General features: G+C 65.2%; 56 protein-coding genes (1 of these 56 cut by a window edge). 30 read left to right on the forward strand and 26 right to left on the reverse strand.

Annotated features, from left to right (window positions below; translation table 11 throughout):
- Positions 1 to 360, forward strand: a 360-nt coding sequence (locus AC0KVN_RS15840) for a hypothetical protein (RefSeq protein WP_483656207.1), incomplete at its 5' end; no start/stop codon positions are given.
- A 33-nt stretch (positions 361 to 393) separates the two neighbouring features.
- Here AC0KVN_RS15840 and AC0KVN_RS15845 read toward each other — a convergent pair.
- Positions 394 to 2,928, reverse strand: coding sequence for a penicillin-binding protein 1A (locus tag AC0KVN_RS15845; RefSeq protein WP_435567253.1), 2,535 nt, complete (start codon positions 2,926 to 2,928; stop codon positions 394 to 396).
- A gap of 62 nt (positions 2,929 to 2,990) precedes the next feature.
- Entirely contained in the window at positions 2,991 to 4,271 is a 1,281-nt protein-coding gene (locus AC0KVN_RS15850) for an N-acetylmuramoyl-L-alanine amidase (protein ID WP_435567254.1), read from the reverse strand.
- A gap of 519 nt (positions 4,272 to 4,790) precedes the next feature.
- On the opposite strand from AC0KVN_RS15850, the gene AC0KVN_RS15855 reads away from it, so the two are divergent.
- From AC0KVN_RS15855 to AC0KVN_RS15895, 9 genes are all read left to right on the forward strand, one after another.
- Positions 4,791 to 7,523, forward strand: a complete 2,733-nt coding sequence (locus AC0KVN_RS15855) for an Rne/Rng family ribonuclease (protein ID WP_435567255.1) — start codon at positions 4,791 to 4,793, stop codon at positions 7,521 to 7,523.
- 149 nt (positions 7,524 to 7,672) lie between these two features.
- Positions 7,673 to 9,019, forward strand: a complete 1,347-nt coding sequence (locus AC0KVN_RS15860; protein WP_435567318.1) for a M48 family metalloprotease — start codon at positions 7,673 to 7,675, stop codon at positions 9,017 to 9,019.
- Positions 9,016 to 9,783, forward strand: a complete 768-nt coding sequence (locus AC0KVN_RS15865; protein WP_169862883.1) for a DsbA family protein — start codon at positions 9,016 to 9,018, stop codon at positions 9,781 to 9,783. Before AC0KVN_RS15860 ends, AC0KVN_RS15865 begins: the two co-directional genes overlap by 4 nt.
- Positions 9,784 to 9,953: 170 nt before the next feature.
- A complete protein-coding gene (gene rpmH / locus AC0KVN_RS15870) occupies positions 9,954 to 10,088 on the forward strand; it encodes a 50S ribosomal protein L34 (RefSeq protein ID WP_004210039.1) in 135 nt (44 codons plus the stop codon).
- Positions 10,089 to 10,120: 32 nt separating this feature from the next.
- Entirely contained in the window at positions 10,121 to 10,522 is a 402-nt protein-coding gene (gene rnpA, locus AC0KVN_RS15875) for a ribonuclease P protein component (protein WP_010336898.1), read from the forward strand.
- On the forward strand, positions 10,519 to 10,731 hold the full coding sequence (gene yidD, locus AC0KVN_RS15880) for a membrane protein insertion efficiency factor YidD (protein WP_004210035.1): 213 nt from the start codon (positions 10,519 to 10,521) through the stop codon (positions 10,729 to 10,731). The genes rnpA and yidD overlap by 4 nt, the downstream gene beginning before the upstream one ends.
- A gap of 35 nt (positions 10,732 to 10,766) precedes the next feature.
- Positions 10,767 to 12,473, forward strand: a complete 1,707-nt coding sequence (gene yidC / locus AC0KVN_RS15885; protein ID WP_278985494.1) for a membrane protein insertase YidC — start codon at positions 10,767 to 10,769, stop codon at positions 12,471 to 12,473.
- Positions 12,474 to 12,514: 41 nt separating this feature from the next.
- Positions 12,515 to 13,162, forward strand: coding sequence for a ribosome biogenesis GTP-binding protein YihA/YsxC (gene yihA, locus AC0KVN_RS15890; RefSeq protein WP_010336896.1), 648 nt, complete (start codon positions 12,515 to 12,517; stop codon positions 13,160 to 13,162).
- Between the two features lie 4 nt (positions 13,163 to 13,166).
- Positions 13,167 to 13,469 (forward strand): alkylphosphonate utilization protein, encoded by a 303-nt coding sequence (locus AC0KVN_RS15895; protein WP_037507361.1) that lies wholly within the window; start codon positions 13,167 to 13,169, stop codon positions 13,467 to 13,469.
- A gap of 6 nt (positions 13,470 to 13,475) precedes the next feature.
- Here AC0KVN_RS15895 and AC0KVN_RS15900 read toward each other — a convergent pair whose 3' ends face one another.
- A complete protein-coding gene (locus AC0KVN_RS15900; protein ID WP_099234521.1) occupies positions 13,476 to 14,027 on the reverse strand; it encodes a 2'-5' RNA ligase family protein in 552 nt (183 codons plus the stop codon).
- A gap of 118 nt (positions 14,028 to 14,145) precedes the next feature.
- Here AC0KVN_RS15900 and AC0KVN_RS15905 point away from each other — a divergent pair, with 118 nt between their 5' ends.
- Entirely contained in the window at positions 14,146 to 14,580 is a 435-nt protein-coding gene (locus tag AC0KVN_RS15905; RefSeq protein ID WP_333702740.1) for a pyridoxamine 5'-phosphate oxidase family protein, read from the forward strand.
- 17 nt (positions 14,581 to 14,597) lie between these two features.
- Positions 14,598 to 14,975: a DoxX family protein gene (locus AC0KVN_RS15910; protein WP_435567319.1), complete on the forward strand. Its 378-nt coding sequence runs from the start codon at positions 14,598 to 14,600 to the stop codon at positions 14,973 to 14,975.
- 3 nt (positions 14,976 to 14,978) lie between these two features.
- On the opposite strand, the gene AC0KVN_RS15915 is transcribed toward AC0KVN_RS15910, so the two are convergent.
- Complete coding sequence (locus tag AC0KVN_RS15915; protein WP_435567257.1) at positions 14,979 to 16,217, reverse strand: aminotransferase class V-fold PLP-dependent enzyme; 1,239 nt, start codon at positions 16,215 to 16,217, stop codon at positions 14,979 to 14,981.
- A 151-nt stretch (positions 16,218 to 16,368) separates the two neighbouring features.
- Here AC0KVN_RS15915 and AC0KVN_RS15920 point away from each other — a divergent pair, with 151 nt between their 5' ends.
- Positions 16,369 to 18,417: a carbon starvation CstA family protein gene (locus AC0KVN_RS15920; protein WP_435567258.1), complete on the forward strand. Its 2,049-nt coding sequence runs from the start codon at positions 16,369 to 16,371 to the stop codon at positions 18,415 to 18,417.
- Positions 18,414 to 18,599, forward strand: coding sequence for a YbdD/YjiX family protein (locus AC0KVN_RS15925; RefSeq protein ID WP_010336890.1), 186 nt, complete (start codon positions 18,414 to 18,416; stop codon positions 18,597 to 18,599). Before AC0KVN_RS15920 ends, AC0KVN_RS15925 begins: the two co-directional genes overlap by 4 nt.
- A 14-nt stretch (positions 18,600 to 18,613) precedes the next feature.
- Here AC0KVN_RS15925 and AC0KVN_RS15930 read toward each other — a convergent pair whose 3' ends face one another.
- Positions 18,614 to 19,531 carry an XdhC family protein gene (locus tag AC0KVN_RS15930; RefSeq protein ID WP_435567259.1) on the reverse strand — a complete coding sequence of 306 codons (918 nt, stop codon included), beginning with the start codon at positions 19,529 to 19,531 and terminating at the stop codon, positions 18,614 to 18,616.
- A gap of 69 nt (positions 19,532 to 19,600) precedes the next feature.
- Complete coding sequence (locus AC0KVN_RS15935; RefSeq protein WP_435567260.1) at positions 19,601 to 20,269, reverse strand: S24 family peptidase; 669 nt, start codon at positions 20,267 to 20,269, stop codon at positions 19,601 to 19,603.
- A 115-nt stretch (positions 20,270 to 20,384) separates the two neighbouring features.
- Here AC0KVN_RS15935 and AC0KVN_RS15940 point away from each other — a divergent pair, with 115 nt between their 5' ends.
- Together AC0KVN_RS15940 and AC0KVN_RS15945 are read left to right on the forward strand one after the other, a co-directional pair.
- Entirely contained in the window at positions 20,385 to 20,570 is a 186-nt protein-coding gene (locus AC0KVN_RS15940) for a hypothetical protein (protein ID WP_435567261.1), read from the forward strand.
- Positions 20,567 to 20,938 (forward strand): hypothetical protein, encoded by a 372-nt coding sequence (locus AC0KVN_RS15945; protein WP_375186953.1) that lies wholly within the window; start codon positions 20,567 to 20,569, stop codon positions 20,936 to 20,938. The genes AC0KVN_RS15940 and AC0KVN_RS15945 overlap by 4 nt, the downstream gene beginning before the upstream one ends.
- Before the next feature lie 9 nt (positions 20,939 to 20,947).
- Here AC0KVN_RS15945 and AC0KVN_RS15950 read toward each other — a convergent pair whose 3' ends face one another.
- Both AC0KVN_RS15950 and AC0KVN_RS15955 read right to left on the reverse strand, forming a co-directional pair.
- Complete coding sequence (locus AC0KVN_RS15950) at positions 20,948 to 22,090, reverse strand: hypothetical protein (protein WP_435567262.1); 1,143 nt, start codon at positions 22,088 to 22,090, stop codon at positions 20,948 to 20,950.
- A 12-nt stretch (positions 22,091 to 22,102) separates the two neighbouring features.
- Entirely contained in the window at positions 22,103 to 23,326 is a 1,224-nt protein-coding gene (locus AC0KVN_RS15955; protein WP_435567263.1) for a TIGR04063 family PEP-CTERM/XrtA system glycosyltransferase, read from the reverse strand.
- Between the two features lie 101 nt (positions 23,327 to 23,427).
- On the opposite strand from AC0KVN_RS15955, the gene AC0KVN_RS15960 reads away from it, so the two are divergent.
- The 6 genes from AC0KVN_RS15960 (at position 23,428) to AC0KVN_RS15985 (ending at position 28,421) form a co-directional block, all read left to right on the forward strand.
- Positions 23,428 to 23,565: a hypothetical protein gene (locus AC0KVN_RS15960; protein WP_004210005.1), complete on the forward strand. Its 138-nt coding sequence runs from the start codon at positions 23,428 to 23,430 to the stop codon at positions 23,563 to 23,565.
- Positions 23,558 to 24,922, forward strand: a complete 1,365-nt coding sequence (locus tag AC0KVN_RS15965) for a putative O-glycosylation ligase, exosortase A system-associated (protein WP_010336883.1) — start codon at positions 23,558 to 23,560, stop codon at positions 24,920 to 24,922. Before AC0KVN_RS15960 ends, AC0KVN_RS15965 begins: the two co-directional genes overlap by 8 nt.
- A complete protein-coding gene (locus AC0KVN_RS15970; protein WP_435567264.1) occupies positions 24,919 to 25,632 on the forward strand; it encodes a hypothetical protein in 714 nt (237 codons plus the stop codon). The genes AC0KVN_RS15965 and AC0KVN_RS15970 overlap by 4 nt, the downstream gene beginning before the upstream one ends.
- Before the next feature lie 78 nt (positions 25,633 to 25,710).
- The gene (locus AC0KVN_RS15975; RefSeq protein ID WP_435567265.1) at positions 25,711 to 26,718 is read left to right on the forward strand and encodes a DNA topoisomerase IB; all 1,008 of its coding nucleotides are present in this window, start codon (positions 25,711 to 25,713) and stop codon (positions 26,716 to 26,718) included.
- A gap of 32 nt (positions 26,719 to 26,750) precedes the next feature.
- Positions 26,751 to 27,908, forward strand: coding sequence for a mechanosensitive ion channel family protein (locus AC0KVN_RS15980; protein WP_279729437.1), 1,158 nt, complete (start codon positions 26,751 to 26,753; stop codon positions 27,906 to 27,908).
- Positions 27,909 to 28,022: 114 nt separating this feature from the next.
- Entirely contained in the window at positions 28,023 to 28,421 is a 399-nt protein-coding gene (locus AC0KVN_RS15985) for a hypothetical protein (protein WP_435567266.1), read from the forward strand.
- A 382-nt stretch (positions 28,422 to 28,803) separates the two neighbouring features.
- Here AC0KVN_RS15985 and dgcA read toward each other — a convergent pair whose 3' ends face one another.
- Positions 28,804 to 29,778 carry an N-acetyl-D-Glu racemase DgcA gene (gene dgcA, locus AC0KVN_RS15990; protein ID WP_435567267.1) on the reverse strand — a complete coding sequence of 325 codons (975 nt, stop codon included), beginning with the start codon at positions 29,776 to 29,778 and terminating at the stop codon, positions 28,804 to 28,806.
- A 103-nt stretch (positions 29,779 to 29,881) separates the two neighbouring features.
- Here dgcA and AC0KVN_RS15995 point away from each other — a divergent pair, with 103 nt between their 5' ends.
- The gene (locus AC0KVN_RS15995) at positions 29,882 to 31,174 is read left to right on the forward strand and encodes a class I SAM-dependent methyltransferase (RefSeq protein WP_435567269.1); all 1,293 of its coding nucleotides are present in this window, start codon (positions 29,882 to 29,884) and stop codon (positions 31,172 to 31,174) included.
- 57 nt (positions 31,175 to 31,231) lie between these two features.
- Complete coding sequence (locus AC0KVN_RS16000) at positions 31,232 to 33,019, forward strand: ABC transporter transmembrane domain-containing protein (protein WP_435567270.1); 1,788 nt, start codon at positions 31,232 to 31,234, stop codon at positions 33,017 to 33,019.
- A gap of 24 nt (positions 33,020 to 33,043) precedes the next feature.
- On the opposite strand, the gene AC0KVN_RS16005 is transcribed toward AC0KVN_RS16000, so the two are convergent.
- The 5 genes from AC0KVN_RS16005 to AC0KVN_RS16025 all read right to left on the reverse strand — a co-directional run bounded on the left by AC0KVN_RS16005 (position 33,044) and on the right by AC0KVN_RS16025 (position 36,086).
- On the reverse strand, positions 33,044 to 33,367 hold the full coding sequence (locus AC0KVN_RS16005) for a PilZ domain-containing protein (protein ID WP_026108744.1): 324 nt from the start codon (positions 33,365 to 33,367) through the stop codon (positions 33,044 to 33,046).
- 180 nt (positions 33,368 to 33,547) lie between these two features.
- The gene (locus AC0KVN_RS16010) at positions 33,548 to 33,970 is read right to left on the reverse strand and encodes an ExbD/TolR family protein (RefSeq protein WP_435567271.1); all 423 of its coding nucleotides are present in this window, start codon (positions 33,968 to 33,970) and stop codon (positions 33,548 to 33,550) included.
- A 24-nt stretch (positions 33,971 to 33,994) separates the two neighbouring features.
- Positions 33,995 to 34,483, reverse strand: coding sequence for an ExbD/TolR family protein (locus AC0KVN_RS16015; protein ID WP_004209992.1), 489 nt, complete (start codon positions 34,481 to 34,483; stop codon positions 33,995 to 33,997).
- A 113-nt stretch (positions 34,484 to 34,596) separates the two neighbouring features.
- Positions 34,597 to 35,352: a MotA/TolQ/ExbB proton channel family protein gene (locus tag AC0KVN_RS16020; RefSeq protein WP_004209990.1), complete on the reverse strand. Its 756-nt coding sequence runs from the start codon at positions 35,350 to 35,352 to the stop codon at positions 34,597 to 34,599.
- Between the two features lie 71 nt (positions 35,353 to 35,423).
- A complete protein-coding gene (locus tag AC0KVN_RS16025; protein WP_004209989.1) occupies positions 35,424 to 36,086 on the reverse strand; it encodes an energy transducer TonB in 663 nt (220 codons plus the stop codon).
- Positions 36,087 to 36,335: 249 nt separating this feature from the next.
- Between AC0KVN_RS16025 and AC0KVN_RS16030 the strand changes: the two genes are divergently transcribed.
- The gene (locus AC0KVN_RS16030; protein WP_435567272.1) at positions 36,336 to 37,214 is read left to right on the forward strand and encodes a hypothetical protein; all 879 of its coding nucleotides are present in this window, start codon (positions 36,336 to 36,338) and stop codon (positions 37,212 to 37,214) included.
- 109 nt (positions 37,215 to 37,323) lie between these two features.
- Positions 37,324 to 38,628: a homoserine dehydrogenase gene (locus AC0KVN_RS16035; protein ID WP_136186309.1), complete on the forward strand. Its 1,305-nt coding sequence runs from the start codon at positions 37,324 to 37,326 to the stop codon at positions 38,626 to 38,628.
- Between the two features lie 20 nt (positions 38,629 to 38,648).
- On the opposite strand, the gene AC0KVN_RS16040 is transcribed toward AC0KVN_RS16035, so the two are convergent.
- Entirely contained in the window at positions 38,649 to 39,086 is a 438-nt protein-coding gene (locus AC0KVN_RS16040) for a hypothetical protein (RefSeq protein WP_435567320.1), read from the reverse strand.
- Positions 39,087 to 39,306: 220 nt separating this feature from the next.
- Here AC0KVN_RS16040 and glpX point away from each other — a divergent pair, with 220 nt between their 5' ends.
- The gene (gene glpX, locus AC0KVN_RS16045; RefSeq protein WP_004209983.1) at positions 39,307 to 40,290 is read left to right on the forward strand and encodes a class II fructose-bisphosphatase; all 984 of its coding nucleotides are present in this window, start codon (positions 39,307 to 39,309) and stop codon (positions 40,288 to 40,290) included.
- Positions 40,291 to 40,385: 95 nt separating this feature from the next.
- On the opposite strand, the gene AC0KVN_RS16050 is transcribed toward glpX, so the two are convergent.
- From AC0KVN_RS16050 to AC0KVN_RS16090, 9 genes are all read right to left on the reverse strand, one after another.
- Positions 40,386 to 40,763, reverse strand: a complete 378-nt coding sequence (locus tag AC0KVN_RS16050) for a MerC domain-containing protein (protein WP_004209982.1) — start codon at positions 40,761 to 40,763, stop codon at positions 40,386 to 40,388.
- 91 nt (positions 40,764 to 40,854) lie between these two features.
- Entirely contained in the window at positions 40,855 to 42,636 is a 1,782-nt protein-coding gene (locus tag AC0KVN_RS16055) for a sensor domain-containing diguanylate cyclase (protein WP_483656208.1), read from the reverse strand.
- 129 nt (positions 42,637 to 42,765) lie between these two features.
- Entirely contained in the window at positions 42,766 to 44,265 is a 1,500-nt protein-coding gene (locus AC0KVN_RS16060) for a catalase (protein ID WP_435567274.1), read from the reverse strand.
- A 114-nt stretch (positions 44,266 to 44,379) separates the two neighbouring features.
- Positions 44,380 to 45,852, reverse strand: a complete 1,473-nt coding sequence (locus AC0KVN_RS16065) for an FGGY family carbohydrate kinase (RefSeq protein ID WP_435567275.1) — start codon at positions 45,850 to 45,852, stop codon at positions 44,380 to 44,382.
- A complete protein-coding gene (locus AC0KVN_RS16070; RefSeq protein ID WP_435567276.1) occupies positions 45,849 to 47,357 on the reverse strand; it encodes a glycerol-3-phosphate dehydrogenase in 1,509 nt (502 codons plus the stop codon). The genes AC0KVN_RS16065 and AC0KVN_RS16070 overlap by 4 nt, the downstream gene beginning before the upstream one ends.
- 143 nt (positions 47,358 to 47,500) lie before the next feature.
- Positions 47,501 to 48,106 (reverse strand): hypothetical protein, encoded by a 606-nt coding sequence (locus AC0KVN_RS16075; protein ID WP_435567277.1) that lies wholly within the window; start codon positions 48,104 to 48,106, stop codon positions 47,501 to 47,503.
- A gap of 143 nt (positions 48,107 to 48,249) precedes the next feature.
- Entirely contained in the window at positions 48,250 to 48,621 is a 372-nt protein-coding gene (gene clpS / locus AC0KVN_RS16080) for an ATP-dependent Clp protease adapter ClpS (protein WP_004209974.1), read from the reverse strand.
- Positions 48,622 to 48,798: 177 nt separating this feature from the next.
- Entirely contained in the window at positions 48,799 to 49,662 is an 864-nt protein-coding gene (locus AC0KVN_RS16085; protein ID WP_125988095.1) for a phasin family protein, read from the reverse strand.
- A 140-nt stretch (positions 49,663 to 49,802) separates the two neighbouring features.
- Positions 49,803 to 51,542: a PHA/PHB synthase family protein gene (locus tag AC0KVN_RS16090; RefSeq protein ID WP_435567321.1), complete on the reverse strand. Its 1,740-nt coding sequence runs from the start codon at positions 51,540 to 51,542 to the stop codon at positions 49,803 to 49,805.
- Positions 51,543 to 51,685: 143 nt separating this feature from the next.
- Between AC0KVN_RS16090 and AC0KVN_RS16095 the strand changes: the two genes are divergently transcribed.
- The 3 genes from AC0KVN_RS16095 (at position 51,686) to AC0KVN_RS16105 (ending at position 54,157) form a co-directional block, all read left to right on the forward strand.
- Positions 51,686 to 52,897: an LL-diaminopimelate aminotransferase gene (locus tag AC0KVN_RS16095; RefSeq protein ID WP_435567278.1), complete on the forward strand. Its 1,212-nt coding sequence runs from the start codon at positions 51,686 to 51,688 to the stop codon at positions 52,895 to 52,897.
- A 235-nt stretch (positions 52,898 to 53,132) separates the two neighbouring features.
- Positions 53,133 to 53,609: a DUF2721 domain-containing protein gene (locus AC0KVN_RS16100; protein WP_037507334.1), complete on the forward strand. Its 477-nt coding sequence runs from the start codon at positions 53,133 to 53,135 to the stop codon at positions 53,607 to 53,609.
- On the forward strand, positions 53,606 to 54,157 hold the full coding sequence (locus AC0KVN_RS16105) for a (2Fe-2S)-binding protein (RefSeq protein WP_037518613.1): 552 nt from the start codon (positions 53,606 to 53,608) through the stop codon (positions 54,155 to 54,157). The genes AC0KVN_RS16100 and AC0KVN_RS16105 overlap by 4 nt, the downstream gene beginning before the upstream one ends.
- Positions 54,158 to 54,170: 13 nt before the next feature.
- On the opposite strand, the gene AC0KVN_RS16110 is transcribed toward AC0KVN_RS16105, so the two are convergent.
- Both AC0KVN_RS16110 and AC0KVN_RS16115 read right to left on the reverse strand, forming a co-directional pair.
- A complete protein-coding gene (locus AC0KVN_RS16110; protein ID WP_483656209.1) occupies positions 54,171 to 54,980 on the reverse strand; it encodes a DODA-type extradiol aromatic ring-opening family dioxygenase in 810 nt (269 codons plus the stop codon).
- Between the two features lie 65 nt (positions 54,981 to 55,045).
- On the reverse strand, positions 55,046 to 55,408 hold the final stretch of the coding sequence (locus tag AC0KVN_RS16115) for an HWE histidine kinase domain-containing protein (protein ID WP_483656210.1). The gene runs 2,202 nt beyond the window's last position; 363 of the gene's 2,565 nt are visible here — the last part of the coding sequence; its start codon lies beyond the right edge, outside the window — the gene reads right to left on this strand; it ends in the stop codon at positions 55,046 to 55,048.

A 55,408-nucleotide genomic window follows, 5' to 3' on the forward strand; every position in this document is an offset into this window, starting at 1 on the left:
CATTTCTGCCTCCGCCACAGCGTCGGCGAAGTGAATCAAATCTACCCCCCAAAGGCCAGCGTTTTTCGAGGCGTCCAGCTTTCCCCCGCGCTCGACAGCCTGTTGCGGCTGGGCGAGCAGGTGACCGGCCATGGGCTGCGCACCGGCCGGGGAGCGCGACTGAGCGAAGACGAGAATCTGCTGATCGACCTGTTGCAGGCGCGCTGGACCGGCCCCGTTCCCTATGCCTGCAGCGACGCGATCGCCTGCGCCTTCTGCTATGCGGTGCGATCTACCCAGATATTGCTGGCGCAGGCGCTGGAAGGCCGGCGCGGCGCCGCCAGCCTGTCGATCCGCGACGCCAATCCGCGCCACTGCTGAGAATAAGAGGGCGGGCGCCGACGCGCCCGTCCCTCAATAGATGCCGCCCTGGTCCTGCAGGAAGTCGGCATCGTTGCGCTGACGGGTGCGGACGGCATCCGCCTTGGCCGCGACCTTGGCCTGGGCCTCCGCCTCTTCCTTGCGGATGGTGCGGCGCGGTTCGGATTCGGGCTTGAACGCTTCCCAGATGACCGCGGGCTTGGGCTCATCGGTCGGCCAGGCGCCATAGACGCGCTTGCCCGAGCGGCGGTCGATCGCGACCATGCGGATACCGGCCGGGGCGATGAACGGCGTCTTGGGCATGGTCTCCAGGATCGGCGCCATCGCCTCCTTCCAGATCGGCGCGGCGATGCGGCCGCCCTGTGCCCAGCCGCCCAGGCTGCGCGGCTGGTCATAGCCGATATAGACGCCGGCGACGAGGTCGGGCGAGCCGCCGACGAACCAGACATTGGTCGGACCGTTGGTGGTGCCGGTCTTGCCGAACAGCGGGCGCTTGAGGTCGGCGAGCACGGTCGCGGTGCCACGCTGGATCACGCCTTCGGTGATGTGGACGACCTGATAGGCGGTCATCGGGTTCATCACCTGACGCCCCTCGAAACCGAAGCGCGGCATCGGCTTGCCGTCCCAATTGGCCATGTTGCAATTGTCGCAGGGATGCCAGCGTTCCGGCCAGATCACCTTGCCGCGCCGATCCTGGACATAGTCCATCAGCTTGGGCGCGAATTGCCGCCCCTGATTGGCGAGCGTGGCATAGGCGTTGACCATGCGCTCCACCGTCGTCTCGCCCGCGCCCAGCGCGAAGGAGAGATAGGGCTGATAGTCGCCGATGCCCATATTCTTGATGGTGCGCACGACCCGGTCCATGCCGGTCTGGCTGGCGGCGCGCACGGTCATCAGGTTGCGCGATTGTTCGACGCCCCAGCGCATCGTCTGCGGCCCGGCACTGCCCCCCGAGAAGTTGCGGAAGCATTTCTGGCCAAGGCCGGCGCCCTGATAGACGCACAAGGGGCCATCAACGATGATCGAGGCCGGGGTCATGCCATTGTCGAGCGCGGCGGCATAGACGAAGGGCTTGATCGTCGAGCCCGGCTGACGCTGGGCCTGGGTCGCACGGTTGTAGGAGGAAAGGCGATAGTCGAAGCCGCCCTGCATCGCGCGGATGCGGCCCGAATGCACTTCCTCCACCACCATGCCACCCGACACTTCGGGAATATTGCGCAGCGCCCAGTTGGCACCGTCGCGGGCGACGATGATCAGGTCGCCCGGCTTCATCGCCGAGATGGCCGGGCCGCCGGTGCGGCGATAGGGCAGTTGCGCCAGGCTGGCGGGCAACGTGCCGGTGGTGCCATCGGCAAAGCCGATCTGCGCGCCACTGCGGTCGCGGCTGATGACGGCGGCGACGCGCCAGCCGGCATAATCGACGCTGATGAAGCTGGCGGCAAGTTCGCGTTCCCAGCCCTTTTCGGGGTCGATATGACCGACCGGGCCGGACCAGCCGCGGCCGGCGCCAAAGCGCAACAGGCCGTTGCGCAGCGCGGTCTGGGTATGGTCCTGCGCGACCGGATCATAGGGGCTGCGCACCCACAGGCCGCCGGCATAGACGCTATTGGGGCCATCCTCCGCCTTTTCGCCGAACTGCTGGATCAGGCGACGGCGCACCTCCTCCATATAATAGCCGCCGGCATTGGCGTCGAAACTGGAGCCATGCGCGGCAACGGTGCCAAGCGGCAGGGCGATAGCGGCATCGCGCTGGGCCGCGCTGATCCAGCCATTCTTCTCCATCTCGCCCAGCGCCCAGTTACGACGGTCGATCGCGCGGGCATGGCCGGTAGTGCTTTCCGGGCGATAATTGGCCGGCCCCTTGGGCAGGATCGCCAGATAGGCCATTTCATGCAGCTGGAGATCGGCGACGTCCTTGTCGAAATAGGCCCGCGCCGCCGCCTGCACGCCATAGGCGTTCCGGCCGAGGAAGATCTGATTGAGATAGAGTTCGAGGATCTGCTGCTTGGTGAGAACATTTTCCATGCGCCAGGCGAGGATCATCTCCTTCACCTTGCGCGTGGGCGAATATTCGTCGCCGATCAGCAGATTCTTCGCCACCTGCTGGGTGATGGTGGAGCCGCCACGCGCGCGCTGGCCCGAGCCGAGCTTGCTGGCATAGTCGAACACCGCGCCGGCGAAACCGGGAATGTCGACGCCATGATGCTCGAAGAAGGTCTTGTCCTCCGCCGACAGATAGGCGTGGATCAGCAGTTGGGGATAATCGCTATATTGCAGCTGGACGCGGCGTTCGCGCGCATAGCTGTGAACCGGCTGGCCATTGATGTCGCGCACCATGGTCGGCAGCGGCGGCTCATATTCGAGCAGCGAGGTCGCGTCGGGCAGGCCGCGCGCGAAGATCAGCCAGAACAGGAAGATGGCGAGCAGGAAGCCGCCCAGCAGGATCGCGGCCCAGCGGAACAGGCGGCGCTGCCACAAGGGCTTCAACCGGTCGGCAATGCCCCCGGCGCCACGGCGCAGGCGATAGGCGAAGGACGATGCGGGCGGATTGGAACGGGCCTCTTCCATGGTGGAAGAGGCTCTAAGGTCAAAAGTCCTTCAATACCAGCACCGATGCGCGGATAGGCGCGTCAGCCGCCCGACCGGCCGCTGCCCATGGCGAGCTTGCGCGCGAAATGGACGTCGATGGCGCGGGCGACGCCGCGCGCGATCGCCTGCTGCCCCTCATGCGAGGAGAGGAAAACGGCATCATCCGCATTGCTGATATAGCCGGTCTCGAACAGGACCGAGGGCGTGTCAGGGGCCTTCAGCACCATCAGCGAGGCGAAGCGATGATAGGCGCTGCGGAACGGCACATAGGGCGCCGCCTCGCGCTGCAGCAGCCGCGCGAAATTGGCCGAAATGTTCATCGATTCCCGTTGCGTCAGATCGATGAGGATCGAGGAGACGTCGCCCGACTGATTGCCGAGATTGACGCCGTTCAGCACATCGGCCTTGTTCTCGCGCGCGGCGAGCCGGGCCGCCTCCCGGTCCGACGCGGTTTCGGAGAGGGTGTAGACGGTGGCGCCATGGGCATCGGCATTGTCCGCCGAATCGGCATGGACCGAGATGAAGAGATCGGCACCCAGCTTGCGGGCGATGCCATAGCGTTCCTGCAGCACGAGGAAGCGGTCATCGTCGCGGGTCAGCGCCACGCGCACCCGGCCGGACTTGACCAGCTGGTCCCGGATCGCCTGCGCGATCGCCAGCGTCACATCCTTTTCGCGCTTGCCATTATCCTTGTTGATGGCGCCCGGATCATGACCGCCATGACCCGCATCGATCACTACCAGCGGGCGCGATCCGTCGCGCACGCCCTCGATCGCGGGCAGATCGACGCCGCGCGCGACCGGCGGAATCGGCACGGTGATCGAATGAATGCGCTTTTGCGGCCGGGCACTCATATTGGCGGGCGCATCGAAGCGCAGCCGCCCCTGCCCCACGGCCGTGCGGAACCGGCCATCGGTCACATTCTGGAGCGAGAAGCTGAGCGACTTGCCGTCGGCTGCGATCTGCGGATCGCCAAGCGTTGCCGGCGTCGTCAGGTCGAGCACGATGCGCGCCATGGTGTCGCTGAGCTGGCCCTGGCGAATGCCACTGACCGCTGCATTGGAACCGGCATAGCGGCTGGCACCGGCCTGCGCGCCGGCAACATCAAGCGCGATGCGGCGCGGTCCGTCGAGCAGGAAGGCGGACGCACCCTCCACCCGATCGTCGAACCGAACGGTGACGCGGTCGCCCTGCACATCCACGGCCGCGATGCCGCCGGCATCACCGGGGGTCGCTGCCAGCATCGTCGTTGCCAGCGCAATTATGTTGAGCATGCGCCGCTTGTGCAACGCGCGCCCATCGGCCGTCCAGCCAATTTTCATGACGTCTATCCGTCCAGCGTCCCCACGCTGAATTTCGGATTAAGCATCGCCTGTTGTGACGGGGTAAAATGAAACGGTTAATATCGGTTTCAGCATGAATCGCCGACCGACCGATCAAGGTCATCATAAAGACATAATCTTTTCAGGGACCGTTGCCCCCCGCGCCCATGACTGCTACCCCTTCACATTCCGGGAGGACCGACCATATCAATAAGGTCCTTTGCGGATCTTGATTATTTGCATCGGCGCGCGCCTGTCGCTCGAGCCGATGCGCAACAGGTTGACGCTGCATGAGGCATGACTTTCCTTCCACGCTGGCCCCGATACCGGGTGCTGTGGCGTGGATGGTCCGGCCCGGCGCACTGTCCGGCCCTGCCGACGCAGCAGACACGCAATTCTTCCTTCAAACCTGGACGATGCCGCCTCGCGCGCCGAACCCGGCGCGCGCACGGCCGTCCCTTCACTATCGCGTGGCGGCCCGGCCCAGTGCCTGCGGCCGCCATCGCCGGAGACACATAAATGACAATGCGTATGCTGATCGATGCGCGCCACCGGGAAGAAACCCGGGTCGCGGTCGTCAAGGGAAACCGGATCGAGGAATTTGACTTCGAATCCGCTGAGCACAAGCAGCTCAAGGGCAATATCTATCTCGCCAAGGTCACCCGCGTAGAGCCTTCGCTCCAGGCGGCCTTCGTCGATTATGGTGGCAATCGCCACGGCTTCCTCGCTTTCAGCGAAATCCATCCCGACTATTACCAGATCCCGCGCGAAGACCGCGAGGCGTTGCTGCGCGAGGAACGCGCGCATGCCGAGGAAGAGGCCGCCCTGCGCGCCGATTATGACGAGGACGAGGACGCCGCCGGCGACGATGGCGTCGAGGTCGTGGAAGCGACCCATCATGACGATGAGGAAGGCGCCCACGAAGCCGAAGCCAGCGAAGGCGAAAGCAACGAAGGCGGCCGCCCGAACCGGCGCAAGCGCGAAAAGGGCGACGACGCGGCCGACGAGCTGCGCCGCAAGCGCATGGCGCTGCGCCGCCGCTACAAGATCCAGGACGTCATCAAGCGCCGCCAGGTGCTGCTGGTGCAGGTCGTCAAGGAAGAGCGCGGCAACAAGGGCGCGGCGCTGACCACCTATTTGTCGCTGGCGGGCCGCTATTGCGTGCTGATGCCCAATACCAGCCATGGTGGCGGCATTTCGCGCAAGATCAGCAATGCAGCCGATCGCAAGCGACTGAAGTCGATCATCGCCGAAATGGCGCTGCCTTCGTCGATGGGCTGCATCGTGCGCACCGCCGGCCTGCAGCGCACCAAGCCCGAGATCAAGCGCGACTTCGACTATCTCGCCCGGCTGTGGGACGAGATTCGCGAGAAGACGCTGCGCGCCGCCGCGCCCGAGCTGATCCATAACGACAGCGACCTCATCAAGCGGGCGATCCGCGATATCTACAACAAGGATATCGAGGAAGTGATCGTCGAGGGCGAGCATGGCTACAAGGCCGCCAAGGACTTCATGAAGCTGCTGATGCCGAGCCATGCCCGGCGCGTGAAGCAATATGCCGATGCGGTTTCGCTGTTTCAGCGCGCCAGCGTCGAGGACCAGCTGGCGGCGATGTACAATCCCGTCGTGCAGCTCAAGTCCGGCGGCTATCTGGTGATCAACCCGACCGAGGCGCTGGTGTCGATCGACATCAACTCGGGCCGGTCGACGCGCGAGCATGGCATCGAGCAGACCGCCGTCGCCACCAATCTGGAAGCCGCCCGTGAAATCGCCCGCCAGCTGCGCCTGCGCGACATGGCAGGCCTGGTCGTCATCGACTTCATCGACATGGAGATGAACTCCAACATCCGCAAGGTCGAGAAGGCGATGAAGGAGGCGCTGAAGGACGATCGCGCCCGCATCCAGGTCGGCCGCATTTCGGGCTTCGGTCTCATGGAAATGAGCCGCCAGCGCCTGCGCACCGGCGTGCTGGAAGCATCGACCCGCCAGTGCCCGCATTGCGAAGGCACCGGCCTGGTCCGCACCGCATCGTCGGCGGGCCTGGGCGCGCTGCGCATGCTGGAGGAAGAGGCCGCCCGTGGCCGTGGCAGCGTCATCACGCTGCGCGCCAGCCAGGAAGCCGCCTTCTACGTCCTCAACAACAAGCGTCGCGAACTGGACGAAATCGAACAGCGCTATGGCGTGCGTATCGTCGTCCTGCCCGATGGCGAGATCGAGGGCGCCCGCATGTCGGTCGAACCCAGCGGTCCGCGCCCCGAACGCGTCGTCACCTATGCCCCGCTCGCGGAGGAAGAGGATGACCTCGACGTGATCGAGGACGAGGAAGAAGAGGAAGAGATCGAGGAAGAAGCCGCCCCCGAACGCCAGGAGCGTGGCGAGCGCGGTGACCGGGGCGAGGAACGCGAAGGCGGTCGCCGCCGTCGCCGCCGTCGCCGTCGTCGCGGTGGCCAGCGCGATGATGCGCCGGGCGAAACCGGCGAAGACAATGGCGCCGAAGACGGTGAAGAAGGCGAGGAATCGGCCGAAATCGAGACCGATGCCGAAGCTGTTGCCGCCGAGCCGGCCGCCGAAGGCGAGGATGAAGGTGGCAGCCGTCGTCGTGGTCGCCGCGGTCGCCGTGGCGGTCGCCGCCGTCGCGAAGGTGGCGAAGCGGGTGCCGAAGCCGGTGAGACCGCTGGCGAGGACGGCGTCGAGACGGTGATCGAAGCCGAAGCGGCTGCACCTGCCGAGGAAGCTCCGGTTGCCGAAGCGGCGCCGGAAGACGCCCCGGCCGAGGAAGCGCCCAAGACGCGCCGTCGCCCCCGTGCCCGCAAGGCGAAGGACGCGGCGGCCGAGCCGACTGCTGCCGAAGCGACCGAGGCCCCGGCCGAAGTCGTTGCCGAAGCGCCCGCCGCCGAGCCGGTTGCCGAGGAAGCGGCCGAAAAGCCCAAGCCCAAGCGCACCCGCAAGAAGAAGGCGGATGTCGAGGCCGAAGCCGCTGCCGAAGCGCCCGCCGTCGAAGCGGTTGCCGAGGAAGCGGCCGAAAAGCCCAAGCCCAAGCGCACCCGCAAGAAGAAGGTCGAACCGGTCGCCGAGGAAGCCGCTGTCGAGGCCGCGCCGGCCGTGACCGAGGTCGCAGCCGCACCCGCCGAGGCACCGGCTGCGGCTGCACCGGCCAGCGAAGCCGTCACGGCCGACCCCGCCGCCGAGGCGGAGAGCGACGAGAATGGCGAACCGCGCCGTGGCTGGTGGCAGCGCACCTTCGGCCAATAAGGCAGAAGCTCAGACCTGAATGAAACACGCCGCCATCCAGCCCCAGGGGTCGGATGGCGGCGTTTTTCGTGGCTTCACTTGATGTTCAGGGCGAGAAGGGCATAAATCGGGCCAATGCCTGTTCCCCTTCCCCATCAAGGCTTTGCATGATGACGCGGTGGCTGCGCCTTGTCGCGCTCCTGCTGGGCTCGCTGATGCTGATGGCGCGGCCGGCACTGGCCCAGAGCATCCTGCGCGATGCCGAGACCGAAGCGTTCATGGCGGACATGTCGGGCGATCTGGTCCAGGCGGCGGGCATGCAGCCGCGCAATGTCCAGGTGATGGTGATCAACGATCCGGAGATCAACGCCTTCGTCGCGGGCGGCCAATATGTCTGGGTGCATAGCGGGTTGATCGCGCAGGCCGACAATGTGAACCAGTTGCAGGGCGTGGTCGCGCATGAACTGGGCCATATCGAGGGCGGCCATGTCATCCGCACCGACGGCATCAAGGAGGCGACCAGCATCACATTGCTGAGCCTGGTGCTGGGTGCGGCGGCGATCGCGGCGGGCGGCGCGGAAGCGGGCATGGGCCTGATGGGCCTGGGCCAGCAGGTCGGCATGTCCAAATATCTCGCCTTCTCCCGCGCGCAGGAAAGCTCCGCCGACCTTGCCGGCGCGCGCTATCTGAGCGCCGCGCATCTGAGCGGCAAGGGCAGCCTGGAATTCTTCAAGAAGCTGCAGAATCAGGAATATCGCCTCGCGATCCCGCAGGACAATAGCTATGGCCGCACCCACCCGCTGTCGGGCGAGCGCATCAATGTGCTGCGCGAGGTCTATACGGTCGATCCGGCCTGGGACACGCCCCCCAATCCGCAACTGGAAGCGCGGTTCGAGCGGATCAAGGCGAAGCTGATCGGCTTCGTGTCGGAGCCGCAGCAGACGCTGCTCAAATATCCCGAGAGCGACCGGTCGATCCCGGCCCATTATGCGCGCGCCTATGCCTGGCATAAGAGCGCCTATCCCGAGAAGGCGCTGAGCGAGGCGGACGCGCTGCTGACGGCGGCGCCGCATGATCCCTATTTCCTGGAGCTCAAGGGCCAGATCCTGCTGGAGAGCGGACGACCGGGCGAGGCGATCCTGCCGCTGCGCGAGGCCGTCGCCACGACGCAGCAGCCGCTGATCGCGGTGTTGCTGGGCCATGCGCTGATCGCGACCGAGGATGAGAAAAATTACGCCGAGGCCGAAACCGTGCTGCGCAATGCGATCGCGCGGGACCGCGAAAATCCCTTCGCCTGGTATCAACTGGGCGTCGTCTATGAGCATCGCGGCGACACGCCGCGCGCGGCGCTGGCCAGTGCCGAGCGCTTTTCGATGATCGGACAGGACAGTATGGCACTGCGCAGCGCGGACGCGGCGATGCAGGGTTTGAAGCCCGGAACGGTTGACTATCTGCGGGCGCAGGATATCGCGATGGTCTCGCGGGCTGCCGTCGAGCAGAAGCGGAAGAGAAGATGACAGATCAGACCCGGCCCAGCTTTCGTGCGGCCCTATCCAACAGGAAAATGCAGATGACCCTGGGCGCCCTCGCCTTGATCGCTGGCGCCGCCGGCACCGCCCTTGCCGTGCAGGCGCCCGGCAGCGTCTCCACCGGCGACAAGGCCGCGATCGAAAAGATCGTCCACGATTATATCCTGGAGCATCCCGAGATCATCCCGCAGGCGATCGAGAAGCTGCAGGCCAAGCGGATGGAAGGCACGATCGACGCGAATCGCCAGACGATCGAGACGCCCTATGCCGGTGCATGGGAAGGCGCGGCCAATGCCGATGTCACCGTGGTCGAATTTTTCGACTATGCCTGCGGCTATTGCCGCGCCTCGCTGCCCGACCTTGCCAAGCTGGTTGGCGCTGATGCCAAGGTGAAGATCGTCTATCGCGAACTGCCGATCCTGTCGGAGGAAAGCTCCGACGCGGCCAAGGTGTCGCTGCTGGCGGCCGAACGCAATCGCTACATGGTCTATCACAAGGCACTTTATGGCGCCGGCAAGGTTACCCGCGAATCGATCATCGGCGCCGCCACCCAGGCCGGAATCACCAAGGCCGATGCCGAAGCGGCGATGGCGTCGAGCAAATATGATGCCGAGCTGCAATCGAACATCGCCCTCGCCCAGAAGCTCCAGGCAAGCGGCACCCCGACCTTCGTCATCGGCAACCAGGTGCTGAACGGCGCGGTCGGCTATGATTCGCTCAAGGACGCGGTGACGAGCGCCCGCGGGAAATAAGCCTGACGACGGTTCGGGCGGGACAAGCAGGAGTTTGCGGGGAAGCGCGGCGCAGCGCCATTGACTTCCCCGCCCCATTTCCCTATCGGACGGCCCCTGACTTGCGGTCGCCCCGTGTGGCGGCCCTTTTTTGTCATACCTGATTCTCTAGTTTGTTTGAGGAATGAACGATGAAGCGCACTTTTCAGCCGAGCAATCTGGTTCGGAAGCGCCGTCACGGTTTTCGCGCTCGCATGGCGACCCCCGGTGGCCGCAACATCATGCGCGCCCGTCGTGCCCGCGGCCGCAAGAGCCTGAGCGCCTGAGCGACCTGACGCCGCCGGCCGCGCCTGCCATCATGGGCAAGCGCGCGGATTTCCTGGCGGCGAATCGGGGCCGACGCGCGCCCATGCCGGGATTCGTCCTGCTGGTGCGTGAGCGCGGCGATGGCGATCCGGCGATGCGTATCGGCATCACGGTGACCAAAAAGATAGGCGGCGCTGTCATCCGCAATCGGATGAAGCGCCGTTTTCGCGTCCTGGCACGCGAATTGCTGCCTGTGCATGGTGTGGCTGGTGCCGACCATGTGCTGATCGGCCGTGCCGAAGGCGTGGAGCGCGACTTCGCGCTGCTGCGCGGCGAACTGGAAAAGGCGCTGGGCAAGATATTGACCCGGCCCGAAGGCCAGGGCCGCCCGCCCCGCCGCAAGGGTGATTCCCGTCCCGCGCCCAAAGCCGCGAAGACCGGCCAGCCGGCATGATTGCCCGGCTGCTGATCCTGATCGCGCGCGCCTGGCAGCTCGGCCCTTCCCGCATCCTCCCCCCCACTTGTCGCTATGCCCCCTCCTGTTCGGAATATGCGATCCAGGCGGTCGGCAAATATGGTGCGATCAAGGGTAGCTGGCTGGGGTTCAAGCGGCTAATGCGTTGCCACCCATGGGGTGGTTCGGGCTATGACCCGGTCCCCTGAGACATTGACGAGTATAGACGGCGGAGCCGAATAGCGTGGACGACAAGAAGAATATCATTCTGGCGGTACTGCTGACCGCCGCGATCCTGTTCGGCTGGCCCTATATCTCCGAACATTTCTTCCCGGCGGCCAATCCGCCCGCGACGAAGATCGAGGGCGGCAAGACCACGCCGCTGACGCCAGCGGGCGAGGCCCCGGCGCAGGATGCGTCGACCGCGATCCGCGATCGCGCGCTGGTGCTGAAGGAAACGCCGCGCGTCGCCATCCGCACGCCCAAGATCACCGGTTCGATCAACCTGAAGGGTGCGCGCATCGATGATATCGTGCTGCCGACCTACAAGGAAACGATCGCCAAGGATTCGCCGGCGATCCGCCTCTATAGCCCTAGCGGCACCAAGGACGCCTATTTCGCCGGCTTCGGCTGGCAGGGCGAGGGCATCAAGACCCCCGACGCCAACACCGTCTGGACCGCCAGCGGCACCGAACTGACCCCCACCAGCCCGGTCACGCTGAGCTGGAATAATGGCGCGGGCCAGAATTTCGAGATCCGCTATTCGATCGACGAAAATTACATGATCTCCGCCGCGCAGAAGGTGTCGAACAGCGGCACCGGCGCGATCGCGGTCAAATCCTATGGCTATGTCAGCCGTGCCGCCCCCTCGGCCGATCCCGACACCTGGACCATCCATGTCGGCCCGATGGGCGTGTTTAACGGCGCGGCCAATTATGACGTGAACTACAAGGATCTGGAAAAGGGTCCGGCCAGCCAGAGCTTCCAGTCGACCGGCGGCTGGATCGGCTTCACCGACAAATATTGGCTGTCGGCGCTGATCCCCGACCAGAAGGACGCCTTTACCGGTCAGATGCGTAAAGGCGCTGGCACCCAGTTCCAGACCGATATCGCGCTGGCGCCGGTCATGCTGGCCCCTGGCAAGGCGATGACCCAGACCAACCGGCTGTTTGTCGGCGCGAAGGAAGTGAAGACGCTGCAGGCCTATGAGCGTGCCGGCGTGCCGCTGTTCGACCGCGCGATCGACTGGGGCTGGTTCTACTGGTTCGAGCAGCCGATCTTCGCGCTGCTGCACTGGCTGTTCGAGACGCTCGGCAATTTCGGCGTCGCCATCATCTGCCTGACCTTCTGCGTCCGCGCCCTGATGTTCCCCGTCGCCCAGCGCCAGTTCGCCAGCATGGCGGCGATGCGCGCGGTGCAGCCCAAGATGAAGGCGCTGCAGGAGAAATATAAGGACGACAAGCAGCAGCTGCAGCAGAAGATGATGGAGCTGTACAAGCAGGAGAAGGTCAATCCGCTGGCCGGCTGCCTGCCCATCTTCATCCAGATCCCGATCTTCTTCGCACTCTACAAGGTGTTGCAGCTGACGATCGAAATGCGTCACCAGCCCTTCGTGCTGTGGATCAAGGATCTGTCCGCGCCCGATCCGCTGCACATATTGAACCTGTTCGGCCTGCTGCCCTTCACCCCGCCCTCCTTCCTGGCGATCGGTGTGCTGGCGCTGCTGCTGGGCATTTCGATGTGGCTGCAGTTCAAGCTGAACCCGGCCCAGATGGACCCGATGCAGCAGCAGGTGTTCGCGATCATGCCGTGGATGATGATGTTCATCATGGCGCCGTTCGCCGCCGGCCTGCTGGTCTACTGGATCACCAACAACTGCCTGTCGATGGCGCAGCAATGGTGGCTGTACAAGCGCCACCCCGTGCTGAACACCGCGACGGCCACCAAGTAAGGACAAGGAAATCCTCCCCGAAAGGGGGGGATTTTTTCGATATGACAGAAGACGACAACACCGCCCTGATCGAGGAAGCCCGCAAGCTGTTTTCCGGGCCGATCAGCTTCCTCAAATCCGCGCCGACGCTCGACTATCTGCCCGACATGGCAGTGAACGAGGTCGCCTTTGCCGGCCGATCCAACGTCGGAAAATCGTCGCTGCTGAACGCGCTGACCAACCGCAATGGCCTCGCTCGCACGTCGAACACGCCGGGCCGGACGCAGGAACTCAACTTCTTCGACGTCGGCGATCCGCTGCGCTTCCGCCTGGTCGACATGCCGGGCTATGGCTATGCCAAGGCGCCCAAGGATCTGGTCAAGAAGTGGCGGTTCCTGGTGAACGACTATCTGCGCGGACGCGCGGCGCTCAAGCGTGCGCTGGTGCTGATCGACAGCCGCCATGGCATCAAGGATGTCGACACCGACATGCTGGACATGCTGGACGGCGCGGCGGTCAGCTATCGCATCGTCCTGACCAAGAGCGACAAGATCAAGGCGAGCGAACTGGTCGCCGTGACGCAGCGCACCGCCGATGCGATCCGCAAGCGCCCGGCCGCCCATCCCGAGATCATCGCCACGTCGAGCGAGAAGGGCATGGGCATTCCCGAACTGCGCGCCGCCGTGCTCGAATCCGTAAGCCAGGGATAAGCCGATGGCCGACGATGACTATGTCTATGACGAAGCCAGCGGCGAATGGATCAGCGCGGCTGATGCCGCCGCCAGGGCCGATGCCGGCGATGCCGTGGAAGTGCGCGATTCGGTCGGCAATCTGCTGGCCGATGGCGACCAGGTGACGCTGATCAAGGATCTTGTCGTGAAGGGCGCCGGCCAGACGCTGAAGCGCGGCACGCTGATCAAGTCGATCCGCCTGACCGGCGACGCGCAGGAAATCGACTGCCGCTATGACGGCATCAAGGGGCTGGTGCTGCGCGCGGAGTTCGTGCGCAAGCGCTGAGCGCGATCAGAACAGGCTATATTGGCCGCTGCCGCGCAACGGCCATCGCCCCAGCAATTCATGATGGGTGCGGCCGACATGGCTGCATAGCAGCACGAAATCCTCGACCCGCCAGTGAAAGCCGCTGATCCGCTGGGTCGCCGGTGCGCCGTCGCGATAATAGAGCGTCTGGTGCGGGTTGAAGCTCCAGCCCGGACGCGCGCCCACCCCTGCCCGCTTCATCGCCAACGCCACCTTGCGCTGCAATTCCCGGAGCGGCGGCAGTGCATGCGCCGGTCGCAGCGCGGCCGACCGGCCGCCCTCGCTCAACTGATCCAGCGACAGATCGAACGGATCAGCCAGGATGCCGGTGAAGCTGCGGTGCATCGCCTTCACCAGTGCATAGGGATAGTCCGGCCAGTCGTCGGTGATCCCCAGCGTGATATGCTGGTGCGCCGGCAGGATGCGCTGGGCATCGGGCGCCAGCGTCTCGGCGAAATGGTCGATCTGCCGCGTGATGCGGGTCGGCGGCTTTAGCGCCACGATCAGGCGATAGAGCGACGGCGTGCGGGCAAGCATGGCGAACATCCTCCGAATCGGAATATGTTCACTATATGTTCTTTTCTTCATCCTGACGAATCCGACGCATCCGAATCCGCTCTGTCAGCGTTGAACCGGGCAGAAGAGGAGAGCGACCATGGCCCAGCAGACCATCGCCACCCTGGCAGACAAGATGCAGCAGATCGATTTCGCGATGCTGTCCACCCATACCGAGGACGGCCAGATCGGCGCCCGGCCGATGAGCAACAATCAGGACGTCGCCTATGGCGGCGACAGCTATTATTTCACGACCGAAGACACGCTGATGGTGAAGGATATCGAGCGCGATCCGCGCGTCGGCCTGTCCTTCCACGGCAAGTCGGGCCTGCTGGGGCAGCGCCCGCTGTTCATCGCGGTCGAGGGCCGCGCCGACCTCATCCGCGATCGCAGCGCCTTTGAAGCGCATTGGAATCCGGACCTGGAGCGCTGGTTCGCGCAAGGTGCGGACACGCCCGGCCTGGTGATGATCAAGGTTCATGCCGAACGCGCCCATTATTGGGACGGCGAGGATGAAGGCGAGCTGGAGCTGTAGCCGTTACCGCCCGCGCCATCGCCCGTGCCGTCCTGGCGCTTGCCTATGCGGTTGCGGGCGCCGCGCATCTGATACGGCCGGCCGGTTTCGTGGCGATCACGCCGCACTGGGTACCAGAGCCGCAAACCGTCGTCGCCCTGACCGGCATCGCCGAACTGGCCGGGGCCGCCGGGCTGATGATCCCGGCCACGCGCCGCGCCGCCGCGATAGCCCTTGCCCTCTATGCCCTGTGTGTCTGGCCGGCCAATTTCAACCATGCCCTGCACGACATAGCGTTGGGCGGGGTGCATCTGAGTTGGTGGTATCATGGCCCCCGGCTGGCGCTGCAGCCGGTGATCATCTGGTGGGCACTCTGGGCCGGGGCGGTAATCGACTGGCCGTTTCGCCGACGATAGCGGTCAGGCCTTCGCCAGCAGGTCCGCGATCAGGGCGATCTCGTCGGCGCTGTTGTAGATATGGGGCGAGAAGCGGATGGTCGGCTTGCCGTCGGCCTTGGACGGCGCGACCACCACCTTGCCCTGGGTCCACAGATGGTCGCGGATCGCCAGCACATCCTTGCCGGAAAAGGCCGGGGTGATGACCGGGCCGGTCAGCCCTTTGGTGGTCGTGCCGACCAGCTTGGCGCCGGGCAGGCGCAGCACCATGTCGCGCATCTGGTCGCCGATGGCGAAGGCGCGGCGCTCCACCTCCGCCTCGCCGATCGCATCCAGCGCATCGAGCGTCGCATCGATCGCGATCAGCTTGGGATCGTCGCGTTGGCCGAGAATCTCATATTTCTGCGCGGTATCGAGATTCTTCTCGTCGGTCAGCCAATAGCCATGGCTCAGCATGATCGGCTGAAGCTGGGCCTGCCCTTCGCGCCGAACATAGAGGACGCCGCCCTCCAGCGGGCCCATCATCCATTTATGGGTGCTGCCCGAATAGGAATCGACGCCGAGTGCCGGCAGATCGAGCCGCAGCCAGCCGAAGGTCTGGGCACCATCGCCATGCAGCCAGATGCCTTTGGGCCGAGTCAGCTGCGCGATCTGCGCCAGCGGGAAGATCATGCCGGTGACATTAGACATGTGCGACAGGAAGATGGCGCGGGTGCGCGGCGTAATCGCGGCGGCAAACAGATCGACCACCGTCTGGGCAGAGGTCGCATAGACCGGCACTGGCAATATCTTGAGCACCAGCCCCTCGCGCGCGGCGCGCAGCTTCCATGTCTCCAGGGTCGAGGGGTGGTTGTGGTCGGTCAGGATCACCTCGTCCCCGGCCTTGAGTGCCACGCCGCGCACGGCGACCGTGTTCGCCTCGCTGCTGTTGCGGACCAGCGCGATTTCCTGCGCGCTGACGTTCATGCGCTTGCTCAGGCGCGCGCGCAGGGCGTCGGCGGCAACCGGATATCTGGTGCGATACTGGGGCGAGGGATTGGCCTGGAACGCCTGCGTCTCGCGCTCATGCGCGGCGATCGCGCTGCGGAAGGCCGGGCCGATATTGGCCGCGTTGAAATAATGGATGTCGGGCGCAAGCAGCAACTGGTCGCGCATCGCATTGCCCGATGATGCCGCACGCGCCGCCAGCGGCAGCGCCGCCCCTACGACCGCCGCCGCCTGCAACAAGCCCCTGCGTGAAACGTCCTTGCCCCGGTCGGTCATGCGATGCCTCCTGCCCTGTTCACCCTATGGACGAACGAACGCGCCCGAATCCCCTAACCCCGACAAGCGCCTAACCCAGACTGGCGGTTGTCTTTCGGGGGGAGCGGCCTAGTGTGGCGCCCAATCCCTATCCCGAACCGTTGAGAGAGCGATGACCCGGCATATTCCATGGATCCTGACTGCGCTGGTGGGCGCGGTGTCGCTGGCGGTCGTCGCGATTTCGCGCGGCGAGACGGTCAATGCGCTGTGGATCGTGGTCGCTGCGGTCAGCTGTTTCCTGGTCGCCTATCGTTACTATGCGCTGTTCATCGCGCGCGAGGTGATGCGGCTCGATCCGGCCCGGCCAACCCCGGCGATCCGCCGCGCCGATGGCCTCGACTATGTCGCGACCGACCGCACCGTGCTGTTCGGCCATCATTTCGCGGCGATCGCCGGAGCCGGGCCGCTGGTCGGGCCGGTGCTGGCGGCACAGATGGGTTATCTGCCCGGCACGCTGTGGATCATTGCCGGCGTCGTGCTGGCCGGCGCGGTGCAGGACTTCATGGTCCTGTTCATCTCCATGCGCCGCGACGGCAAGTCACTGGGCGAACTCATCCGCATGGAAATGGGCCAGGTGGCAGGCACGATCGCGCTGTTCGGCGCCTTCATGATCATGGTGATCATCCTGGCCGTGCTGGCGCTGATCGTGGTGAAGGCACTGGCGGAAAGCCCCTGGGGCATGTTCACCGTCGCCGCCACCGTGCCGCTGGCCATGGCGATGGGCGCCTATACGCGCTGGATTCGGCCCGGTCGGATCGGCGAGGTGTCGATCCTGGGGCTGATCGGCCTGCTCGCGGCGATCGTCTATGGCCAGGCGATCGCGCAATCGCCGGTCTGGGGGCCGATCTTCACCTTCACGCCCGTGCAGTTGTGCTGGATATTGATCGGCTATGGCGCGGTGGCGTCGGTGCTGCCGGTCTGGCTGCTGCTGGCGCCGCGCGATTATCTGTCGACCTTCCTCAAGATCGGGGCGATAGCCGCGCTGGCGATCGGCATCGTCATCATGGCGCCGCCGCTCAGGATGCACGCCGTCACCCAGTTCGCCGCTGGCGGTGGGCCGGTCTGGTCGGGCGGCCTGTTCCCCTTCCTGTTCATCACCATCGCCTGTGGCGCGGTGTCCGGCTTCCACGCGCTGATCGCCAGCGGAACCACGCCCAAGCTGATCGCGACCGAAAGCGACGCGCCGCTGATCGGCTATGGCGCGATGCTGATGGAGGCGTTCGTGGCGATCATGGCGCTGGTCGGCGCGTCGATCCTGGACCCTGGCATCTATTTCACGATGAACAGCCCGGCCGCTATGATCGGCACCGATCCCGCCAGCGTGTCCGCCGCCGTCACCGCCATGGGTTTCCCGATCAGCCCGGACCTGATCGTCCAGACGGCCAAGGATGTCGGCGAGCACACGATCATCAGCCGCGCGGGCGGCGCACCAACCCTGGCCGTGGCTATGGCGGAAATCTTCAGCCATGTGTTCGGCGGCCCGGCGATGAAGGCCTTCTGGTATCATTTCGCCATATTGTTCGAGGCGCTGTTCATCCTGACCGCGGTCGATGCCGGCACCCGCGCCGGCCGCTTCATGCTGCAGGATCTGATCGCGCTGGCGGCGCCGAGCTTCAAGGACAGCAAGAGCCAGCTGCCCGGCTTCATCGCCACGGGCCTGTGCGTCGCGGCCTGGGGCTTCTTTCTCTATCAGGGCGTCACCGATCCACTGGGCGGGGTGAACACGCTGTGGCCGGTGTTCGGAATTTCCAACCAGATGCTGGCGGCAATCGCGCTGATGCTGGGGACGGCCGTGCTGTTCCGGATGAAGCGCGACCGCTTCGCCTGGGTAACGATGGTGCCGGCCGCCTGGCTGTTGATCTGCACATTGTCGGCCGGCTTCCTGAAGCTGTTTTCGACCGATGCGAAGGTCGGCTTCCTGGCCCATGCCGCCAAATATAGCGCAGCGCTGGACAAGGGCGAGGTGCTGGCGCCGGCCAAGTCGATGGCGGAAATGCGCCAGATCCTGTTCAACGATTATGTCGATGCCGGGCTGGTGGCGATCTTCCTGGCTGTCGTCCTGTCATTGCTGGTCTTCACCATCCGGACGTGCATTGCCGCCCGCGGTTTCGCCGCGCCGACCGCGCGCGAGATTCCGGCGCAGCTGGTCCCGACGCCATGAGCCAATTTCTCCAGACGCTGCGGCGCATGGCGCATCTGATGGTCGGCCAGCCGGACTATGACGCCTATCTGCGCCATATGCGCGACCATCATCCCGGCCATGCGCCGATGGACCGCACCGCCTTTTTCCGGAATCGACAGGAGGCGCGCTATGGCGGGAAGAATGGCGGGAAATGCTGCTGATCAACGTCCTCTGATCAGCGGCGGGCGTTAAAGCCGGCAACCATCCCGGCGGTGATCGACAGGGCGATTTCCGCCGCCCCGATCGCGCCGATGTCGAGGCCTGCTGGTCCATCGATCCGGGCGAGGTCGTCCGCGCCGAATCCCTGCGCCGCCAGCCGCTCCAGCCGCGCGGCATGGCTGCGCCGGGAGCCCAGCGCCGCGACATAGCCGGTCGGGGCGGCGAGCGCGGCGATCAGCGCGGGATCGTCGATCTTGATGTCATGGCTCAAGGTCACGACGGCGGTGGATTCGCCGGGATGGCGCGCGGCGATCGCCGCATCGGGCCAGCGATCGTCCAGCTCGATGCCGGGAAAACGCTCCGCCGTCAGGAAGCGGCCGCGCGGATCGATCACCACCGGGGTGACGGCGATAGCCTGCGCCAACGCGGCAAGCGACTGGGCGATCTGCACCGCGCCGACGATCAGCAGGCGGCGGGGCGGATCATAGCGGTTGAGGAACTGGCCTTCGATCACACCTTCGCGGGTGATAGCGCTGTCCAGATCGGTCGAGAGCGTGAGCGCCCGGCCGCGCGCGCTTTCCGACGCGATCCGGTCGAACAGGTCGGGGGCAAAACCACCCTCCCCCACCGGCTGCACCAGCACGCTGATCTCACCACCGCACGGCAGGCCAACCTCCCACGCATCGCCATCGGCCACGCCATAATGCGCAACATGGCCGGGCCGGCCGGCAATCACTTCGGCAGCGCGCTGCAACACATCGGTCTCGACACAGCCGCCCGATATGCTGCCCTCCAGCCGGCCATCCTGATGGACGATCATGTGGCTGCCACGCGGGCGCGGCGCCGATCCCCAGGTCGACACGACTGTCGCCAGCGCCATCGGCGCACCGCGCCACTCGATCGCCTTGCGGATCACCGCGCCATTATCGTTCATGATCCAGCCTTCCCCTGTTTTCCTAGACATAGGAAAGGCACGGCGCCTTTCAAAGACGAACCAGGCTTCTCAGACCAGCCGCCTGCCTGTCCAGACGACCCGGCCGACGATCGCCACCATCGCCGGATCGATATCGGTCCAGTCGGGATAATGGGGATTGTCGCTCAATACGCTGAACCGGCCGCGCAACGGCCCCATCGCAACCCGCTTGACCATCAGCACGCCGTCGAGCCGCAGCACATAGACGCCGTCACGCAGGCGATCGGCGTCATCCTCATGATCGACCATGATGTCATCGCCATCGTTGAGCGTGGGGGCCATCGATTCGCCATCGACCCGGATGATCGACACGCGCTGCGGCCGCACGCCCAGATGGCGCAGCCATTGCGCGTCGAACGCCATCACCCCCGCGGTGCGCTCATCCTCATCCAGCGAGCCCGCGCCAGCAGAGGCGCCAAGCGACAGACGCGGCACCGCAACCACCGCAGGCAAGCCGCCCACACGCGGGATCGGCGCGCCGACCGGCACGGGACTGCCCAGCATCGTTTCCGCCACGCCGAAATAGCGCGCCAGGATGCGGCGATCCGCCTCGTCCAGCTTGCGCGGCGTGCCGCGCTTGATGAACTGCTGGATATAGGCGGGATTGCGCCCGATCAGCCGCGACAGATCGGCATAATTTTCCCCGCGTTCGACGATCAGCCGATCGAGGGCAGTCCGGGCGTCCTGCGCTTCATCCATGTTGCATCCATAATGATAGGAATTTTCCTAGACAAGTAGGAAAATGAATATGAGATAGGAAATTGCCTATTGATTCGCAGGGGGCGAATCGGCTCGACAAAGGAGAGGTCCGTCCATGCTGCTGCGCACGATCGAGAAATTCCTGCGAGACTATCAGATAGCGCCGACCCGTTTCGGTCGCGACGCCGTGCGCGATCCGCGCCTGGTCTTCGACCTGCGCATGGGGCGCGATCCGGGCGATCGGATAAAGAGACGCGTAGAACATTTCATGAACGAATATCGCAGGAGCGTGAGCCAATGACAAGCGCCGACATACTGCGCACAAGCGCGAATCTGGTCCGTAATCGAGCAGGAGAACGGCGCGAGGCCGATCCGCTGGCCCAGTTGCTGGTCCAGTTGATCGCCCGGATCGGCGAGCCGGCGACGGTCGAGCGTGCTGTTAGTCGCCCCTGGGCCAGCGCCCTGTTCGAAGGACGGCGCCACGTCATCCTGTTGCGGGTGGCGGGCGGCAGCCTGCGCGCGCGTCGGGAGGCGCTAGCCAGCGAATTGCAGGATGCGGAATGGACATTGCCGGGCCATTTCGTCGCCGACATGGTGATCGACGACCTGCGCGGCGACGCGGAAGGCGAATGGATCGAGTTGTCCGCCCTCACCATCCGCGACTGGTAAGACGTTCCTTTAGCGGGGACGCCCGGTCATGGTGCGCAGCGTGCCGAGCGCAGCACGCAGCGCATCCTCGACATCTTCCGACACGGCTTCACGCACCGGCACCGCCGAGGCGATCGGCATGTCGGCAATGACGCGCGGCGCGGTCGCCGGTCGGCCACGCTGGACCAGTGCCCGCTCCAGCCGCTCGGTCAGTTCGGTGATCGACAGATTGTCGAAGTTGCGCGCGCTCGGGGTGGATGATGCCTCCGCCCTCGGAACAAAAGGTGTGGGTTCGGGCGCAGGATCGAACGCCTGGATCGGTTCTTCGATCACCGGTTCCGGAACGAAGACAGGAGCCTGTTCGACGACCGGCTCCGGTGCAATATCGGTCGGCTCTTCATCGAAGGTGGCAAATTCCGCCGCTGCCTCTTCTTCCCAGGGCTCAAATATAGCGTCTTCCGGCGGCGCGAACGGTGCGCGGCCGAGCGGGATCGGATTGGTCGACAGGGCCGGCATGGCGTCGAACGGACGCGCGAAGCCGGGTGCGGGCGCGATCGCCATATCCTCGACCGACGCCTCTTCATGCGGGGTCGGCATGGCAAAGGCGGCCGGCGTCTCCATGCGCACCACCGTGGCCGCCACCGGCTCTACCGGATCGCTATCGACCACCAGACGACGACGCCCCGACTCCGGGCGCGCGAAGATATCGGCGCCGCCAAAATCGCGGCTGGCAAAGATCGGAGGACGGGGCGGCGCGTCGGGATGCGCGTCGGCACGGCGCTGCGCGGGCGCGGCCTCTTCGGCAGCGGGCACATTGCGTCCGCGGGCAAGCGCGGTCAGCTTTGCAAATGCGAAACCCATTTTTCTTGCTCCTTGGGCGTCTGGATGACGCCTTCCGCTTATTCTCAAGCGCCTGTGCGGCGCATCCGATCCATTTCGCCGCACCGCGGCCACAATTCCTACACTCATCAGCGCGGCGAAACCGGCCAGCAGCAGTCTTGCCTTCATGCCCAGCGGCGGACCGGCCGCCGGGATCGTCTCGCTCAGGCCGCTCGACGCGACCAGCATTTCCATCCAGCCGACCGGCAGGGTCAGCACCACCAGGGCGCCGCAGCCTGCCGCGACCAGCGCCATGATGGCCAGTCCTCGCATGGACGGTGTGAACTTCGGCATCGCCGCCGTTCCTCAGGCCGCCTTTGCGGTCGAGTCCCGTCCCAGAAGTCGCTGGTAAACAGGCTCATAACGCAAAATGTTTGACGACCAGTTACGCTCCCTCTCGACGAAATCGCGCGCCACGATGCGGCGTTCATCCCAGAAGCCACGATCCGCGAACATGCCTGCCAGCGCCTGCGCGATCGCGGCCGGGTCGTCCGGCGCGAACAAGGTGCCGGTCACGCCATCCTCGATCAGTTCGCGATGGCCGCCGACGCTTGATGCGGCAACGAGTCGGCCCTGCGCCATTGCCTCCAGCGGCTTCAATGGCGTCACCAGATCGGTAAGGCGCATCGCCTTGCGCGGATAGGCGAGGACATCGACCTGGGCATAATAATGTTCGACCTGGTCGTGCGGCACACGGCCGACAAAGACGATATGGTCGGTGAAGGGCGACGCCAGCGCCTGATCGCGCAGCGCCTGTTCCATCGGCCCGCCGCCGACCAGCAGCAGCTTCGCCCTGGGCCGCGCCCGCACGAGTCGGGGCATGGCGGCAATCAGATCGTCCAGCCCTTCATAATCATAGAAGCTGCCGATGAAGCCGACGACATCCGCCCCTTCGAGCCCCAGCTTCGCGGTCAGGGCCGAATCACGCGGCACCGGTGCGCCGAACTGATCGAGATCGACGCCATTGGGCGAGACGGTGATCTTGGCCGAGTCGATTCCGCGCGCGACCAGATCGGATCGCAACCCTTCGCAGATGACGGCAACCGCGTCAGCGGCACGGACCGCATGGCTTTCGAGCTGGCGGGTCAGCCAGTAGCGCGGGCTGCCTTCGGTCCCGGTGCCGTTGCCGACCGCCGCATCCTCCCAGAAGGCGCGAATCTCGTAGATCAGCGGAATGCCGTGGCGGCGCGCGACTCGCTGAGCGGCCATGGCATTGAGCACCGGCGAATGGGCATGGATGATATCCGGCCGCCACTGGCGCACCAGCGACTCGATAGCATCGGCATGGGCGGAAATGTCGCGCCACTCGCGCAGCAACGCATTGCCGCCGGCCGCTTCGCCCGGCGTGCGGTGGAAATGCAGCCCATCGACCAGTTCCTCCTGCGGTCCCGCCGCGACATGGCGCCGGCCGGTCAGCCCGCGCACATCCCAGCCCTTGGCCAGTTGCGCCCGCAGGATAGCCCGCGTGCGGAACGTGTAGCCGCTGTGCATCGGCAGGCTGTGATCGAGAACGTGAAGGATACGAGTCATAGCGGTAACTTTTTGCCGAAAAAGGTTTAACGCCCCGTCAACTCTGTCACGCTAGGGATTTTACGGGGCAAGAGTCCAGAACCGGCAGATCAAAACACGCAATGATTGATACCCTATCCCTGCTGATCAGCCATGGCGTCATCCTGCTGGCCGCTTGGCGGCTGCTGTCGCGCCCGGACCTGGATCGCGACATCGACACCCCGCCGGCATCGCCGGACGGAGACGCCGCCGATGCGTGACCTGTTCTTCATCGCCTTCCTGGGCGCCTTCTTCCTGATGGGATTCAAGCGGCCGTTCCTTCTGGTCATCATCTACGCCTATATCGACATCGTTTCGCCCCAGCGGCTCTGCTATTATCTGCTCAATTCGATCCCGATCTCGCTGATCGCCTTCGTCTGTGCGGTCGGTGCCTGGATAGTGGTCGACGACAAGAAGGATTGCCGTTTTTCCGCGCGGCAGGTGCTGTTGCTCGTCCTGCTTGCCTGGTGCGGTTATACGACCGCGACCGCCGATTTCCCGATCAACGCCGCGACCAAATGGGCCTGGGTATGGAAGGCGATCGTCTTTGCCGTGTTCCTGCCGCTGGTGCTGCGCACGCGGCTGCGGATCGAGGCGCTGGCGCTGTTCATGGTGCTGTGCGCGAGCACGATCATCATCAATGGCGGCATGAAGACCGCGCTGTCGGGCGGCGGCTATGGCGTGCTCAATCTGATGGTCGACAATAATAGCGGCCTGTACGAGGGCAGCATCATTTCCTGCGTGGCGATCGCGCTGATCCCGATCATCCTGTGGCTCACTCAGCATGGCACCATCTTTCCGCCCGACTGGAAGGTGAAGGCCTTTGCCTATGCGCTGTGCCTGGCCTGCATGCTGATGCCGGTCGGTACGGAGGCGCGCACGGGCCTGGTCTGCCTGGTGATCCTGGCCGGCATGATGCTGATGCGGTCGAAGCGCAAGTTCGTCTATGGCCCGCTGCTGGCCTTTGCCGCGCTGGCCGCCATCCCCTTCCTGCCCGCCAGCTTCACCAAGCGGATGCAGACAATCGAAAATCATCAGGGCGACGAAAGCGCGTCCACCCGCGTCGCGGTGTGGATGTGGACGCTCGACTATGTGAAGACCCATCCGGGCGGCGGCGGCTTCGACAATTATCTCCAGAACAGCTTCACCTATTTCGCCCAGAGCGAGGTCGGCGATGGCGACGAGAAGCGGATCGAGCGCCGCCTGGTCACCGACAAGGGCCGTGCCTATCACAGTGCCTATTTCGAGATGCTGGGCGAGCAGGGCTATTTCGGCTTCTTCCTGTGGGCGCTGCTGCACCTGAGTTGCTTCATCCGCACCGAATCGATCCGGCGCATGTATCGCAAGCGCGACGGACCGGACGAGGCCTGGATCGCGCCCTTCGCCGTGGCGCTGCAGCAGGGCCATGTCGTCTACATGATCGGATCGCTGTTCGTGGGCATCGCCTATCAGCCTTTCATCTTCATGATGCTCTCGCTCCAGATCGGCCTCGACACTTATTTGACCCGCAAGCGCAAGGACGCCGGACGCGTGCCGTTCTTCGAACAGCCTGGCGCACAGGCGGGAGTGACGGCATGACCATGGAATTGCGGATTTTGGGCTGGCTTCAGGGACTGATGCTGGGATTGATCCTGGCTGCCCCGCTGCTGTCCCCCGCCTATATGCCATGGGGCGTGCAGATGCTGTTTGCCCTGTCCGCCTTCCAGTTGCGCCAGGCCGACCGGCGCTGGGCATTGCGGCCGGGCATGACCGGCTGGGTCAGCCATATCCGCATGGCGCCGTCGCGAATGCTGCCCTGGACGGCGAGCGCGGTCGTCGCCTTCATCGCGGACGGCCAGGGCGCGGCGGCCCCCGGCGCGATCCTGCTGGCGGCGCTGACCTGCGAATTGCTGCTCTATCCGCTGCTCACCCGCCTGATCGGCGGCTGGCAATGGCGCCGCGCCGCGCTGGCGATGATCGGGCTGATCGCCGCCTGTGCGATCGTGCCGGCCGGCGCGATGCAGAATATCGCCATGTTCGCGCTGGGCGTGACGGGTTGCCTGTTCTGGCTGCGCGGCCCCGATGGCGACCTGCGGGCGACGCTCGCGGCCTTTGGCGGCGGGCTTTCGGCGATCACCCTCGCCTTTGCCATGCCCGCCACCATGATGCTGGCCTTCCCGCTGGCGGTTATCAGCCTGATCGTCGGCTGCGCCCAGGCGACGACGGTCCGCCGTCCGTTGCTGCCCTGGACCGGCCATTATGGCGCGGGCACCGGCTGGCTGCAGCGGCTGCGATCACGCCCGTCCTGACAGCGCCGGGCAGGCTGCACGCGGAACGAAGCGGATCATCACGGGTTGGACCGGAAGAAAGAAGGTCGCCCGGTTCCCATGTCGTCCCCCGCAATCATCCACAGCCATGACGGCATGCCCGGCATCAGCCGGCGCGCGCTGAAACAGGGATGGGCCTATCGCGCGGCGGACGGCAGCCGCATCACCGACCGCGACGAGATCGACCGGCTGAACGCGATCGCCATGCCGCCGGCCTATCGCGACTGCTGGTTCTGCCCCTCCCCCCACGGCCATATCCAGGCGACCGGCTATGACGAGCGGGGGCGCAAGCAATATCGCTATCACCCCGATTTCCGGGCTGCGCGCGAGGCGGAGAAATATGCCGGCTGCCCCGCCTTCGGCCGCGCCCTGCCACGCTTGCGGGCACAGATGGAGGAGGATCTGTCGCGGCGCGGCCTGCGCAAGGCGCGGACGATCGCGGCGGTGGTGCGGCTGCTGGACCTCGCCAAGCTGCGGGTCGGCAACGAACATTATGCCACCACCAACAAGAGCTTCGGCGCGACCACGCTGCGGCGGCGGCATGTCGACCTGAATGGCCGCAGCCTGACCCTGCGCTACCGCGCCAAGTCCGGCAAGGAACAGCAATTGAGCATCACCGACAGCCGCCTGCTGCGATTCGTGCGGGCGGTGCAGGATCTGCCGGGCCAGCATCTGTTCCAATATCTGGACGAGGATGGCGAGGCGCATCCGATCAGTTCGAGCGACGTCAACGCCTATATCGCGCAGGCCATGGGCGACGACTTCACCGCCAAGCATTTCCGCACCTGGGGCGCATCGACCATCGCCTTCGAGACGCTGGCGGCGGGCCATGTCTCGCTCAAGGAGATGATCGAGCCGGTAGCGGCGGCGTTGGGCAACACGCCGGCGATCAGCCGCAAATCCTATATCCACCCCGCCCTGATCGACCTGTGCAAGGACGGACAGGATGAATGGCGGCAGGGGCTTCGCCTGCCGCGCCGGACGCGCTATCTGTCGCGTCACGAACGCGGGCTGATCGCGTTCCTCGACGATCTGGCCAACGCGCCCACGCTGGCAGCAGCGGCCTGATCGAGCCCACGGACCATCAATCAAGGATCAGCATGGCCAACAAGAACGACCCCGGCATCGACATCAACGTGCGTGCGCCCAACCTCACGGAAATGTGGCATTCGACCATCGCCTGGTTCCAGCTTCATTATATCCAGATCCTGATCGCCGTCGGCGCGGCCACGATCATCTATCTGGCGCTCGCCACGCTGCGCCGGATCGGCACCAAGCATCGCGGCCGGCGTGGCGACCCGCTGGGCCTGGGCAATGTGCTGAGCCGGGCGGCGGCGCGCACGACGCAATATTTCATGATCATGGTCGCGGCGCGGCTGGTCGTGGTGTTCGCCGATGCGCCGGCGTCGCTGAGCAAGACCGTCACCTTCTTCTTCACCATCGCCACCGTGTTGCAGGCCGCGATCTGGGCACGGGAGATCATCCTGGGCCTGATCGAGCGCAAGACGCTGGCCGACGATGGCCAGGGCGAGACGCTGGCCAATGCGATGGGCCTGATCCGCATCCTGGTGACCTTTGCCCTGTTCGCGATCGCCGCGATCGTCGTGCTCGACAATCTGGGCGTCAACGTGACCGGCCTGGTCGCGGGTCTGGGTATCGGCGGCATTGCGATCGGCCTTGCCGCGCAGGGCATCTTCTCCGATCTGTTCGCGGCGCTGTCGATCATCTTCGACAAGCCGTTCCGCCAGGGCGAAATCATCACCTATGACCAGACCACGGCGCGGGTCGAGAAGATCGGCCTGAAATCCACCCGGCTGCGGGCGATGAGCGGCGAGAAGAAGGTGATTTCCAACGCGAACCTGCTGCAGAAGGAAATCACCAGCCTGCAGACGCTGATCCAGCGCCGCGTCACCTATGCCATCGGCATCATCTACCAGACGTCGGAGGAACAGGCCGAAGCGATCCCCACCATATTGAAGGAGATCGTCGAAGCGGAAGGCATGATCTTCGTCAATGCCGGGATCATCGCCTTTGGCGCCAGCAGCCTGGACTATCAGCTCAATTTCGATGTGCCCGACCCGGACCATCACGACTATTTCCAGATGCGCCATCGCATCGGCCTGGCCATCTGGAAGCGGTTCAATGCCGAGGGCATCGAGTTCGCCTATCCGACGCAGACCAGCTTCACCGCGGCCCCCGACGGCAAGGCGATCATGCCCTATGCCGAGGTGCAGCCAGTGCGCCGCGTCGACGGATAGAACGAAACACCTCGCTTCACCGCAGGACGGATTCGGCTGGTCCCCTTTCCGCTTGCCGGCGGGGACCAGCCGCGCCCTTACCGACCCATCACCAATGACTGATATGGATTTGCCATGAAAATGAACCGGATGGCGGCCCTTGGCCTGCTGATCGTTGCCCCCCTTATGGCGCCTGCCGCCCATGCCGAGGGACTGGGCGCCGAAGTCAATTATGGTCGCGCCGACGGCCATTGGGGCACCGAGATCGGCGCCGGCTATGCGCTCGACATGGCGGGTTTCAGCCTGACGCCGGGCGGCGGCGTCTATCTGCGCGATGGCGACACCAAGCTCTATGGCCGGGTCGAGGCGGCCTATACGATTCCCATGTCGGTCTCGATCGGTGCGGGCGTGCGCTTCAGCGGCGACAATACCCGCCCCTATGCGACGCTGGCGATGCCGCTGATCCCCAAGCTGCGCGCCAAGGCCAATGTCGGCCCGAAATATTATAGCGTCGGCCTGACGCTGGGTTATTGAGCCGAGGCAATCTGTCGCGATCGGCGGGCCCGGCAGGGTCACGCCGACGCGACAGCCCCGAAGTTCACAGTGTCGTCGACCAAATCGGGCCGTTTGCGCCGGATATGCACCACCCACGCCCCTGTCACGCGACGCCGGCGCGACACCTGGGTCATAGCTGCCTGCCGATCGGGTCAGGACCAGGCGACGATGACGCGCCATCGAGGCGACACTTGGGTCACGCCTTCCCTGGGCGACGGGCGATGACGCGGATTGCATCGCCGAGGATAGACCAGAGAATGGGCGAGTAGGAAAGCGGTGGCCGGTTGGGGGCTGGCTTCAGACGGCTGCCCCCCTCCACCATCCTGCGGATGGTCCCCCTCCCCGCAAGCTGGGAGGAATATCAGCCCTGGCCCCAGAGGGTGCCGGGGTGGAGCAGGCCGTCGCGCACCGGCAAGGCACCGTCGCGATCCTTCGCCAGCAGCAGCGCGCCATCGAGGTCGATCCAGTCGGCGCCCTGTGCCACCAAGGCGGCAGGCGCGATGCCGAGCGAGGTGCCGAGCATGCAGCCGACCATGATGCGAAAGCCGCGGGCGCGCGCTGCCTGTGCCAGGGCCAGCGCCTCGGTCAGGCCCCCGGCCTTGTCGAGCTTGATATTCACCGCGTCGAAATCGCCCAGCCGGTCGAGATCGGCGCGGGTGTGGCAGCTTTCGTCGGCGCAGAGCGGCAACGGCGCGCGCAGGCCGGCCAGCCTGTCCTCCCGCCCGTGCAGGATCGGCTGCTCCACCATTTCCACGCCCAGTTCGGCGAGCGCCGCTGCCTCCGCCACGATGTCGCGGTCATGCCAGCTTTCATTGGCGTCGACGATCAGCCGGACGCCCGGTGCGCCGGCGCGCACGGCGGCGATGCGGGCATGATCGCCCTCCCCCGTCAGCTTGCATTTGAGCAGGCCAAAGCCGCGTGCGACGGCGGCGCGGGCATCGGCCTCCATCCGCTCCGGTTCGCCCAGGCTGATGGTGAAGGCGGTGGGCAGCGGCGTCGGTGCAGCAAGGCCGGCCAGTTGCCAGACCGGGACGCCGGCCCGTTTCGCCTCCAGATCCCACAGCGCGCAGTCGAGCGCGTTGCGCGCGGCGCCGCGCGGCATCGCCTGCAACAGCGCTTCGCGATCGAGCGGCCCGGCATAGGCGTTGATCGCCGCCGCGCAGCCCTGTGCGGTCTCGCCCTCATAGTAAATGGCCGTGCCCTCGCCCCGCCCGACATGATCGCCGTCGCCCACGGTGCAGACGACGACGTCCACCTCCGTCTTGGCGCCGCGGCTGATGATGAAGGCGCCCGCAACCGGCCAGCGTTCGACCGTCGCGGAAATTATACGGGTCATCGGCGTTTCCTGCGTCATGATTTGACCATATGGATCGGCGTCATATGCGTGAAACAGGACTGCTGGCATAGTCCCCGCCTTTGCGACAGGAGCTTATTTCCCCGTGACTTCCCGTGAATTGACCGGCTTCCTCTCGCTGAATGAATCCGAACCCGTGACCGATGCCCTGTCCCGCCGCGTCTCCGACATGGCATGGCGCCTGACCTTTGGCGCGATCGGCTGGCCCTGGCTGCTCGCCAGCCTGTCGGGCGGGCGCAAGGCGGACAAGCGCGCGCTGCTGGACGAACTCAAACTGCCCCATGATGCGCTGCCGCATCTGGGAAGCTGGAAGGCCGATGTCGGTTTCCTGCGCCATATCGTGCGCGAGATTGCGCGGCTGCGGCCGGCGCATGTCGTCGAACTGGGCGCGGGCGCATCCTCGCTGATCGCGGCGCGGGCGCTGCAATTGCATGGCGGCGGACAGCTGCACAGTTTCGACCAGCATGGCGGCTTTGTCGACGCGACCCGGCAATGGCTGGCCGACCATGCGCTGGACGTGGATATCCGCCATGCGCCGCTGACCCACGAAAGCGCCGACTGGCCGGGCCGCTGGTATGCGATCGATCGGCTGCCCGAGCAGATCGACCTGATCATCATCGATGGCCCGCCCTGGAGCGTGCATCCGCTGGTGCGGGGCGCCGCCGACAGCCTGTTCGCCCGCCTCTCGCCCAATGGCGTGGTACTGCTGGACGATGCCGCGCGGCCGGGCGAACGGCTGGTCGCGCGCCGCTGGCGCAAGCGCTGGCCGCATATCGATTTCCGCCTGATGCATGACGGCACCAAGGGGACGCTGGTCGGCCGACGCCGCGACATGTCGCAGCCGGTGGCCAAAGACAATGAGGCCGGGCGCGGCTGGCGCCATGTCGGCCGGGCGGCGGCGATCGCCGCGCTGCTGGCGACGGGGTGGATCGGCCGCGGCGCGCTGGGCGAATTTCCCCAGGCGGCGCAGGCCAGCACCTTCCTGGACGAGGCGGCCGCATCGCGCCGCGCCGGCCTGCTGCGCCAGCAGATGGCGTCGCAGGTCGAGAGCGCCAAGCTGGACGATGCCGAAATCCGGCGGTCGACCGGCATCGTGCTGCCGCGCCTGCCGGCCAATTGGCAGGTGCGGGACGTGCAACTGTTCCCGACCGCCGACAGCCCGGCGATCGCGATCGCGCTGACCACCGAAAAGGGCGAGCAATTGTCGCTGTTCGCCGACCGGGCGGAAACGCCGGCGGAAGGGCAGCCGCTGATCGCGGAGCGGCGCGACGGCACGGTCGCCTATTGGGAGGCCGGCGACATGGCTTATGCGCTGACCGGCAAGGCGGATACGCCGCGCCTGATGGCACTGGCCGAACGGATCGCACCGGCGGCCTGAGCAGCGGGATCGCGCCCGCCCATTGAGGCGGGCGCGCCGCGCTGCTAACGCCCCGACATGGAGGATGCCACCGTACCCGCGCCGCGCCGCGCCGATCGCCCTACCCTGTCGAGTCTGGCCATGCTGTGGCGCTTTGCGACGCGCTATCCGGCACGGATCGCCGGGGCGCTGACCGCTCTGATCGTCTCTTCGGCCGCGACGCTGGCGATCCCGAGCGGCTTTCGCCTGGTGATAGACAAGGGCTTCACCGGCGGCGGCGATATCAGCCGCTGGTTCGAATATCTGTTCCTGCTGGTGGTGATCCTGGCGCTGGCAAGCGCGCTGCGCTTCTATTTCGTGTCCTGGCTGGGCGAGCGGGTGGTCGCCGACATTCGCAGCGCGACCCAGGCCAATCTGCTGCGCCAGGCGCCGGCTTTCTTCGAGGAGAACAGGCCGTCGGAGATCGCATCGCGCATGACGGCGGACACCGCGATCATCGACCAGGTGGTGGGATCGACCGTGTCGGTCGCGCTGCGCAACCTGGTCACCGGCATTGGCGGCCTCATCTATCTGTTCGTGCTTGCGCCCAAGCTCGCCGGCCTGCTGATCCTGGGCATACCGGTGATCGTGCTGACGCTGGTTACGCTGGGCCGGCGGGTGCGCAAATTGTCGCGCGCCAGCCAGGATCGGCTGGCCGAAGTCGGCAGCGTCACCACCGAGGTGCTGGGCGCGATGAAGATCGTCCAGGGCTTTGGCCAGGAAGGGCGCGAGGCGGCCCGGTTCGACGCGACCGTCGCGAGCGGCTTTGCCACCGCCCGGCAGCGCATATTGCTGCGCGCGGTGATGACCGCCATCGCCTTTGCCCTGGTGTTCGGATCGATCACCGGCGTGTTGTGGCTGGGCGCGATCGACGTCGCCGCCGGGCGCCTGTCGGGTGGCAGCATCGCCGCCTTCGTGCTGACCGGCGGGCTGGTGGCCGGCGCGTTCGGATCCTTGTCGGAAAGCTGGGGCGACCTGCTGCGTGGCGCCGGGGCGGCGAGCCGGCTGGACGAGCTGATGGCGGCCGAGCCGGCGATCGCCGCGCCGGCGGCGCCGGTCGCGATCCCGACGCTGGCGCAGGGCGCGCGGCTGCGCTTCGACAATGTCCATTTCCATTATCCCACCCGGCCCGACCAGGCGGCGCTGAACGGCGTCACGATCGACATTGCGCCGGGCGCAACGGTCGCGGTGGTCGGACCTTCGGGTGCCGGCAAGTCGACGCTGATCCAGCTGGCGCTGCGCTTCTATGATCCCGACCAGGGCGAAGTGCGCCTGAACGATGTGCCACTGCCGGCCGCCGATCCGGCCGCGCTGCGCGCAGCAATGGCGATGGTGCCGCAGGACAGCGTGATCTTCGCAGCCTCCGCTCGCGACAATCTGCGCTACGGCAAATGGGATGCGAGCGACGAGGAGATATGGGCAGCGGCGCGGGCAGCCAATGCCGAAGCCTTTCTGCGCGCCCTGCCCCAGGGGCTGGACAGCCATCTGGGCGAAGGCGGCGCACGGCTGTCGGGTGGGCAGCGCCAGCGCGTATCGATCGCCCGCGCGCTGCTGCGCGATGCGCCGATCCTGCTGCTGGACGAGGCGACGTCAGCGCTCGACGCGGAATCCGAGCAACTGGTCAAGGATGCGCTCGACCGGTTGATGCAGGGGCGCACGACAATCGTCATCGCCCATCGGCTGGCGACCGTGCGGGCCGCCGACCGGATCATCGTGCTGGATCAGGGACGGATCGTCGAACAGGGCGACCATGCGACGCTGGTGGCACTGGGCGGCCTTTACGCGCGGCTGGCCAGCCTGCAATTCCAGGACCAGTTGGACGGCTGAACCGCCATCCCGCCGGACGCGCAGTCAACGGCCGGCGAGGCAGCGCTGGACGATATAGTCGAAGATGGCGGGATGGAGCGGGCGCTCGAAGGTGCAGCCCGATTCATGCGCGCGCACCCACTGGACGCGGGCGCGCCGCCCCTCGAAACCCGGCAACATGATCCACAATTCGCTGCCGACGGTGAGCTTCATGAAACTGTGCAGGCGAAAGCCGGTGAGCGACATGTCGGCGATATTGCTGGTGAACCAGGTTTCACCCGGACGCCGCACCTTGACGCTGATCACAACGTCGCGCCGTTCGGCAAGCCGGCCCCTGCGTTCCAATTCGGTCAGTCGTTCAGCGCCCATGGTCCACATCCACCCATTCCCCTTCAGCATCGCGCAGGAAGGTAAGGGAAATGTTAAGCGGAAGACGCACGGGCACAAAAAAGGGGCTGCCGAAGCAGCCCCTGTCCATAGCCTGATCTGGATCGTCCGGCGGGTCGGAGACGGGAAGTCTGAGACCGACGTCCCCGGACGATTGGTGGATCAGAAAGCGCTATATTGTTCGTTGCCGACGAAACCCAGCTTGGTCACGCCCGCGCGCTTGATCTCCGCCAGCACCTCGTCAACGACGACGTAGCGGGTCTGCGCGTTCGGCTGGAACTGCAGTTCCGGCTCGACGGGCAGACGCAGCGACTGCTGCAGATACTGACGCAGGGTCAGCAGGTCGATCGGCGCACCGTTCCAGCTGATCACGCCGCCGGCATCGATCGCGACCTTGTTCTTGACAGGGTCGACCACATTGTCGCTCGGAGGCGCGCTCTGCGGCAGATCGATCTTAACCGCGTGGGTCTGGATCGGAATGGTGATGATGAACATGATGAGGAGAACGAGCATGACGTCGATCAACGGCGTCGTGTTCATTTCCACCATCGGCTCACCATCATCGGAGCCCATGCTCATGGCCATAACGAATTCTCCTTATGCGGCCGATCAGAGGCGGGTCGTCGTCGAACCGGGTTCCGGTTCGGAGATGAAGCCCACCTTCGGGAAACCGGCGCGCTGCATCGTGTAGATGGTGCCGCCGATGCAACGATAGGGGGTATTGATGTCGCCGCGGATATGCACTTCGGGCAGATCCTCGGGCGTCAGATTTTCAACACCACCAGCCTTCTTGATGTCCGCTTCCAGCTTGGCGACGGCGCGATCGAGCAGTTCGTCGGAGCTGACCTTGGTCAGGTTCCAGTAAACCGCACAGCTGCCGTCGGGCGCCGAGGTGACCGACAAGGAAACATTTTCGGGTTTCGTCGTGGTCGGCTCGAACGCCACCTTGGGAAGTTGCAGATCGACCGTCTGGACGACGACCGGGACCGCGATGAGAAAGATGATGAGCAACACCAGCATGACGTCGACGAGCGGCGTCGTGTTGATGTCGGACATCGGCTTGTCGTCACCGCCGTCGGAGCCAACACTCATTGCCATTGATACAATCCTAACCTTGGTGTCGTAGGTGCCCCGTTAACCGGGGCCCCTGTCCGGCAGGGGCCGGGTGGTCGCAGCCGCCACCCGGCGCCCGAACCGGCGTCTTAAGGCGATTAGGCCTTGGTCGGCGCAGCAGCCGGCTTGGCAGCAGCAGCGGCCGGAGCGGCAGCAACGGTCGGCTTCACGGCGCCGTCCGAAACCAGGTAGGCCAGCAGGTCGACGGTGAAGCCGTTCAGCTGTTCCGAGATCGCCTTGTTGCGGCGCTGCAGGAAGTTGTAGGCCAGAACGGCGGGAACGGCCACGGCCAGACCCAGCGCGGTCATGATCAGAGCTTCACCGACCGGGCCGGCAACGGCGTCGATCGAGGCCTGACCGGCAGCACCGATCTTGATCAGAGCGCGGTAGATGCCGATAACGGTACCGAACAGACCGATGAACGGCGAGGTCGAACCGACGGTGGCGAGGAACGCCAGGCCGCCACCGAGCGACGAGTTGATCGCGGCTTCCGAGCGAGCCAGCGAGCCGTGCAGCCAGTCATGTGCTTCGACCGGATCCTTCAGCTTGCCATGCTCTTCCTGAGCCTTGATGCCGTCATCGACGATCTGCTTGTAGGCCGAGTTCTTTTCGAGCTTGGCCGAAGCTTCCTTCAGCGAAGCGGCGCGCCAGAAGGTCGCACGGATCTTCTTGCCCTGGCTGATCACCTTCTGCTGTTCGATCAGCTTGGTGAACAGGATGTAGAAAGTGCCGACCGACATGGCGCAGAGGATGATGAAGACGGTCCAGGCAATGGTGCCGCCCTGCTCCAGGGCTTCCATCAGGCCGTACGGGTTTTCCGGCTTGGGCGCCGCGGCTGCGAGATACATCAACATGTTCAAGACTTCCCTCTCAAAAGGATCGTGAAAGGGGAGAGCGGCGCCGGGCGCCTGCCCTCCCGTTTAAATTACTGCGGGATCCGCCACTGAATGCGGTTCGCGTAGGTCGACGGGATCTTGTTACCCTGGTCATCTTCCGCGGGGCTAAAGCGCGCGCGGCGGGAAACCAGCTTACAAGTTGCGTCGTCCAGTTCAGGCGAGCCACTCGACTGCGTAACGGTACAGCTCGTGACACGGCCATCGGCGCCCACTTCAAGACGGAAACCAGTGGTCCCCTGCTTTTCTTCACGCAGAGCGCGCGAAGGATAGTCTTCAGTGGTTGCCCAGGAACCCGGATTGCCACGCGGCGACACGCCCTTTGCAGCCTGCTTTGCAGCGGGCGGCGGCGGCGGGGCCGGCGGCGGTGCGGGCACCGGAACCTCATTGAACACCGGCGGCGGCGTCCGAACCGTCTGGATCGGCGGCGCGGGGGCCGGGGTCTGGACGATCGGCGGCGGCGCGACGACCGGCGGAGGCTCAATCGGCTTGTCCGGCGGCGGCGGCGGCGGCTCCTCGTCAGGTGGCGGGGGCTCCTCCTTCACGTCGATCACGTTCAGCTGTTCCGCCGCCTTTTTGACATATTTCATGCCAAGACCGGTGACGAAGGCATAGCCGAGAACAGCGTGAATCAGGGCGACGATGACGATCGATATCGTACGACTCGATCCTTGCGAGTGGTCAGCATAGGCCATTCGGCAACGACACTCCTTAACTCATCTTACCAGTGGGTTGTACAAATCAGCCAAAAACGACCCGAGCTGCCCGGGGCTATCCCCGACCACCTTTGGCCCTTATCCGTCCATTTGCTACCGTGCGAACTCCTATCGCGGCGCATCGTGGCACGCAAACGCTTTATCGAACTACCGGCTTGCGTTTACCATTACACACCGGAATGACTTGCCTGTGACATCCCTGCCACGGGCTGATAGCATAGGACGAAGATGCAGAAGAAATCCACCACGGCCATGAAGACGCTCGCCTCGTTGTGCCTCATTTCGGCCTCATATACCGCCGTTTTCCCGGCATTTTCTCAGACAAATTCGATGACAGCGCAATCATCGACGGTTGCCGCCGGATTGACCTATGCCGACATCGCCGACCTTTCCGATGCGGCACCGCTAGTTGCCAACGTGCGCATTAGCAACATCGTCCCGTTGAAGCCCGAACAGGCTCCGGACGTCCCGGCAGGCTATCGCAGGGTCTATGTCGAGGCCGAAGTGACCGCACTGATTCGCGGCGAAGGGGGCATAAGCCCGACCGTTGGCTATCTTTATGACGCCCTCCTCGATTCGAAGGGCAAGATACCCAAGCTGAAAAAGGCACAGGTGCTGCTATTCGCCCGTCCGGGCGGGCGTCCGGGCCAGATTCAGCTGATCGCGCGCGATGCGCAGATCGCCGCCACCCCCGCCGAGGTCGAACGGGTGAAGACCGTTCTATCGGCGCTGGTTGCGCCGGATGCACCGCCGCGAATCATCGGCCTGGGCGACGCTTTCCATGTGGCAGGCACGATCGCCGGCGAAGGCGAGACGCAGATTTTCCTGCGCACCGAAAATGGCGACCCGGTATCGCTGTCGATCATCCGCCGTCCCGGACAACAGCCCATCTGGGCCGTGGCGCTGGGCGAAATCGTCGACGAAGCCGCCCGCGCCCCTGCCCCCGGCAGCCTGCTCTGGTATCGGCTGAGTTGCAGCCTGCCGGCCACTCTTCCGGCCCGGTCGGTCCGCACCCTGGCAGTGCAGGACGCCGAAGCGGCGCGCGCGGATTATCAGTTCGTCCTGAACGCACTTGGCCGCTGCGCACGCAATCGAAAGCCGAACTGACCCCCTACGCACTTATCTTTCAATCGGGCGCCGCTGTGCTTTTCCTTGGACAGCGGCGCTCGGGCCGCTATCAGCGCGGCTCTTACAGTGCGAAGGACCAGGAAACGCCATGACCAATCTCCACCGCCATGCCCCGCTGCGCGTCGCGCTCGTTGGCCTCGGAACGGTGGGCGGCGGCGTCATTCGCCTGCTCAACACCAATGGCGACCTGATTGCCCGCCGCGCCGGCTGTCCGGTGCAGGTGGTCGCCATCTCCGCGCGCGACCGCAACAAGGATCGCGGCGTCGACCTGTCCCCCTATGAATGGGTCGACGACATGACGACGCTGGCGACCCGCGACGATATCGACGTGGTGGTCGAACTGATCGGCGGCGCCGATGGCCCGGCCCTCACCCTCGCCCGCCAGTGCCTGGCCGCCGGCAAGCCGTTTGTCACCGCCAACAAGGCGATGCTGGCCCATCATGGCCTGGACCTTGCCAGCCGCGCCGAGAGGGCCGGCGTGGCGCTCAAATATGAAGCGGCGGTCGCCGGCGGCATCCCGGTGATCAAGGGCATGCGCGAAGGCGCGGCCGCCAACGAGATCAGCCGCGTCTATGGCATCCTCAACGGCACCTGCAATTACATCCTGACCACCATGGAGAAGGAAGGCCGGGGCTTTGACGAGGTGCTGAAAGAAGCCCAGGAACTGGGCTATGCCGAGGCCGATCCGAGCTTCGACATTGACGGCGTCGATGCCGCGCACAAGCTGACCATCCTTGCCAGCCTGGCCTTTGGCACCGAACTGGACTTCGACCATGTCGCGACCACCGGCATCCGCCATGTGATCGCCGCCGACATTGCCGAGGCGGCAGCGCTGGGCTTCCGCATCCGCCTGGTCGGCATGGCGGAGAATGGGCCGGAAGGCCTGTTCCAGCGCGTCCATCCGATGCTGGTCCCGCTCGACCATCCGCTCGCCCATGTCGACGGTTCGCTCAATGCCGTCGTGGCCGAGGGCAATTTCGTCGGCCGCCTCTTCTTCCAGGGGCGTGGCGCGGGTGACGGCCCGACCGCTTCGGCCGTGGTCGCCGACCTGATCGACGTGGCCCGCGACGAATATGGCGATGCGCTGGCGATGCCGGTTGCCGCCCTGACCCCGCAACAGCCGGCCGACGCCGGCCAGCGGATCGGCCGCGCCTATCTGCGCTTCAAGGTGCAGGACCGCCCCGGCGTGCTGGCCGAGATTGCTGCCGCGACCCGCGATGCCGGCGTTTCGATCGAGAGCATGATCCAGCGCGGCGCCAACCAGGCCGATGGCGTGCTGGTGGCGATCGTCACCCATGCCGGCGAGGAACGCTGCGTGCGCGAGACGCTGGAGCGGCTGGCCGGCTCCGACAGCCTGCTCGACACGCCGATGGTCATGCATATTCTGGATTGATCGCGCCGGGACCGGTGGGATCAGTGCTGGCCGGCGCCCTTGACCGAATCCGGCAGGGGCGGCGGTGGTGCCATGTCGGCGTCGGGGTCGAGCAAATGGGTGATGGCCTTGCCGGCCAGCATGGCGGCGCCCAGGATCGGCACGCCGCCACCGACGCAGCCCGTCCCCTGCCCGCCGACGACGCCACAGGCGCCCTGCCTGGGTGCGGCAGCGGACGCGCGCGGCGTATCACCCGCAAGCGGGCGCCCCTCGACCGGCTCGCGCGGTAGCGGCAGCCTTTCCTTCGCATTGCGCTCCGCCCGGCTGCCGCAGACGACGATGCCGCCGCCGCTGCGATCGCAGGGGCGCACGACAGCGGTGCGCGCCTGATATTCCTCCATCGTGGTGCGCTGGGCGAGCGGCGCTTCATCCACCGGCACGATCTCCTGCGCGGCTGCCAGCGGCAGGCCGATCAGCAAAAGAGGGAAAGACAAGACCCACCGCATGACGACATCTGAACAGTCGAACATGGCGGGATGATGGCAGCAGCTGGACGCTGCGGAATGCCATATAAGGCAAAGGCGCGTCCATCCGTGGCATCACGACTATGAAAAGCTTTGCGAGCCCGGCAAGTTGGGTCGACAAGCAGAGGCGGACATCCTATCGCCCTGCTCTATCAGTTACAGCAGAGGAGTGGCTATGGTGCAGGCTAGTTCGATTCTCGATCGCGTCTTGGTACTCGAAATGGTGCGCGTCACCGAAGCGGCTGCAATCGCCGCATCCAAGCTGGTCGGTCGGGGCGACGAGAAGGCCGCCGACGCCGCTGCGGTCGAGGCGATGCGCCTGGCCTTCAACGACCTCTATATGGACGGCACCGTCGTGATCGGCGAGGGCGAGCGCGACGAGGCGCCGATGCTCTATATCGGCGAGAAGGTCGGCAACGCGATCGGCAAGGGCCCCAAGATCGACATCGCGCTCGATCCGCTGGAAGGCACCACCATCACCGCCAAGGCCGGCCCGAATGCGCTGGCCGTGCTCGCCATTTCGGAAGAAGGCGGCCTGCTCAACGCACCCGATGTCTATATGGACAAGATCGCCGTCGGTCCGGGCTATCCCGACAATATCATCGACCTCAACAAGTCGGTGAAGGAGAATGTCGAGGCGGTGGCCAAGGCCAAGGGCGTCGATCCGCATGAAATCATCGTCTGCGTGCTGGATCGCCCGCGCCACGAGAAGCTGATCGCCGAGTTGCGCGCGATCGGTTGCGGCATCATGCTGATCCCGGACGGCGACGTTGCCGGCGTGATCGCGACCACCAATCCCGAAACCACGATCGACATCTATATGGGTTCGGGCGGCGCGCCCGAGGGCGTGCTGGCCTGTGCCGCGCTGCGCTGCGTGGGTGGCCAGTTCAAGGGCCGCCTGCTGTTCCGCAACGATGACGAGAAGCAGCGCGCCTACAAGTGGGGCATCACCGACCTGGACAAGGTCTATGACCTCAAGGAACTGGCCAAGGGCGACTGCATCTTTGCCGCGACCGGCGTGACCGACGGATCGCTGCTGGCGGGCGTCAAGCATCTGCCGGGCGACAAGCTGACCACCGAGAGCGTGGTGATGCGCGCCAGCACCGGCACCGTGCGCTGGGTCAAGGGCGAGCATCGCGTGGAGCGCAAGGACGCCTGATCGGGCGGACCGGACGAAAAGACGAAGGGGGCCGAAAGGCCCCCTTTTTCGTGGTCATCGATGCGGGAAGAACCGCCCCCGATAATCGCCGGCGGTCAGTGGCTGGCGCGGTGGTTGAGATCGTGGCCGAGCGCGAGAATGGCGACGCCAAGCAGCGTATAGGCGCTTTCCTGCCAGCCATGATCCATGGTCAGCGCGCCGGCCATGATGCCAAGGCCCAGCGAACCGATCGCGGCGGGCATCATGAAACGATGGACGAGCGCGCCATGGCCGAGCGCGATCGCGCCCATCAGGATGGCGAGCGCCAGCCCCGCTTCATGGAAGATCGGACTGTCGAAAATGCCGCCGGCCGATGCCAGCAGGCCCAGCACCACTGCGGTCAGGAAACAATGCGCGACGCACAGGCCAGAAAGCGCCATCGCAAGGCGATCAAGGCGTCCGGATTCCAGGGCGTGACGGAAGCTGAGCAGCATGGTGCGTGCTACATAGTCGAGACCGGCATAAGTTACAACATAACATCACCGATTTTTCGGGCGGGAAAGACGTTCCCGTTCCGCCGGACCGTCAGGCGGCGAAGCGCAGGCAGTTGCGACCGCTGCCCTTGGCGGCATAGAGCGCCTTGTCCGCCGCCTCCATCAGGGTCGCGGCGCTGGCCGAGCCGTCCAGTTCAACAAGGCCCGCGCTGAAGGTTATGGCGATATCCTCGCCATTGCCGAGCGGGAACGGCCGCACCCCGACGCGGGTGCGCAGATGCTCGCAGATGCGCTCGGCCCGTTCCAGATCGACATCGGGCAGCAGCACGGCAAATTCCTCGCCGCCCAGGCGCCCGATGCTGCCGGTGCCACGCAGCGCCTGGCGCAGCCGCTCGACAAAGCCGACCAGCACCCGGTCGCCAGCGGCATGGCCATGGCGGTCATTGACCGACTTGAAATGATCGATGTCGATCAGCAGCAGGCAAGCCTGCCCGCCGGCCGCGACGCGGGCGATCTGGTCGTCCAGCTTTTCCTGCAACGCGCGACGGCTGTCGGCGCCGGTCAGGGCATCCTGCGCCGCCGCCTGGTGCAGCGCCCGCTGGCGCGCCTTGTGGCGGGAAATGTCGCGCACCGTGCTGATGACGCCGATCGCCCGCCCCTGCTCGTCCAGCACGGCGCGGACCAGCATCTCGTACCAGTCGAAATCATTGTCCGGCCGGTTGGGGCGAAATTCGACCGCATGCGCCTCCCCCGGATGGGCGAGCGCGCGGCGATGGGTGACGATGGCGAAGGGGCGATATTCCGGGTCGATCAGGTCGACAGCCGGCTGGCCCAGCAACCGGTCGGCGTCGATGCCGATCTGGTCCACGGCCGAGGGCGAGACATATTGGATGATGCCGTCGATGCTGAGATTGACCACGCCGTCGCCGCTATGTTCGGCAAAGGCCCGATAGCGCGCCTCGCTGTCGCGCAGCATGCGGATCAGCCGGCGACGGCTGTTGAGTTCGGCGGCCACGGGGACCGACAGCAGGAAGCTGAGCGCCAGATAGAATTGGAAGAACTGGATGCGTTCGGGAATGCTGGCCGCGACCAGACGGAGCGGTCCATGGCCGGTCATGGTCGCCGTGCCGCCGATCAGCGCCAGGATGACGATCGCCGCCGCCGACCCTGCATAGCCGGTGCGAAAGGCGATCAGCACCAGTGGCAGCAGCGAGGCGAACAGCATCGGATAATCGACGCGATAGAAGATCCACCAGGCGCACAGGGCAAAGGCGGACAGCAGGCCGAACGCCTCCAGCCGCTCGATCGGCCGGGCCTGGCGCGCCCAGCGGCTTACCTCGCCCTGCAGCAGGATCAGCAGCAGCGGCGTGCAGATGAGGCCGCCCAGCACATGGCCGCTATACCATTGCAGCCAGATATGGGGAAAATCACCACCCAGCAAAATGGAGACCACCAGCGCGGCACCGATACCGGCAAGCACATTGGCAACGCCCGCCAGCGCGAAGATGAAGATGCACAATTCGCGCATCGATGCGGCGATCTGTCGCCCGACACCAAGCCGGCGGCAGATATAGGCGACCACCAGCGCCTCCCCGACATTGAGGATAGCCATCGGCACCGCCGCCATTGCGCCGATGCCGAACAGCGCCGTCGCGATCGTGCTGGCGATCATGCAGGAGAGGATGAGGCGCGGCCAGGCGCGCATACGCGCGGTCATCATTTCCGCCATCAGCAAGGCATTGGCGCCCCAGATGAAGGCCAAACCGCCTTCGAATCGCGAGGTCAGCAGTGCAAGCGACGCGACCGCGAAGTAAAGCAGGCCGGTAAATACCGACATTTTCAGGGAAATATGGCGAAGGGCGGGCCGCGTCATGTTCCCATCCGGGTTAAGCGGACAATGTTAATATATATTCCTATGCCGCCGACTATTTCACAGCGAATAGATGAAAACAGGCCCCGGTGATCATCATCGGGGCCTGTTTTTACAATATTACAAGTCTATTCAACTGGATGCGTCAGCCAACAGCGCATCGGTTGGGGCCGAAATCGACGGATTGCGATCCTTGATCGTGGCCCGCGCCTGGCGCACGCCGGCGCCATAGTCGGGATGGACCTGATCAAAGAGCTTGCACTGGCGCTCCTCGATCTCGTCCGGGATATCGCCCATGGCGGCGGCGATATTGGCGAAGAGCCGCGCCTTCTGCGCATCGTCGAACAGGTTGAACAGCGCGCGCGGCTGGCCGAAATCATCATTGCCTTCGCGATGATTATAGCGGTCGGCATCGCCCGAAATCTTCAGCGGCGGCTCCAGGAAGCGCTGATCCTCGACCGGCCCGCCAAAGCTGTTGGGCTCATAATAGGCGGCCGGGTTCGGATTGTTCGGGAAGAAGCGCATCGCCCCGTCCTTGTGATAATGATGCACCGGGCATTTGGGGGCATTGACCGGCAGCGCTTCATAATGGGTGCCGATCCGATGCCGGTGCGCGTCGGCATAGGAGAAGATGCGCGCCTGCAACATCTTGTCGGGCGAGAAGCCGATGCCCGGCACGATGTTGGACGGCGAGAAGGCGGCCTGCTCGATCTCCGCGAAATAATTGTCGGCGTTGCGGTTCAGCTCCAGCATGCCGACGTCGATCGGCGGATAATCGGCATGCGGCCAGACCTTGGTGAGGTCGAATGGATTATAGGGCGTCTTGTCCGCATCCAGTTCCGGCATGATCTGGACCTGCATCTTCCATTTGGGGAAGTCGCCCTTCTCGATCGCCTCGAACAAATCCTCCTGCGTGGATTCGCGGGTGCGACCGACGACATCCGCCGCTTCCTCATTGGTCCAGTGGCGGTGGCCCTGCATCGTCTTGAAGTGGAACTTCACCCAGAAACGCTCGCCGGCGTCGTTGATGAAGCTGAAAGTGTGGCTGCCATAGCCGTTGATGTGGCGCACATCGGTCGGCAGGCCGCGATCCGACATCAGGATCGTCACCTGGTGCAGCGATTCGGGGCTCAAGGACCAGAAGTCCCACATCGCCGTGGGCGAGCGCAGATTGGTGCGCGGATGGCGCTTCTGCGTGTGGATGAAATCGGGGAATTTCAGCGGATCGCGCACGAAGAAAACCGGCGTGTTGTTGCCGACCAGATCCCAATTGCCTTCGGGCGTATAGAATTTCATCGCGAAGCCGCGCACGTCGCGCTCGGCATCGGCCGCGCCCAGTTCGCCCGCCACGGTCGAGAAGCGCAGGATCATCGGCGTCTGCGCGCCCGGCTGCAGTGCCTTGGCCTTGGTATATTTGGAAATATCGCCGGTGATGGTCAGCGTGCCATAGGCACCCCAGCCCTTGGCATGGACGACACGTTCGGGGATGCGTTCGCGATTCTGGTGCGCCAGCTTTTCGAGCAGCTGATAATCCTGGAGCAGCAGCGGCCCGCGCGGGCCTGCGCTCAGACTATTCTGGTTATCGGCAATCGGCGCACCCGCGCTCGTCGTCATCACTGGCTTATCGACCATATCGTCCTCCTCAGCTTTGGATGAGAACAGGCTAAGGCCCCGCGAAGTTTCAGAAAAACTGATTAAATCGGATTGGGTGATCGATTTTTACGGTTAATCTGAAGATCGCCCAAGTCAGGAGGTCAGCGCCCGATCGCGCAGGCGGTGCCATGCCGACAGTCGCGCATCACGCGGCTGCGGCAGCATTGCCGGATCAAATCGAGTCGTCTTCCCTGCCATCGTCGCGGCCTCGTCCAGGGAGCGGAACAATCCAGCCCCCAACCCTGCCAGCATGGCCGCACCCAGCGCCGTGGTTTCCACATCCGCCGGACGGTCCACACTGACATCGAGCATATCAGCGATATCCTGGGCGATCCAGTCATTGGCGCTCATGCCGCCATCGATCCGCAGCTGGCGCCAAGGCGCGCCGTCGGCTGCGAAAGCGGTGGCGAGGTCGGCCAATTGGTGCGAGAGGGATTCAAGCGCGGCGCGGACGATATGCGCGCGGGTCGATCCCTGGGTAAGCCCCGCGATGACGCCGTTCACGTCGGGCCGCCAGTGCGGCGCGCCCAGCCCCGCCAGCGCCGGCAACATCAGCACGCCGCCGCTGTCGGTCACGGAGCGGGCCAGCGCCTCCGTCTCCGCCGCCGATCCGATCAGGCCGAGCTGATCGCGCAGCCATTTGATGAGATTGCCGGCAATGAAGATCGATCCTTCGAGCGCATAGATGCGCTGGTCGCCGATCCGGTAGAGCAGGGTGCCGAGCAGGCGATGGCGCGAGGCCGGCAGCTGCGCGCCCATATTGGCGAGGATGAAGGCGCCGGTGCCCAGGGTCGCCTTAGCATCGCCGGGCGTCAGGCAGGCCTGACCGATGCTGGCCGCCTGCTGATCGCCCGCCAGTCCGCGGATCGGGATGGCACCGCCGAACAGCTCTGCCAGCGTTTCGCCAAAGGCGCCGGCATTGTCGACGATTTCGGGGAGCGCAGCGCGGGGCACGCCGAACAGGTCGCACAAGGCCGGATCCCAATCGGTGCCATCGAGCGCCACCAGCTGGGTTCGGCTGGCATTGCTGGCGTCGCTGACATGCAGGCCACCGGTCAGTTTCCATACCAGCCAACTTTCGATCGTGCCGAGCGCCAGCGCGTCCCCCGCCTGTGCCACGGCCGGGACATTATCGATCAGCCAGCGCATCTTGCTGGCGGAAAAATAGGGATCGACGACAAGGCCGGTACGCTGTTGCAGCATCGCTTCATGGCCGGCTTCGCGCAGCGCCGTGCATTGCGCCGCCGTGCGCCGGTCCTGCCAGACGATGGCGGGCGCCAGCGGTTCGCCGGTGCGCCGGTCCCAGGCCACCACCGTCTCGCGCTGGTTGGTGATGCCGATGGCGGCGATCCGGTCCGCACCGCCCGCCCGTTCCACCATCTGGCGGGCGCAATCGCGCGTACGGGTCCAGATTTCGGCGGCATCATGCTCGACCCAGCCGGGCTGTGGATAATATTGGGTCAGTTCCGCCTGCGCCATCGCGATGCGGCGGCCGTCGGGGGCATAGAGCATCGCGCGGGTCGAGGTCGTCCCCTCGTCCAGCACCAGCAGATAGCGGTCGGTCATGCCCTCTCCTCAAGCCAGGCATCGAGCGCGGCCAGTTGCGCAGTATCGAAGCGCAGGCCCAATTTGGTCCGGCGCCAGAGAATATCCTCGCTGGTCTGTGCCCATTCGCGCGCGAGCAGGTAGCAGAGTTCCGCTTCGGTCAGGCCATGGCCGAAATCCCGGCCCAGGTCCGACCAGTCGCGCGCCGCGCCCAGCCAGTCGCGGGCACGGGTGCCATAGGCGCAGCCGATCCGTTCGGCCGTGTCGAGATCGAGAAAGGGGTAGTCGCCGGCCAGCGCGGCGACGAGATCGGCAAGGCCGGTCATCGGGAAATCGCCGCCGGGCAGCGGCGCGTCCGCCGTCCAGTCATCACCCGCCAGCGCAGGCACGAGCGGCTTCAGCAGGGCGATCGCCTCGGCCGCGAGATGGCGATAGGTGGTGATCTTGCCGCCATAGATGCTGAGCAGTGGCGGCGCGCCCTCCTCCCGATCAAGATCGAGATGATAGCCGCGCGTCGCCGATTCCGGCCGGGCCGATCCATCGTCGATCAGCGGCCGGACGCCGGCAAAGGACCAGACGACATCGGCAGGGCTGATCGACCGGGCGAAATAGCGGTTCGCACCCTCGCACAGATAGGCGATTTCCTCGGCACTCGCCTCAATCGGATCGACGCCATCCTGATGATCGCGGTCGGTGGTGCCGATCAGCGTGTAGAGATGCTGATAGGGGATGGCGAAGAAGATGCGGCCGTCGGGCAGCTGGAAGAAATAGGCCATGCCATGATCGAACAGGCGCGGCACGACGATATGCGATCCGCGCACCAGCCGGATGAGCCGGTCGGCGCGGCGATCGGCGCGGTCCAGCAGGTCGAGCACGGCGGGACCAGTGGCATTGACCACGACCCGCGCATGGAAGGTCTGCGCCTGCCCGGCCGCATCGCGCGCATGGATGCGCCAATGATCGCCGGCCTGTTCCAGCCGCAGCACCTGCGTGCGGGGGCGGATATCGGCGCCATGATCGGCGGCGTCGCGGGCATTGAGGATGACCAGCCGGGCGTCGTCGACCCAGCCGTCCGAATAGACATAGGCGGGGCCGAACCCCGCCCGCAGCGGCGCGCCGGCGACATGCTGGCGCAGGTCGATCGCCTCGGTCGCCGGCAGGGCGCGGCGGCCACCGATATGATCGTAGAGGAAGAGGCCGAGGCGCAGCAGCCAGCGCGGGCGCAGCCCCTGGACCCAGGGCAGGACGAAGCGCATCGGCTGGATGATGTGCGGCGCGATGCGCCACAGCCTTTCCCGTTCGGTGAGGGATTCGCGGACCAGGCCGAAGGCGCGATGCTCCAGATAGCGCAGCCCGCCATGGATGAGCTTGGTCGAGGCCGAGGAAGTGCCCTGTGCCAGGTCGCCGCGTTCGAGCAGCAGTACGCTGGCACCCCGCCCCGCCGCATCGCGCGCAATGCCGCACCCGTTCACCCCGCCGCCGATCACGGCAAGGTCGTGGATGAAAGGGGCCGTCTCCTGCGTCACGCCGCCCTTCTAGCGGCAAAATGCTGCCCCCGATATTAACGAAGGCAAGATCGTGAAAATTCATCCGGCCAGCGCCACGCACGATAGCCCATGGTGCCGGCCGGATGTCTGCGAGCCCCCACGCTCGTCAGAAGGGCATGTCGTCAGGCGAGGCTGTCGACCACCAGGCCGCTATTGCTGCTGCTCGTGGCGCTGCTGGTCGATCCATAGAGCGACTGGCTGAGGCTGGAGCGGAGATTTTCGAGGAAGGCGATGATCGAATCCAACTGATCGGTGGCGCTGGTCGCGCTCGTCTCGCTGGTCGCGCTGTCGTCATCGCTGCTGTCCTCGACCCGGCGCGGCGGCGGTGGGCCGCGCATGCCCTGCGGCCCCTGCATCCCGTCCATGGCGGCCAGGCCGTCGATGCTCATATTGTCTTCGCCATCGGACGACGCCCCCGCGCCGCTTGGTCCCTGGGCAAAGAGGCTCTGCAACTGCGCCGCCTGATCCTCGGTCAGGGTGCCGGCCGATACCTGATCATCGATCAGGGAATCGATCCGGTCCTTCATCGAAAACGGATCGAGCCGTGAACTGCCCGAACTGGCGGAGCTGCTGAGCGCGGAATCGATGGAATCGAGCGCGGTTTCGAGCGCGTCGCCATCCGTTTCCGAGATGGAGCCGGCCTCCACCGCGGCGTCGATGCGATTGGTCATCGACATGCGCGGCGATGGCGGCATGGTCATGTTGTTGTAACTGCTGATAGTCGTCATGCTGGAAGTCCCCACTTCGTTTAGCGGGACCATTCATGCCGAATAAGTCTGAAAAAACATTGTATTTCAATCATGTAATTGATTGAAATAGAGGCGCTACACTGACCAAGAAATGGTTAAAGGCGCGCCCTTCCCCGATGATATCAGGCCTTTTCCAGCGTGCATTGCAGCGGATGCTGGTTCTGCCGGGCGAAATCCATCACCTGGTTCACCTTGGTCTCGGCCACTTCATAGCTGAAGATGCCGCACACGCCGACGCCGCGCTGATGGACGTGCAGCATCACCCGTGTCGCTTCCTCCATATCCATGCGGAAGAAATGCTGGAGGACATGCACAACGAACTCCATCGGGGTGTAATCGTCGTTCAGCATCAGCACCTTGTAGAGCGACGGCTTCTTGGTGCGGGTGCGGGTACGCGTGGCGACGCCGATGTTCGGGTCATTGTCGCCCGTATCGTCCTGATCCGGACCGGCCCTGAAGGGCGCGCCTGCCGATGCGTTGAAGAGATGGTTCATGATGCAGAAGAATATGGCGATTTGTCCTGCCAAGGCAAGGGGGCCGACCGCATGCCATCGCTGCGTAACCACGTTTCCCCGGCGAGAAAAAAGGCGATGCTCCGACCGGAGCACCGCCCTTGTTCGTCATCCCGGCCGGATATCGGCCCGGAAATTCGGCTGTAAAATCAGCCCGCCTCAGGCGGCGAGCGACTTCACCTTGTCGGTGACCAGGGTCACGCGCGCGGTCAGCGGCTGGCTGATGTCGCCGGCCAGCTTCATGAAGGCTTCGCTGCTCTTGGCGGCTTCCTTGGTGAACTCGTCGAAGCTGCTCGACAGGAACTGGCTCTGCAACTGGAAGAATTCGGTCGGGGTCTTGGCGGTCGAGAAGCTCTTGATCGAGGCGGTCGCCTTCTCGAAGCTCTTGCGGCTGTAGTCGACGGCTTCCTGGCCCAGCGTCTCGAAGCCCTTGGCCGCGATCTTGCCCGATTCCACCAGCGCTTCGACATTGCCCTTGGCGATATCGCTCAGCTCTTCCATCGCCTTGGTCGACTTTTCGACACCGGCCTTCGCCTTCTCGTTCAGGTCGGCATAGGCCGTTTCCATCTTGGCCTTGGTATCTTCGGCGAACTTCTTACCGGTTTCGAGGATGTCGTTCATGATCAATGTTCCTTCCGTGGCAGGCAGCGTCTTCGCTTTGGTCTTCGGGGCGGACACAGGCTCCGGAGCCACTACCGCCTCAACATCTTCAACAATCGGTTCGGGTGCGGCATCCACCGCCGTCGTCGCCGCGACCACCGCCACCGGATCGGCAACGGGTGCCGGTTCCGCAGCAGGGGCTTTAGCAGCAGCGACCGACGCCGGCTTCTTTGCTACCGGCTTGGGCGCGGGCGCCTTTGCCGGAGCAGCCTTGGCGACGGGTTTGCGCGGGGCAGGCTTTTTGGGCGCGGGCTTCTCACCCAGGGCGGACTCAGCCGCCTTGAGTGCCTCACTGGCAGACAAGGTTGCGGAACCGCTTTTCGCGACCGGCTTGGCACGCGCAGACTTAGGGGTAACGGCCATCGACCATCCTCCGTTTGTTGCACTGCACAATAAGCCTTATCCCAAAGGATTACAAGCCCATTGTGCAGTGCAACAAATCAGACATATTGATGGCTTGGCACTGATCGGCGGCCAATGGGGAATGGCTGAAATCCGCGCCTCTACCGGGCTTTTACGTAACGTCCGGGCGCATCTTCTATTGCCCGAAGCTTGCCGCCGCCCGGCTTGCGCGCGCCGCGGACAGCCACCTCGCGCGAATCGATGCCGCGCAGCCATTCGGCCCAGTCGGGCCACCAGCTGCCCTTGGTCTCGCGCGCAGCCGCAACAAAATCATCCAGCGTCGGCTGCGGCGCGTCGGCGGTCCAATATTGATATTTCTGGGCGACCGGCGGGTTGATGACGCCGGCGATATGGCCCGAGCCTGCCAGCAGGAAGCGTACCGGCCCGGCGAGATGCTCGGTCAGTTTCCACACGCTTTCTAGCGGGGCGATATGGTCTTCCTTACCGGCCTGGACATAGGCGGGGGTGTGGATTTGCCTCAGGTCGATCGGCGTGCCCGCGACGCTGATCGCGCCGGGCACCACCAGCATATTGTCGCGATAGAGCTGGGTCAGATAGTCGCGATGCCAGCGCGCCGGCAGGTTGGTCGTGTCGCCATTCCAGTAGAGCAGGTCGAAGGGCGGATAGTCCATGCCGAGCAGGTAGTTGTTAACGACATAGTTCCAGATGAGGTCGCGCCCGCGCAGCAGGTTGAAGGTCGCGGCCATGTAGCGCCCGTCGAGAAAGCCGCTGGAGGAGAGACGGTCAACCAGCTTCATCTGCTCGTCATCGACGAACAGGGTGAGATCACCGGCCGCGCTGAAATCCACTTGGGCGGTGAAGAAGGTCGCGCTCGCCACCTTGTCGGCCTCGCCGCGCGCCGCCAGCAGCGCCAGCGTGGCGGCCAGCGTCGTGCCGGCCACGCAATAGCCGATGGTATGGACGCTCGGCACGTTCAGCAGGTCGCGCACCGTATCGATCGCGTCGACCTGGCCATTGAGGATATAATCGTCCCACACCATGTCCTTCATCGAGGCGTCGGCCGATTTCCACGAGACGAGGAAGACGCTGATCCCCTGATCCACCGCCCATTTGACGAAGCTCTTCTCCGGCGAGAGATCGAGAATGTAGAAACGATTGATCCAGGGCGGGAAGATGATCAGCGGCGTCGCCAGCACCTTGGGCGTCGAGGGCGCATAATGGATGAGCTGGTAGAGCGGGGTTTCGTGGACCACCTTGCCCGGCGTCGCGGCGATGTTGCGCCCCAGTTCGAACTGGGTGCCGTCGGTATGGGTAAGCTGGCCCTTCTCCATGTCGGCCAGCATATGCTGGAGGCCCTTCACCAGATTCTCGCCGCCGCTCTGGATCGTCTTTTCCACGACCGTCGGATTCATCAGCGGGAAGTTGGACGGCGCCATCGCGTCGAGCATGCCGGTGGTGGCGAAGCGCAGCTTGGCCTTCGCCTTGGGATCGACGCCGTCGACCGCATCGGCCAGGTTCATCAGATAATCGGAGATCAGCAGATAGCTTTGCCGGATCAGGTCGTAAAAGGGATGGGTCGTCCAGGCCGGATCGGCAAAGCGCCGGTCCTTGCGCGCAGCCGGGCTGTCGGCCGGCGGCGGATCGGGCTGGTCGCGCAGCAGGCCGCCGGAATCGAGGAAGCGCTGCCACAGCGCCAGCCCTTCATCGGCAAAGCTGGTCTGGATGCGGGCGACGGTTTCGGGATCGAAGGGCAGCACCCGGCCGGTCGCGCCCGCCGCCTGCTCCAGCATCAATTGCTGCGCGCGGCCCAGCACCTGGGTCCATTTCTGCATCTCCGCCAGGGTCGGGAGATGGGGCTCCAGGACATCCTGCGTTTCCATGGCCACCTTCCTCCTCCTGGCATTGCCGATATCAGCCGCTTTCACTGGCGCGCCGCAGCCTGGCGGGTTATAGCCAGATTGTGACACGCCGAATGCGTGCCACGCACTATTCCTTACCGAGAGCTTTCAGGAAAGCCCCTATAATGTCCGAAGAATTCTACCGCATGAAGCGCCTGCCGCCCTATGTCATCGCCGAAGTGAACGCGATGCGAGCCGCAGCCCGCGCCGCGGGAGAGGACATTATCGACCTGGGCATGGGCAATCCCGACCTGCCGCCGCCCGATCATGTCATCGCCAAGCTGGTCGAAGTTGCCAGCAAGCCGGACGCCCATGGCTATTCCCAGTCCAAGGGGATTCCAGGCCTGCGCAAGGCGCAGGCCAATTATTATGGCCGCCGCTTTGGCGTCGATGTCGACCCGGAAACCGAGGTCGTCGTGACCATGGGGTCGAAGGAAGGGCTTGCGAGCCTCGCCACCGCGATCACCGCGCCGGGCGACGTGGTGCTGGCCCCCAACCCCAGCTACCCGATCCACATGTTCGGCTTCATCATCGCAGGGGCCACCATCCGATCGGTGCCGACAACGCCGGACGAGAATTATTTCCGCGCGCTCGACCGCGCCATGGCCTTCACCGTGCCGCGCCCGTCGATCCTGGTGGTCAATTATCCGTCCAACCCGACGGCCGAGACGGTGGACCTGGCCTTCTACGAGCGGCTCGTCGCCTGGGCGAAGGAGAACAAAGTCTGGGTGCTGAGCGACCTTGCCTATTCCGAGCTTTATTATGACGGCAATCCGACGCCTTCCATCCTGCAGGTGCCGGGCGCCAAGGATGTCGCGATCGAGTTCACATCCCTGTCCAAGACCTATTCGATGGCCGGCTGGCGCATCGGCTTTGCGGTCGGCAACAAGCAACTGATCGCGGCGATGAGCCGGGTGAAATCCTATCTCGACTATGGCGCCTTCACGCCGATCCAGGCGGCCGCCTGCGCCGCGCTCAACGGCCCGCAGGAGATCGTCGCCAAGAATCGCGAACTCTATCACAAGCGCCGCGACGTGATGGTCGAGAGCTTCTCGCGCGCAGGATGGGATATTCCCGCGCCGCGCGCGTCGATGTTCGCCTGGGCACCGCTGCCGCCGGCGCTCAAGGACATGGGGAGCCTGGAATTTTCCAAGCAGTTGCTGACCCATGCCAAGGTCGCGGTCGCGCCGGGCGTGGGCTATGGCGAGGATGGCGAAGGCTATGTCCGCATCGCCATGGTCGAGAATGAGCAGCGGCTCCGCCAGGCGGCGCGCAACATCAAGCAATATCTCAAGTCGATGGGCGTCAACACGCCCTCGTCCAAGGGCGCTGCCTGACCTATAGACCTGACATGACGGGCGGACGCTGCGGCTGTATCGCAGCATTGCCCGTCATGTGCGCATTGCTCGTCCTCTTCGTAGCGCTCGTCATTGGCGATTGTCATATTGATGCCGGTGACACCCAATGCGCAGCCGGGAAACGACAGGCAGCGATCATCCTGATCCTTACACCTCTCGCAGGCATCGCCACTTTTGTCCTTGTCCACTGGTTGATAGGGAGAAGGAAATGACAATGATCCCCCTTCCGCAGGTCAGCCAGGTCGCCCAGACGATCCAGTTGGCGCTTGCCCCCGTCTTCTTGCTCGCCGGTATCGGCGCGTTCCTGAATGTCTGCGTCAGCCGGCTGGCCCGCATCATCGATCGCGCCCGTGCGGTCGAGGAATGGGTGCTGAGCACGCGCGGCAAGGAGCATGACCGGATGGTGAGCGAGATCCGCGTGCTCGACCGGCGCATGAGCGTGGTCAATGGCGCGATCTTCCTGTCGGTGGCATCGGCCTGCGCGGTCTGTCTGGTCGTCATCCTGCTGTTCGCGGGCAATCTGTTCAACGCCCATCTGGGTACGCCGGTGGCGATCCTGTTCAGCCTAGCGATGGTGCTGCAGGCCGCCGCGTTCGGCACCTTCATCCAGGAAATCCGCCTGGCGTCGCGTACCATCCATATCCGCAACGAGGTGCTCTACCACAAGGTGGAGGAGGAAGAGGCGGCATGACGCGCTTCACCGTCAACGACCGGCCGGTGCAATATCGGATGGACCCGGAGACGCCTCTGCTGTGGGCGCTGCGCGACGCGTCGAACCTGACGGGAACCAAATATGGCTGCGGCACCGGCGATTGCGGCGCCTGCACCGTGGATATCGATGGCGAGGCCGTGCGGTCCTGCCAGGTGACGATCGGCAAGACCGAAGGCCGGTTCGTGACCACGATCGAGGCGCTGTCGCCCGATCGCGGCCATCCGCTGCAACAGGCGTTCGCGGCCGAGAATGTCTCCCAATGCGGTTACTGCATGTCCGGCATCATCATGGCGGCGTCGGTATTGCTGCGGCGGACCAACGACCCGACCGATGCGGAGATCGATGCGGCGATCACCAATATCTGTCGCTGCGGCGTCTATCCCCGGCTGCGCGGCGCGATCAAGCGTGCCGGCCGGATCATGCGCGGCGAGGATCAGGCCGGCGACAATCCGATCCAGGCCGCACCGCCGCCCGGCATCACGCCGGACGAGGCGGTGCGCACCGTGCCGGCGCTGCGCAAGCCCTAGGGCCAATCGACATTCAGCCGAAGCGATAGCCGGAAACCGTCCAGCCCAGCACCGTGCTGCGATGGGCACAGATGGCGGCATCCTCGCCGCCAGCCCCCAGCGCCACCATCAGCGGCAGCAGATGCTCTTCGCGCGGATGGGCGAAGCGGGCATGGGGCAGATGATCCCAGGCGGCGACGCGCGCCGCGCGGCGAGCCGGATCGGGATCGGTCACGGCATCGCGCAGCGCATCGTCCCATTCGCGCGAGGGCGCCGTCGCCATCGCGCCGCGCACGCGCAGATTATGGAAGCTCATGCCCGATCCGACGATCAGCACGCCTTCGTCGCGCAAGAGCGCCAGTGCGCGACCGGCAGCGATATGGGCGGCCGGATCGAGATCGCGGCGCAAGGACAGTTGGGCGACCGGAATGTCGGCATCGGGCAGCGCAACCTTCATCGGGATGAAGACACCATGGTCCCAGCCCCGTTCGGATCCGCGCGCTGTGGGAAAGCCCGCCTGTTCGAGTAGCTCGGCCGCGCGATCGGCCAGCGCTGGCGCGCCCGGCGCGTCCCAGCGCAACTGATAGGTATGCGGCGGGAAGCCGAAATAGTCGAACAGCAAGGACGGCCGGGCGCCGTCATGGACCGTGAAGCCGGGCGTTTCCCAATGACCCGACACCAGCAGGATCGCGCGCGGCCGTTCCGGCAGGTCGGCGATCAGGCCGGCGAGATAATCCTGCATCGGCTGCCACATGGCGTCGCTATGCGGGTGCTGGGGATCGGCGGGGTCCATGAAGAAGCAGGGACCACCGCCGTGGGGGATGAACAAGGCAGGCTGTTTCATGCCCGCCTAGATCGGATGTCGGCGCCGATCGCGCAACGCGCCAGGCGGAAACCGACTGTTTCCCGTCAGCCCCTGGCCAGCATCGGGGCGATCGCCTGGGCCAGGGTCGCGCCCGAATAGGGTTTCTTGAGCAGGATGACGTCGCTGAAACGATCCGGCAGGTCTAGCCCGTCACCATAGCCGGTGGCGAACAGGAAGGGCACGCCGCGTTCCGCCAGCATGTCGGCGATCGGCAGGCTGGTTTCATTGCCCAGATTGAAGTCGAGCACGGCCAGGTCGACCGGATGGAGCGTGATCGCCTCATGCGCGCGGCCGATGCTGGCGGCGGTGACCACCTGCGCGCCGAGGTCGCGCAGCGCATCCTCGCCATCCATGGCGATGATCATATTATCCTCGACCAGCAAAATCTGTCGCCCCTTGAGCAGATG

Source organism: Sphingobium sp. SG1, from assembly GCF_057063145.1.

Excerpts from the sequence above, each read along its gene's own strand:
- AC0KVN_RS15945 (WP_375186953.1), top strand. The coding sequence starts at position 20,567 with ATGACAAGCGCCGACATACTGCGCACAAGCGCGAATCTGGTCCGTAAT.
- AC0KVN_RS15940 (WP_435567261.1), top strand. The coding sequence starts at position 20,385 with ATGCTGCTGCGCACGATCGAGAAATTCCTGCGAGACTATCAGATAGCG.
- AC0KVN_RS16065 (WP_435567275.1), bottom strand. The coding sequence starts at position 45,852 with ATGACCGACCGCTATCTGCTGGTGCTGGACGAGGGGACGACCTCGACC.
- AC0KVN_RS15895 (WP_037507361.1), top strand. The coding sequence starts at position 13,167 with ATGGCCGACGATGACTATGTCTATGACGAAGCCAGCGGCGAATGGATC.
- AC0KVN_RS15850 (WP_435567254.1), bottom strand. The coding sequence starts at position 4,271 with ATGAAAATTGGCTGGACGGCCGATGGGCGCGCGTTGCACAAGCGGCGC.
- AC0KVN_RS16075 (WP_435567277.1), bottom strand. The coding sequence starts at position 48,106 with ATGACGACTATCAGCAGTTACAACAACATGACCATGCCGCCATCGCCG.
- AC0KVN_RS15935 (WP_435567260.1), bottom strand. The coding sequence starts at position 20,269 with ATGGATGAAGCGCAGGACGCCCGGACTGCCCTCGATCGGCTGATCGTC.
- AC0KVN_RS15865 (WP_169862883.1), top strand. The coding sequence starts at position 9,016 with ATGACAGATCAGACCCGGCCCAGCTTTCGTGCGGCCCTATCCAACAGG.
- AC0KVN_RS16030 (WP_435567272.1), top strand. The coding sequence starts at position 36,336 with ATGCAGAAGAAATCCACCACGGCCATGAAGACGCTCGCCTCGTTGTGC.
- yihA (WP_010336896.1), top strand. The coding sequence starts at position 12,515 with ATGACAGAAGACGACAACACCGCCCTGATCGAGGAAGCCCGCAAGCTG.
- dgcA (WP_435567267.1), bottom strand. The coding sequence starts at position 29,778 with ATGACCCGTATAATTTCCGCGACGGTCGAACGCTGGCCGGTTGCGGGC.
- AC0KVN_RS15975 (WP_435567265.1), top strand. The coding sequence starts at position 25,711 with ATGTCGTCCCCCGCAATCATCCACAGCCATGACGGCATGCCCGGCATC.
- AC0KVN_RS16100 (WP_037507334.1), top strand. The coding sequence starts at position 53,133 with ATGATCCCCCTTCCGCAGGTCAGCCAGGTCGCCCAGACGATCCAGTTG.
- AC0KVN_RS16050 (WP_004209982.1), bottom strand. The coding sequence starts at position 40,763 with ATGCTGCTCAGCTTCCGTCACGCCCTGGAATCCGGACGCCTTGATCGC.
- AC0KVN_RS16010 (WP_435567271.1), bottom strand. The coding sequence starts at position 33,970 with ATGGCCATGAGCATGGGCTCCGATGATGGTGAGCCGATGGTGGAAATG.
- AC0KVN_RS16025 (WP_004209989.1), bottom strand. The coding sequence starts at position 36,086 with ATGGCCTATGCTGACCACTCGCAAGGATCGAGTCGTACGATATCGATC.
- clpS (WP_004209974.1), bottom strand. The coding sequence starts at position 48,621 with ATGAACCATCTCTTCAACGCATCGGCAGGCGCGCCCTTCAGGGCCGGT.
- AC0KVN_RS16055 (WP_483656208.1), bottom strand. The coding sequence starts at position 42,636 with ATGACGCGGCCCGCCCTTCGCCATATTTCCCTGAAAATGTCGGTATTT.
- glpX (WP_004209983.1), top strand. The coding sequence starts at position 39,307 with ATGGTGCAGGCTAGTTCGATTCTCGATCGCGTCTTGGTACTCGAAATG.
- AC0KVN_RS16000 (WP_435567270.1), top strand. The coding sequence starts at position 31,232 with ATGGAGGATGCCACCGTACCCGCGCCGCGCCGCGCCGATCGCCCTACC.
- AC0KVN_RS15920 (WP_435567258.1), top strand. The coding sequence starts at position 16,369 with ATGACCCGGCATATTCCATGGATCCTGACTGCGCTGGTGGGCGCGGTG.
- rpmH (WP_004210039.1), top strand. The coding sequence starts at position 9,954 with ATGAAGCGCACTTTTCAGCCGAGCAATCTGGTTCGGAAGCGCCGTCAC.
- AC0KVN_RS16090 (WP_435567321.1), bottom strand. The coding sequence starts at position 51,542 with ATGGAAACGCAGGATGTCCTGGAGCCCCATCTCCCGACCCTGGCGGAG.
- AC0KVN_RS16020 (WP_004209990.1), bottom strand. The coding sequence starts at position 35,352 with ATGTTGATGTATCTCGCAGCCGCGGCGCCCAAGCCGGAAAACCCGTAC.
- AC0KVN_RS15915 (WP_435567257.1), bottom strand. The coding sequence starts at position 16,217 with ATGACCGACCGGGGCAAGGACGTTTCACGCAGGGGCTTGTTGCAGGCG.
- AC0KVN_RS15955 (WP_435567263.1), bottom strand. The coding sequence starts at position 23,326 with ATGACTCGTATCCTTCACGTTCTCGATCACAGCCTGCCGATGCACAGC.
- AC0KVN_RS15950 (WP_435567262.1), bottom strand. The coding sequence starts at position 22,090 with ATGCCGAAGTTCACACCGTCCATGCGAGGACTGGCCATCATGGCGCTG.
- AC0KVN_RS15900 (WP_099234521.1), bottom strand. The coding sequence starts at position 14,027 with ATGCTTGCCCGCACGCCGTCGCTCTATCGCCTGATCGTGGCGCTAAAG.
- AC0KVN_RS15985 (WP_435567266.1), top strand. The coding sequence starts at position 28,023 with ATGAAAATGAACCGGATGGCGGCCCTTGGCCTGCTGATCGTTGCCCCC.
- AC0KVN_RS15965 (WP_010336883.1), top strand. The coding sequence starts at position 23,558 with ATGCGTGACCTGTTCTTCATCGCCTTCCTGGGCGCCTTCTTCCTGATG.
- AC0KVN_RS16085 (WP_125988095.1), bottom strand. The coding sequence starts at position 49,662 with ATGGCCGTTACCCCTAAGTCTGCGCGTGCCAAGCCGGTCGCGAAAAGC.
- AC0KVN_RS16015 (WP_004209992.1), bottom strand. The coding sequence starts at position 34,483 with ATGGCAATGAGTGTTGGCTCCGACGGCGGTGACGACAAGCCGATGTCC.
- AC0KVN_RS16110 (WP_483656209.1), bottom strand. The coding sequence starts at position 54,980 with ATGAAACAGCCTGCCTTGTTCATCCCCCACGGCGGTGGTCCCTGCTTC.
- AC0KVN_RS15930 (WP_435567259.1), bottom strand. The coding sequence starts at position 19,531 with ATGAACGATAATGGCGCGGTGATCCGCAAGGCGATCGAGTGGCGCGGT.
- AC0KVN_RS16060 (WP_435567274.1), bottom strand. The coding sequence starts at position 44,265 with ATGGTCGATAAGCCAGTGATGACGACGAGCGCGGGTGCGCCGATTGCC.
- AC0KVN_RS15970 (WP_435567264.1), top strand. The coding sequence starts at position 24,919 with ATGACCATGGAATTGCGGATTTTGGGCTGGCTTCAGGGACTGATGCTG.
- AC0KVN_RS15855 (WP_435567255.1), top strand. The coding sequence starts at position 4,791 with ATGACAATGCGTATGCTGATCGATGCGCGCCACCGGGAAGAAACCCGG.
- AC0KVN_RS16035 (WP_136186309.1), top strand. The coding sequence starts at position 37,324 with ATGACCAATCTCCACCGCCATGCCCCGCTGCGCGTCGCGCTCGTTGGC.
- yidD (WP_004210035.1), top strand. The coding sequence starts at position 10,519 with ATGATTGCCCGGCTGCTGATCCTGATCGCGCGCGCCTGGCAGCTCGGC.
- AC0KVN_RS15905 (WP_333702740.1), top strand. The coding sequence starts at position 14,146 with ATGGCCCAGCAGACCATCGCCACCCTGGCAGACAAGATGCAGCAGATC.
- AC0KVN_RS15980 (WP_279729437.1), top strand. The coding sequence starts at position 26,751 with ATGGCCAACAAGAACGACCCCGGCATCGACATCAACGTGCGTGCGCCC.
- AC0KVN_RS16095 (WP_435567278.1), top strand. The coding sequence starts at position 51,686 with ATGTCCGAAGAATTCTACCGCATGAAGCGCCTGCCGCCCTATGTCATC.
- AC0KVN_RS15860 (WP_435567318.1), top strand. The coding sequence starts at position 7,673 with ATGACGCGGTGGCTGCGCCTTGTCGCGCTCCTGCTGGGCTCGCTGATG.
- AC0KVN_RS15845 (WP_435567253.1), bottom strand. The coding sequence starts at position 2,928 with ATGGAAGAGGCCCGTTCCAATCCGCCCGCATCGTCCTTCGCCTATCGC.
- AC0KVN_RS16105 (WP_037518613.1), top strand. The coding sequence starts at position 53,606 with ATGACGCGCTTCACCGTCAACGACCGGCCGGTGCAATATCGGATGGAC.
- rnpA (WP_010336898.1), top strand. The coding sequence starts at position 10,121 with ATGGGCAAGCGCGCGGATTTCCTGGCGGCGAATCGGGGCCGACGCGCG.
- AC0KVN_RS15960 (WP_004210005.1), top strand. The coding sequence starts at position 23,428 with ATGATTGATACCCTATCCCTGCTGATCAGCCATGGCGTCATCCTGCTG.
- AC0KVN_RS15925 (WP_010336890.1), top strand. The coding sequence starts at position 18,414 with ATGAGCCAATTTCTCCAGACGCTGCGGCGCATGGCGCATCTGATGGTC.
- AC0KVN_RS16005 (WP_026108744.1), bottom strand. The coding sequence starts at position 33,367 with ATGGGCGCTGAACGACTGACCGAATTGGAACGCAGGGGCCGGCTTGCC.